At 54.4% G+C, this 57,671-nt stretch carries 46 protein-coding genes, 14 tRNA genes and 1 rRNA gene (1 of these 61 only partly in view); 3 read left to right on the top strand and 58 right to left on the bottom strand.

The annotated features are described in order from the left end of the window. The 4 genes from HMPREF1207_RS16480 to HMPREF1207_RS16465 form a co-directional block, all read right to left on the bottom strand. On the bottom strand, positions 1-480 hold the 5' portion of the coding sequence (locus HMPREF1207_RS16480; protein WP_009672268.1) for a YveK family protein. 279 nt of this gene lie to the left of the window's left edge; 480 of the gene's 759 nt are visible here — the first part of the coding sequence; its start codon is at positions 478-480; the stop codon falls past the left edge of the window. Between the two features lie 54 nt (positions 481-534). Beyond that, positions 535-828: a PqqD family protein gene (locus HMPREF1207_RS16475; protein WP_016423821.1), complete on the bottom strand. Its 294-nt coding sequence runs from the start codon at positions 826-828 to the stop codon at positions 535-537. A 15-nt stretch (positions 829-843) separates the two neighbouring features. Further along, positions 844-1,953 carry a nucleotidyltransferase domain-containing protein gene (locus tag HMPREF1207_RS16470; protein ID WP_009672273.1) on the bottom strand — a complete coding sequence of 370 codons (1,110 nt, stop codon included), beginning with the start codon at positions 1,951-1,953 and terminating at the stop codon, positions 844-846. A 264-nt stretch (positions 1,954-2,217) separates the two neighbouring features. Next, positions 2,218-3,096, bottom strand: a complete 879-nt coding sequence (locus HMPREF1207_RS16465; protein WP_009672116.1) for a tyrosine-protein phosphatase — start codon at positions 3,094-3,096, stop codon at positions 2,218-2,220. A 388-nt stretch (positions 3,097-3,484) separates the two neighbouring features. Here HMPREF1207_RS16465 and HMPREF1207_RS16460 point away from each other — a divergent pair, with 388 nt between their 5' ends. Next, the gene (locus HMPREF1207_RS16460) at positions 3,485-3,859 is read left to right on the top strand and encodes a helix-turn-helix domain-containing protein (RefSeq protein ID WP_009672225.1); all 375 of its coding nucleotides are present in this window, start codon (positions 3,485-3,487) and stop codon (positions 3,857-3,859) included. A gap of 368 nt (positions 3,860-4,227) precedes the next feature. On the opposite strand, the gene HMPREF1207_RS16455 is transcribed toward HMPREF1207_RS16460, so the two are convergent. From HMPREF1207_RS16455 to HMPREF1207_RS16415, 9 genes are all read right to left on the bottom strand, one after another. Continuing rightward, on the bottom strand, positions 4,228-4,746 hold the full coding sequence (locus HMPREF1207_RS16455; RefSeq protein WP_009672121.1) for a tyrosine-type recombinase/integrase: 519 nt from the start codon (positions 4,744-4,746) through the stop codon (positions 4,228-4,230). Between the two features lie 199 nt (positions 4,747-4,945). Next, on the bottom strand, positions 4,946-5,905 hold the full coding sequence (locus tag HMPREF1207_RS16450; RefSeq protein ID WP_009672241.1) for an LCP family protein: 960 nt from the start codon (positions 5,903-5,905) through the stop codon (positions 4,946-4,948). 260 nt (positions 5,906-6,165) lie between these two features. Continuing rightward, positions 6,166-6,987: a carbohydrate ABC transporter permease gene (locus HMPREF1207_RS16445; RefSeq protein ID WP_009672039.1), complete on the bottom strand. Its 822-nt coding sequence runs from the start codon at positions 6,985-6,987 to the stop codon at positions 6,166-6,168. After that, entirely contained in the window at positions 6,987-7,964 is a 978-nt protein-coding gene (locus HMPREF1207_RS16440; protein ID WP_009672219.1) for a carbohydrate ABC transporter permease, read from the bottom strand. Before HMPREF1207_RS16440 ends, HMPREF1207_RS16445 begins: the two co-directional genes overlap by 1 nt. Positions 7,965-8,023: 59 nt before the next feature. Beyond that, positions 8,024-9,355: an ABC transporter substrate-binding protein gene (locus tag HMPREF1207_RS16435; RefSeq protein WP_009672193.1), complete on the bottom strand. Its 1,332-nt coding sequence runs from the start codon at positions 9,353-9,355 to the stop codon at positions 8,024-8,026. Between the two features lie 461 nt (positions 9,356-9,816). Then, a complete protein-coding gene (locus HMPREF1207_RS16430; protein ID WP_009672183.1) occupies positions 9,817-10,425 on the bottom strand; it encodes a pentapeptide repeat-containing protein in 609 nt (202 codons plus the stop codon). Between the two features lie 202 nt (positions 10,426-10,627). Then, positions 10,628-12,175 carry a response regulator gene (locus HMPREF1207_RS16425; protein ID WP_036740159.1) on the bottom strand — a complete coding sequence of 516 codons (1,548 nt, stop codon included), beginning with the start codon at positions 12,173-12,175 and terminating at the stop codon, positions 10,628-10,630. Continuing rightward, positions 12,144-13,715 (bottom strand): sensor histidine kinase, encoded by a 1,572-nt coding sequence (locus tag HMPREF1207_RS16420; RefSeq protein ID WP_009672024.1) that lies wholly within the window; start codon positions 13,713-13,715, stop codon positions 12,144-12,146. The genes HMPREF1207_RS16425 and HMPREF1207_RS16420 overlap by 32 nt, the downstream gene beginning before the upstream one ends. Then, positions 13,712-14,722: a substrate-binding domain-containing protein gene (locus HMPREF1207_RS16415; protein ID WP_009672095.1), complete on the bottom strand. Its 1,011-nt coding sequence runs from the start codon at positions 14,720-14,722 to the stop codon at positions 13,712-13,714. Before HMPREF1207_RS16415 ends, HMPREF1207_RS16420 begins: the two co-directional genes overlap by 4 nt. Positions 14,723-14,993: 271 nt before the next feature. Between HMPREF1207_RS16415 and HMPREF1207_RS16410 the strand changes: the two genes are divergently transcribed. Continuing rightward, entirely contained in the window at positions 14,994-15,923 is a 930-nt protein-coding gene (locus tag HMPREF1207_RS16410) for an ABC transporter ATP-binding protein (RefSeq protein ID WP_009672176.1), read from the top strand. Continuing rightward, positions 15,916-16,845, top strand: a complete 930-nt coding sequence (locus HMPREF1207_RS16405; RefSeq protein ID WP_009672236.1) for an ABC transporter permease subunit — start codon at positions 15,916-15,918, stop codon at positions 16,843-16,845. Before HMPREF1207_RS16410 ends, HMPREF1207_RS16405 begins: the two co-directional genes overlap by 8 nt. Before the next feature lie 154 nt (positions 16,846-16,999). Here HMPREF1207_RS16405 and HMPREF1207_RS16400 read toward each other — a convergent pair whose 3' ends face one another. The 45 genes from HMPREF1207_RS16400 to rrf all read right to left on the bottom strand — a co-directional run bounded on the left by HMPREF1207_RS16400 (position 17,000) and on the right by rrf (position 57,651). Next, positions 17,000-17,635 (bottom strand): serine/threonine protein kinase, encoded by a 636-nt coding sequence (locus HMPREF1207_RS16400; protein WP_009672165.1) that lies wholly within the window; start codon positions 17,633-17,635, stop codon positions 17,000-17,002. Positions 17,636-17,770: 135 nt separating this feature from the next. Continuing rightward, entirely contained in the window at positions 17,771-19,069 is a 1,299-nt protein-coding gene (locus HMPREF1207_RS16395; RefSeq protein WP_009672108.1) for an MFS transporter, read from the bottom strand. A 186-nt stretch (positions 19,070-19,255) separates the two neighbouring features. Beyond that, positions 19,256-19,708: a GtrA family protein gene (locus HMPREF1207_RS16390; protein ID WP_009672146.1), complete on the bottom strand. Its 453-nt coding sequence runs from the start codon at positions 19,706-19,708 to the stop codon at positions 19,256-19,258. Between the two features lie 3 nt (positions 19,709-19,711). Further along, complete coding sequence (locus HMPREF1207_RS16385; RefSeq protein WP_009672222.1) at positions 19,712-20,473, bottom strand: alpha/beta hydrolase; 762 nt, start codon at positions 20,471-20,473, stop codon at positions 19,712-19,714. A 159-nt stretch (positions 20,474-20,632) separates the two neighbouring features. After that, positions 20,633-21,124 carry a hypothetical protein gene (locus HMPREF1207_RS16380; RefSeq protein WP_009672228.1) on the bottom strand — a complete coding sequence of 164 codons (492 nt, stop codon included), beginning with the start codon at positions 21,122-21,124 and terminating at the stop codon, positions 20,633-20,635. A gap of 196 nt (positions 21,125-21,320) precedes the next feature. Next, positions 21,321-21,391 (bottom strand) — tRNA-Gly (locus HMPREF1207_RS16375). Positions 21,392-21,400: 9 nt separating this feature from the next. After that, positions 21,401-21,475 (bottom strand) — tRNA-Gly (locus HMPREF1207_RS16370). Positions 21,476-21,789: 314 nt separating this feature from the next. After that, positions 21,790-22,461 carry a bifunctional 2-keto-4-hydroxyglutarate aldolase/2-keto-3-deoxy-6-phosphogluconate aldolase gene (locus HMPREF1207_RS16365; RefSeq protein WP_009672174.1) on the bottom strand — a complete coding sequence of 224 codons (672 nt, stop codon included), beginning with the start codon at positions 22,459-22,461 and terminating at the stop codon, positions 21,790-21,792. Between the two features lie 116 nt (positions 22,462-22,577). Beyond that, the gene (locus HMPREF1207_RS16360) at positions 22,578-23,552 is read right to left on the bottom strand and encodes a sugar kinase (protein ID WP_009672100.1); all 975 of its coding nucleotides are present in this window, start codon (positions 23,550-23,552) and stop codon (positions 22,578-22,580) included. A 498-nt stretch (positions 23,553-24,050) separates the two neighbouring features. Beyond that, a complete protein-coding gene (locus tag HMPREF1207_RS16355; protein WP_009672120.1) occupies positions 24,051-24,848 on the bottom strand; it encodes a glutamine amidotransferase in 798 nt (265 codons plus the stop codon). Positions 24,849-24,850: 2 nt separating this feature from the next. Then, on the bottom strand, positions 24,851-26,161 hold the full coding sequence (locus HMPREF1207_RS16350; protein WP_009672184.1) for an ArgE/DapE family deacylase: 1,311 nt from the start codon (positions 26,159-26,161) through the stop codon (positions 24,851-24,853). Positions 26,162-26,250: 89 nt separating this feature from the next. Next, positions 26,251-26,760 (bottom strand): ureidoglycolate lyase, encoded by a 510-nt coding sequence (locus HMPREF1207_RS16345; RefSeq protein ID WP_009672246.1) that lies wholly within the window; start codon positions 26,758-26,760, stop codon positions 26,251-26,253. Between the two features lie 27 nt (positions 26,761-26,787). Beyond that, the gene (locus HMPREF1207_RS16340) at positions 26,788-27,819 is read right to left on the bottom strand and encodes an autoinducer 2 ABC transporter substrate-binding protein (RefSeq protein WP_009672105.1); all 1,032 of its coding nucleotides are present in this window, start codon (positions 27,817-27,819) and stop codon (positions 26,788-26,790) included. 5 nt (positions 27,820-27,824) lie between these two features. After that, entirely contained in the window at positions 27,825-28,769 is a 945-nt protein-coding gene (locus HMPREF1207_RS16335; RefSeq protein ID WP_009672043.1) for an ABC transporter permease, read from the bottom strand. Beyond that, entirely contained in the window at positions 28,766-29,728 is a 963-nt protein-coding gene (locus HMPREF1207_RS16330; protein WP_009672027.1) for an ABC transporter permease, read from the bottom strand. The genes HMPREF1207_RS16335 and HMPREF1207_RS16330 overlap by 4 nt, the downstream gene beginning before the upstream one ends. Then, positions 29,725-31,236, bottom strand: coding sequence for a sugar ABC transporter ATP-binding protein (locus tag HMPREF1207_RS16325; RefSeq protein ID WP_009672195.1), 1,512 nt, complete (start codon positions 31,234-31,236; stop codon positions 29,725-29,727). Before HMPREF1207_RS16325 ends, HMPREF1207_RS16330 begins: the two co-directional genes overlap by 4 nt. 154 nt (positions 31,237-31,390) lie before the next feature. Then, entirely contained in the window at positions 31,391-32,299 is a 909-nt protein-coding gene (gene rbsK / locus HMPREF1207_RS16320; protein ID WP_009672030.1) for a ribokinase, read from the bottom strand. A 15-nt stretch (positions 32,300-32,314) separates the two neighbouring features. Further along, complete coding sequence (locus HMPREF1207_RS16315; protein ID WP_009672231.1) at positions 32,315-33,337, bottom strand: LacI family DNA-binding transcriptional regulator; 1,023 nt, start codon at positions 33,335-33,337, stop codon at positions 32,315-32,317. 654 nt (positions 33,338-33,991) lie between these two features. Then, positions 33,992-34,075 (bottom strand) — tRNA-Leu (locus tag HMPREF1207_RS16310). Between the two features lie 12 nt (positions 34,076-34,087). After that, positions 34,088-34,172, bottom strand: a tRNA-Leu gene (locus HMPREF1207_RS16305). A 17-nt stretch (positions 34,173-34,189) separates the two neighbouring features. Beyond that, positions 34,190-34,262, bottom strand: a tRNA-Lys gene (locus HMPREF1207_RS16300). A gap of 8 nt (positions 34,263-34,270) precedes the next feature. Next, positions 34,271-34,356: transfer RNA gene (locus tag HMPREF1207_RS16295), tRNA-Tyr, on the bottom strand. Positions 34,357-34,363: 7 nt separating this feature from the next. Continuing rightward, positions 34,364-34,439, bottom strand: a tRNA-Thr gene (locus tag HMPREF1207_RS16290). A gap of 17 nt (positions 34,440-34,456) precedes the next feature. After that, a tRNA-Phe gene (locus tag HMPREF1207_RS16285) sits at positions 34,457-34,532 on the bottom strand. Positions 34,533-34,595: 63 nt separating this feature from the next. Continuing rightward, positions 34,596-34,672 (bottom strand) — tRNA-Asp (locus HMPREF1207_RS16280). Positions 34,673-34,728: 56 nt separating this feature from the next. Continuing rightward, positions 34,729-34,804 (bottom strand) — tRNA-Val (locus tag HMPREF1207_RS16275). Between the two features lie 22 nt (positions 34,805-34,826). Continuing rightward, positions 34,827-34,898 (bottom strand) — tRNA-Glu (locus tag HMPREF1207_RS16270). 449 nt (positions 34,899-35,347) lie between these two features. After that, on the bottom strand, positions 35,348-38,797 hold the full coding sequence (locus tag HMPREF1207_RS16265; RefSeq protein WP_009672167.1) for a glycoside hydrolase family 2 TIM barrel-domain containing protein: 3,450 nt from the start codon (positions 38,795-38,797) through the stop codon (positions 35,348-35,350). A gap of 2 nt (positions 38,798-38,799) precedes the next feature. Further along, complete coding sequence (locus HMPREF1207_RS16260; RefSeq protein ID WP_231392105.1) at positions 38,800-40,269, bottom strand: MFS transporter; 1,470 nt, start codon at positions 40,267-40,269, stop codon at positions 38,800-38,802. Between the two features lie 153 nt (positions 40,270-40,422). Then, complete coding sequence (locus HMPREF1207_RS16255) at positions 40,423-41,232, bottom strand: carbohydrate ABC transporter permease (RefSeq protein WP_009672023.1); 810 nt, start codon at positions 41,230-41,232, stop codon at positions 40,423-40,425. A 21-nt stretch (positions 41,233-41,253) separates the two neighbouring features. Then, positions 41,254-42,216: a carbohydrate ABC transporter permease gene (locus tag HMPREF1207_RS16250; RefSeq protein ID WP_009672205.1), complete on the bottom strand. Its 963-nt coding sequence runs from the start codon at positions 42,214-42,216 to the stop codon at positions 41,254-41,256. 26 nt (positions 42,217-42,242) lie between these two features. Then, positions 42,243-43,511 (bottom strand): ABC transporter substrate-binding protein, encoded by a 1,269-nt coding sequence (locus tag HMPREF1207_RS16245; protein WP_009672129.1) that lies wholly within the window; start codon positions 43,509-43,511, stop codon positions 42,243-42,245. A 247-nt stretch (positions 43,512-43,758) separates the two neighbouring features. After that, positions 43,759-45,003 (bottom strand): response regulator transcription factor, encoded by a 1,245-nt coding sequence (locus HMPREF1207_RS16240; RefSeq protein ID WP_009672125.1) that lies wholly within the window; start codon positions 45,001-45,003, stop codon positions 43,759-43,761. Then, complete coding sequence (locus HMPREF1207_RS16235; RefSeq protein WP_231392103.1) at positions 45,000-46,703, bottom strand: cache domain-containing sensor histidine kinase; 1,704 nt, start codon at positions 46,701-46,703, stop codon at positions 45,000-45,002. The genes HMPREF1207_RS16240 and HMPREF1207_RS16235 overlap by 4 nt, the downstream gene beginning before the upstream one ends. Before the next feature lie 170 nt (positions 46,704-46,873). Then, positions 46,874-48,448 (bottom strand): aminomethyl-transferring glycine dehydrogenase subunit GcvPB, encoded by a 1,575-nt coding sequence (gene gcvPB / locus HMPREF1207_RS16230; RefSeq protein ID WP_009672277.1) that lies wholly within the window; start codon positions 48,446-48,448, stop codon positions 46,874-46,876. Between the two features lie 247 nt (positions 48,449-48,695). Further along, positions 48,696-50,093 carry an aminomethyl-transferring glycine dehydrogenase subunit GcvPA gene (gene gcvPA, locus HMPREF1207_RS16225; protein WP_009672185.1) on the bottom strand — a complete coding sequence of 466 codons (1,398 nt, stop codon included), beginning with the start codon at positions 50,091-50,093 and terminating at the stop codon, positions 48,696-48,698. A 351-nt stretch (positions 50,094-50,444) separates the two neighbouring features. Then, complete coding sequence (locus HMPREF1207_RS16220) at positions 50,445-51,224, bottom strand: SDR family NAD(P)-dependent oxidoreductase (protein WP_009672102.1); 780 nt, start codon at positions 51,222-51,224, stop codon at positions 50,445-50,447. 125 nt (positions 51,225-51,349) lie between these two features. Further along, entirely contained in the window at positions 51,350-53,101 is a 1,752-nt protein-coding gene (locus HMPREF1207_RS16215) for an amylo-alpha-1,6-glucosidase (RefSeq protein WP_009672103.1), read from the bottom strand. A 330-nt stretch (positions 53,102-53,431) separates the two neighbouring features. Further along, on the bottom strand, positions 53,432-54,265 hold the full coding sequence (locus HMPREF1207_RS16210) for a carbohydrate ABC transporter permease (RefSeq protein ID WP_009672198.1): 834 nt from the start codon (positions 54,263-54,265) through the stop codon (positions 53,432-53,434). 24 nt (positions 54,266-54,289) lie between these two features. Further along, positions 54,290-55,180, bottom strand: coding sequence for a carbohydrate ABC transporter permease (locus HMPREF1207_RS16205; RefSeq protein ID WP_016423817.1), 891 nt, complete (start codon positions 55,178-55,180; stop codon positions 54,290-54,292). A 177-nt stretch (positions 55,181-55,357) separates the two neighbouring features. Beyond that, positions 55,358-56,764: an ABC transporter substrate-binding protein gene (locus tag HMPREF1207_RS16200; RefSeq protein WP_009672055.1), complete on the bottom strand. Its 1,407-nt coding sequence runs from the start codon at positions 56,762-56,764 to the stop codon at positions 55,358-55,360. Positions 56,765-57,196: 432 nt separating this feature from the next. Then, positions 57,197-57,272, bottom strand: a tRNA-Asn gene (locus tag HMPREF1207_RS16195). 6 nt (positions 57,273-57,278) lie between these two features. Continuing rightward, a tRNA-Ala gene (locus HMPREF1207_RS16190) sits at positions 57,279-57,354 on the bottom strand. A 31-nt stretch (positions 57,355-57,385) separates the two neighbouring features. Then, positions 57,386-57,462: transfer RNA gene (locus HMPREF1207_RS16185), tRNA-Ile, on the bottom strand. A 72-nt stretch (positions 57,463-57,534) separates the two neighbouring features. Beyond that, a 5S ribosomal RNA gene (gene rrf, locus HMPREF1207_RS16180) occupies positions 57,535-57,651 on the bottom strand. Positions 57,652-57,671 lie beyond the last annotated feature (20 nt).

Below are 57,671 nucleotides of genomic sequence, written 5' to 3'. Positions count from 1 at the left end.
TTCGTTTAGTATCGTTACGTTATCTACTTTCATAATTCCGGAAATCTCAGCTTTGAATACATCCGATACGGCATTGGCCAACTTAGCCGCTGTTGCATAATTATCTGCGGTTGCCGTTATGGTCATAACCTGCGTATCCGCTATGGAGGTAACTTTGGTCATACCCGCCAACATATCGGAGGTAAGTCCTTCACCAGTGAATCGGGAAGCCACCTTTTCCATAATGGCAGGCGTCTTAATAATTTCCTTATAAGTATTCACAAGCATGATGTTAGTATTAACCGCGTTATAATCCAGAATGTCATATCCTTGGTAACTGCTCGATTTATTAACTACCAGCTTCGTACTTGCCGCATATTGCTTGTCGATAAAGAAATAACTAATGATTCCGGACATTACGGTTACAACGAAAACGGTAATAATGATCAGCCAAATTCGTTTGCGGAGAATTTGGATATATTGGTTTAAGCCCGATTCCATCTTTTTGCCTCCATATTCAAAATGTTACATTTTGTATCAATACAGACACATTTATTAGCTTTTAGCAACCTCAAGGTTTCCTGTACATGTCGTTATCAATCCGTATTGGGATAAATCATGCAAAAATACGTTCACATCATTTAGTCCTTGATCCGTTGTAAGTTCATATTCTTTAGTTAACTCCATTACAAGTTCCTCTAAGGTCTTGGGAGCATCGAGCAGGGACCAAATATACCCGCCAACTTCATTTAGTTTTGTTATACTTTGATGAAGAGTATGAACAACCAAGAAGTCGCCTTCCGTTTCCCAAATCTCTGTGTCTGCATGCCGATGATACCTTTTTTCCATTAGAAGTTCTCCCGCTTATTTTGATGTGAGAAATATTCTTTTGATCGTACTCCTCAATATACGCCAGCGGTATCGGTAAATTTGATAAACACCGGCCTTACTTGATGCTTTTGTATGAACATTTTTAGAAGCGCTAGGAATAATCATCTTTTTTAGAAGTAGCCCTATGTAGCTCCAATGATCAATCGATTTCAATCTAAAAAAAAAGGTTTTGAAATAATAACGAATTCTTTTGTTCTCCGTGGCTGCTGCTCTCATTTCCCTGTATTCCCAACCCGCCGAACCTTTACGTATAAACCTCTCATCCATACAGCAATTCTTAAAAAGAGATTTAGTTTCCGTACAAGCTAAGATAATTCTGTTCCGGGTATGTTCTGCCTCCATACGCCGGTAGATGACATCCCAATCGAAAATTTGTGGTTTTATCTGTGTTAGATGAAGAATATCAAGTGAATATCTGGGAGAAATCATGTAATGCTGAGCTCCATGCAGGCAAATCATGTAGAAAACGTCTTCCGGCGACAGCTGCCTCACATATGAAAAATCAGATAATGGCGAGCTCCTCAGCCAAAATGATTTATGATCGATTTTGTAGAGTTCATTTCTTGCCAAAGCCCAGTGGACTTCGACATCTATCTGGATACGTTGAGCATTTGTTTTTTGTAAGACGATATGATGATCCGACCCATATGTTTCCTGGATGCCATACCCTGCACTCTCTACAATTTCGATCGCTTTGTTTAAATGATCCGGTTCTACTAAAAGATCAATATCGGTGGTTCCTCGGGCGCCTATATGCCCAAAATAGGTTTCCGCAAAATGAACTCCTTTCAAGAGCATCACGGAAAGTTCCGCTTCCTCAAACAACCGGAGCAGCCGGTCCGTCTCTGTCTTGAGAAGCAAGTTCTGGAACAGGGTCGCTTCCGCCTTGCGCTTCAGACGGTCCTGGAGAAAGAGGGGGAGCTCACCGAGTCTCCCTTTCTCTTTCAGCATGTGGTACACCTGAGCCGTGATGGAGAATAAGTCCAAGTCTTCGGCGATCTGCCCGTATTCTTCCTCAGTGAAGGAGAATGCACCGTGAACCACATACAGGTCGTTCATAAATCGGATGAGCGGCTGTGTCATTTACATGTCGGACTGCCTGTGTGACCGCCGTTATCGCACGGATGCGGCTTGGACGGCTTGGTCTCGAAAACGATCTGCTGATGTTTTAAAACAGTAGGTGCGATATACGCCTTCTTCACTAGCTTCACTCCTTGCGGATAATTATTTATGAAAGGGACTCTGCTACAACGAGTATCCGTTTCACACCAAACCGATACAATTCGTATCTACAACATTAACTTTATGATACGATATGTATCTTGTCAAGCGAAAAATGACCAATTCCTACCCTTTAACTCGAATATTGAAAGGCCAGGGCCACAGGGCCCGCGATAGCGACATTTTATGAGCCGGAACAGCCGGCACAATGACTTCGTCACGCGCGACATATTCCGCGTTAGCCCGGTAGGCCGCGACCTGTTCCGGCCCCACCTTCCGGGCTGCGAGCGCGTACGCGTCCGCGAGGTGCCATTTCCTGACGACGACGTCGTGTGCGTCGGAGGCCAGGAAATGGACCGCATTAGCGCGGCACAGGCTCAGCGCGAATGCCTGCATCCGGCGGCCGTACTCCCCGGTGAGGGCTCCCGCCGTCACCTGGAGCAGCAGGCCGCCGTCCATCCACTCGCGCAGCAGCTCCGGCCGGCGCTGAATCTCGCCGCTCCGCTCGGGGTGCGCGAGAATCGGGACGATTCCGCGCACTCCCAGCTCGTGGAGCAGCTCGGCGAAGCCGCCCGGCACGCGGCCGCCGGGGAGCTCCAGAAGCAGATAGCGGGAACCGCCGAGGGTGCAGAGCCTGCCGTCCAGCAGATCATCGAGAAGCCGGTCGTAGACGCGGATCTCGTGTCCGGGCAGGACGGTCAGGGCGATGCCCCGGCGGTCCAGCGCCTGCTGCAGGAGCTCCACGGCCTCCCGCACGGCCGGGGCTTCGTTGTCGTAGGCGCCGCCGTGATGAGGCGTTGCCACGACACGGCTGATGCCCGACGCCGCGGCGTGCTCCGCCATCGTCAGCGCGGCCTCCAGATCCGGAGCGCCGTCGTCCAGCCCCGGAAGGATGTGGCAGTGCAGATCCGTGTACATATGGCCGCCTCCTTCATCCGGATTCCGGTCTGGACCGGTTAAGTTTTGCGTGATTTTCATGAAATTTTCATGAAAGTCTGCCTTCATTTTTTCATGAGTGGGCAGAAGTAACCCGGGCTTGGGACGATAGGATGATAGTTAGCGTATGCTTTCCATCTCAAATTATGATACAATCCCAAACATTACATAAGTGGGTAACCACCGAATATAATGTATAAAGTTCTTTAAATTAAGGTAAAAACGGGGTAAAAAAAGGGTTTATTACGGCCTGTGGAGAAACATTTTATCGACAAATAGTTGCATTTTGTATCAAAAAATTTATAATTTCAGTATATCGACCTTTCAATGTAATCTCTGACGGGTAACCGATTGAGCCCAATTCAAGCGAGCGGTTGTTAGGTGATACCGGTTTAAACGATTGGCCGACGTGGTTATACTGGTTATTACTTTCTAGTGGAATGAGAGGAATTCTAAGATGAATAAACATGGGGATCGCATTGCTCAACTGCGAGAAAAGCATGCTTTGACTCAAGAAGAGCTGGCCAACAAACTCGGCATATCACGCGCAGCATTATCGCATTACGAGACGAGCCGGCGCGAGCCGGATTTCGAAACGATGAACAAAATCGCGACCTTTTTCAAAGTGTCCGCCGACTATCTGCTCGGAAGAACGACCAACCCGCATGCGGTGCTCGACGAAGATGTAAGAGACTTCGTGAACAGCCTGGAGCTTTCCGACGATAAGATTCTGGAAAAATTCGCGCTGTCCATTGACGGCCGCAAGTTGACTGCCGAAGAAGCCAAGCGTTTTATCGCTTTCGTGAGGGCGGAACGTTCGATGTCGGAGTAGGCGGATCGGTTCCGTCTCCCGGACCTCTCGTCTGAAACGAGCTTAGTATAGCCGGGTTCAAGTTCAGCTGGTCCACTAGTTTATGCAGATCGATAACAATTTCATCCGTCATTTTTATGGCACCCTCACCGGTTCCGAAATGGTAATCATACCGAAGCGTTTTGCTCATGAATTTAATTTATGATACATCTTGTATCTGTGTCAAGCACATTTTGTATCCTTTTCAAACCTTTCGACTCCTCCATCCCGGGTGTCGATTCTTTGTTTAGCCGGGATCTTTTATGTAACCGCATACATTACCGGATTATCTGCTGTCGCAGGTCTTTCCGACTCTTTTCAGAGCCTCCGGAGTAATGAAAAGTAAACGCTCAACCGCTGTTTCTTTTATCGATGCCGATGTATTTAAAGGTTACGGAAGGAGCCGAATGGTTAAACAAGTCGCGAAGGACGGAAATATTCTTCGTACGCTGATAGTAATGGTACCCGAATGTCTTCCGCAGCGTATGCGTGCCGATGTCCTGCAATCCCACCCGTTTGGCGGCTTCGTTTAATATCCGGTAGACGCGGATGCGCTTGATTGGTTTGCCCGTTTTTTGCGAAGGAAACATATAGTCCTCGTCGTCCATATACTGCACATACTCGCCGATGTAGGACTTCAAGGCGTCATCGATCCAGAACGATTTGCTCTTGCCGGTTTTCTCCTCGGTGATGCTGATTTCATTGCGGTCTTTCACGTCTTTTACTCGGAGTCTCAAGATATCGTTGAGATGCAGACCCGAATTAATGCCGATCGTAAAAAGAAGCCAGTCCCGCATGGAATGATTCTTCAGGACGTCCTGAAGTTCTGTAATTTTTTCGGGGTCACGAATAGGTTGGGCCACTTGCATGTAAGAAATCCCTCCATTAAATTAGTTAACCCATGGTATGATACATTTTGTATCAAGGGCATTATAGCACACCACATTTCGTATGCCTAGTCCCTTTGGCGATCTTTTATCATTACTTAATCCTCATGTCCGCCTGTGGGAATGAATCTTTGTATCTAGGTCTAAAGACTATATTTTGGTACGAATTGTATCATAATATCTAAAATAAATCTTCTTTTATTTTTTTGACGGCCTCGGAATCGGGAATCCAGTAGTACAAATTAGAGCCGACAAGCGGGTCTTCATCACGTCCGCTGTGCCCCGGAAGCTGAGTGTAACGGAAGTTGTCCTGGCCGACCCCTTTGAAAAGCCAGGCGAGGCTGATCAGATCGGAATCCGAGAAATTCGTATCGAGAATGTCCTTGCGCAAGGAAGGCAGGAGCGTCGCCAGCTGCGGGATTTTATCCGGCTTTAACAGTTCGATGGCAATGGAACGAAGAACTTTGGACTGCTCTTCCTGCCGCCCGAATTCTCCTCCTTCCGCTCCGTAGCGTTCCCGTACGACTTTCAGGGCCGTGTCTCCGTCGAAATGCTGCTGCCCTTTCGGAATCGTCGTTTTCTGCCATTTCAGATGCAGGTCTTTCTCCAGCGTAAGGTCTACGCCTCCGACTTTGTCGACAATACGCTTGAATCCTTCGAAATTCGTTTTGGCATAATAGTTGATCGGCACGCCGAGAAAATCGCTGACCGTCTGCGTGGCCGTAAGCGTTCCCTGCTGGTTGCCTCCCTTCGACTCTCCCACGATGTGCGCATGATTCAGCTTCGTCAAACCGACTCCCTTAACGGGCACGCGCGTATCCCGGGGCAGGGACAAGATATTGACCTTGCGCTCGGTCGGTACGACATGAACCGCCATCATGACGTCGCTGCGGGAAGGCTCCCCGCTTCGTGAATCGACACCGAGAATCAGGATGTTAAACGACTTCATGTCCGGTTTGGGCGGTTCCTGAACCGGTTCGGGTGTTGCCCCTTCGGCAGTTTGCGGCTGTGCCAGTACGGGGATATCCTGATTCTCGAAATGCCTGGACGGGTCCAGGCTCCAGTAAGCCCAGCCGCTGGCCGAAACCCCGATTACGAGAACACTGAGCGCAGCGATTTTCCATTTGGTTTTTTTCTTCAAGAAAGGTCCTCCCTCACTCTCGTCATACGATACAAATTGTATCATCAAACCTTTTGGAAAACAACTGCCTGAGGTTCGGATATTTCCTGAAATTTGGGACTTAAGGTTCAAGGGAAACCTGTCCCCTGCTTCCCGCTTCCTCTCTGCTTGTTCGCCTGCCCGGCGTCCGGTCTTTTCCCCCTTCCTCGCCGATACACAAAAAGCCCGCATCCTTCTCCGGAAAGGACGCAGACTTTTGCTTCCGCCAAGCGGTCTCGCGCTTAGCCTTTAATAGAGCCGGCAAGCAGGCCGCGGACAAAATATTTGCCGAGGAAAATATAGACGAGCAAAGTCGGAAGGGCCGCCAAAATGGCTCCGGCCATCTGCACGTTCCACTGCACGATCTGGCTTCCCGACAAATTTTGCAGAGCGACCATGACGGGCTGCTGCTTCTGGGAAGTCAGTGTCACCGCGAACAGGAACTCGTTCCAGATGTTCGTGAACTGCCAGATGCCGACGACTACGAAGCCGGTAATGGACAGCGGCATAATAATATAGCGGTATACCCCGAAGAAGCCGGTGCCGTCGATCTTCGCCGCTTCCATGATTTCACCCGGCACGCCCGCGTAGAAATTGCGGAAGATCAGGGTGCAGATAGGCAGACCGTACACGACATGGACAAGGATAAGGCCGGGAATCGAATTGTACAGGTGAATCGTCTGCAGGAACTGAATGAGCGGAATGAGAATGCTCTGGTACGGGATAAACATGCCGAACAGCATCAGGGCAAACAGGGTGTTCGATCCGCGGAACTGCCACTTGGACAGCACGTAGCCGTTAAGCGATCCGAGCAGAGCGGACAGCAGTGTCGCCGGTACGGCAAGATACAGGCTGTTCAGGAAATTCGGCGCAAGCTTGTCGAAAGCGGTCTTATAACCCGAGAAATCCGGATGAGACGGCAGCCTCCACATCTGATCGAGCGTAATCTCGTTCAAGCCTTTGAAGCTGGTCACCCCGAGCACGTAGATCGGCACCAGGTAAAGGCAGGCCATGACGGCGAGCAGCATATAGAGCAGCGAACGGTTGATCTGCGCGAGACGCATCAGCCTTCCTCCTTTTTCAGACTCGAGAAGAGATACGGAACGATCAGCAGCGATACGAACAGGAGCATGATAATGGCGATGGCAGCCCCCTGCGCGTAATGATTGCCGCGGAAGGTCGTCTCAAACATGTAGACACCCGGCACGTCAGTCAGGAACATCGCCCCAGGGCCGGTCATCGCGAAGATGAGATCGAAGATTTTGAGTGAAATGTGCCCGAGAATGATCACGACGCTCACCGTAACGGGCCGCAGCTGCGGCAAAATGATTCTCGTGAACACCTGCCGCTCCGCAGCCCCGTCCATCCGCGCCGCTTCCCGCAGCTCGTCCGGAATCGCGCGCAGCCCGGCGAGATACATCGCCATCGTAAAGCCGGACATCTGCCATACCGCGGCAATGACAACGGCAATCAGGGCCAGCGGCAGGCCGAAGTCGATCAGTCCCCAGGCGATGCTCGGCACGATTTCCGTGCTTGTGTACCACTTCGGTGGGTCCGTCACTCCGAAAGACTTCAGGATGAGGTTCACCCCCGTCGACGGATTGAGAATCCACTGCCAAACGACTCCGGTTACCACAAACGAGAGCGCCATCGGGAAAATAAATATGTTGCGGAACAGTGCCTCCGCTTTAATTTTCGCGTCCACCATCATCGCCAGGAAAATCCCGATCGCCATCGTGGCCGCGATAAACAGGACGGTAAACATCAGCGTGTTGCGGAGATCCGACTGAAAACGGAAATCGCCGAACAGAAATTTGAAGTTGCTTAAACCCGCGAAGGATAAATCCTTCACCAGTGTATTCCAATTGGACAAAGATACGTATCCCGTCCAGGCGATAAAGCCGTAGACGAACACCAGGATAGCGGCAAAAGACGGCAGCACCATAAGAAACGGCACCCACCTGCCGCCTTTCCGCTTGCGCCGGGGCTTCACACCCCGCTCTGTCTCTGCGGGCACACGCACCGCCGATTCCGTTTGCACAGCCTCCAGCCTCCTTCCGGAAAAAGAAGGTCAGATGGTCGCCCACCTGACCGTTTTCGTTATTTTTTCATGCCGCTCGCGGCTGCGGCCTGCTGCAGCATCTTGGCCGTTTGTTCCACATCGCCTTTCGTGACGAAGATGGTCATCGCCTGGTTGGCTTGAGTCACGAAGCCTTCCGGAGCCGCTGAGCCGTGCGCCATGCTCGGCGTGAGCTTGCTCTTCTTGAACTCTTCGATCGTCTGCTTGCCGTAGGCGTCATACTTGCCCGTATCGGCATCGGTGCGCGCCGGGATCGAGCCCTTCAGCGGATTGAAGACGTCCTGTCCTTCGACGGAGCCCAGCACCTTCAGGAATTCCTTCACGGCTTCCGGATCTTTCACGCCCTTCGGCAAACCGAAGGTATCCGTAATGACCATGAAGCTGTTCTCGGTGTTCGGCGTCGCCGCCCAGCCGAAATCTTCATTGGCCTTCAGCTTCAGATCGGTGGTGAAGTAGCCCTTCGCCCAGTCGCCCATGATATTCATGGCGGCTTCGCCCTTCGCCACGAGCTGGGCCGCATCCTGCCAGTTGCGGGCGGCGTGGTCTTTGTTCGTGTAAGTAAGCATCTTCTTGAACGTTTCCAGCGACTGCTTCACTTTGGCGTCCTCGAAGGAAATCTCACCCGTCCACAGCTTCTTGTAGTCGTCCGGACCGAGCGTGCCGAGCAGCACGTTTTCGAAAATCATCGTGGCTGTCCAAGGCTCTTTATCGCCCAACGCCAACGGAGTGATGCCTTTCGCTTTCAGCGCGTCGGCCGCCTGGAAAAACTCATCGAACGTCTTCGGCGCCTTCAGGCCGTTTTCGTCGAATATTTTTTTATTGTAAAAGAGGACGTTGCCGCGATGGATGTTCACCGGAACCGAATAAATGCTGCCGTCCTTGCTCACAAGATCGATCAGATCTTTCGGGAATTTATCCTTCCAGCCTTCCTTGTCGTACAGATTGTTCAGCGCTTCCATCTTACCGGCCGCCACCCAGCCCGTATTCAGCTCGGCGCCTCCGTGCACCTGGAACGTACCGGGAGGATCGCCGCCCTGCATCCGGCTGGCAAGCACCGCTTTGGCATTCGTGCCTGCGCCGCCCGCTACGGCCGCGTTGACCAGCTCAATGTCCTTGTTCTTCGTTTTAAAAAGATCAATGAGCCCTTTAAGGCCCGCTTCTTCGCCGGCACCTGTCCACCAGCTGAAAATTTCCACTTTCTTGGCGCCGGCTGCCGCTGCCGACGGGGCCGGTGAAGACGCTCCGGGCGTTGTCTGCGCTCCGTTCCCCCCGCTTTCTCCGGACCCGCAGCCTGCGAGCAGTGTCGTACCTATCGTCATGACGGAGAGTACGGTGACCATCTTGCGTTTCATAGGATCGATCCCCTTTTTCCTTATATTTATGAGCCGCATCATCGTTGTATCCGCTTACATAGATATCGTAGCATGGGCTGACGGCCACCGGCGGGGGAATCATCTGCACAAGTTTGTGCGGGTTCTGGAATGATTTGCGGTTTGTGATAGCACTCTCTGTCTGTTTTCAAAAAACAGCATTATTTTGCGCTGCCATGTCCTCATCTCCACAAAAAAATCCATCCCGCTATCAAACGGAATGGATTTCGCCGATCGGCTTCCGCCTTCCCGGTCTGTGAACAAGCGTCTAGGTCTATATTTGGCAAACGTGACGCCGCGGCGAATGATTCTTTCTCTCATGGAAGCATGCGTACCGAGCGGCACACGCCGCAGCTGCCGTCCTTCACGGCCTGACTTTCCGCCGCATATCGAGGAAGGAACCGAAAGGCGCGGATCGGCCCGCTTCCTTCATTTTTCCCGGTCTAGTCGTCCACTTTGGCTCCATATGCGCGCAGGAAAGCCGCTCCCTGATGGGCGTCCATGCGGGCCCCTTTTATATCGAGCGACATAAAATCGACCCCGTCCATTAGAGCTCCGCGCAGGTCCGCCCCCTGCATCCGGGATTTTCCCATTCTCGCCCTTGTAAGATCGGCGTCCCTCAAATCGGCCTTTTCCAGGTTGCAGGAATATAAATCGGCTTCGACCAGCCGGATTCCCCTCATGGCCTGCTTCGATAAATTCGCAAAACGCAAATTCGTGTAAGACCAATCTCCCCCGGCAATCGTAATTCCGTCCAGAGAAGCCTCGTTAAAATCGGAGCCGATCATCTTACACTCCTCAAATTTGGCAACAAAAAATTTGGCTCCCCGGAACCGGCAGTTGGTAAAAGCGCTCCTCTTATGCGAGGAGGCGTTGAACTGCGCTCCAGAGAAGTCACAGTCGATAAATTGACAGCTTTCGGTCCAGGCTTCTTCCAGACGGGTGCCGATAAAGCGGCATCTTTCGAACGTGCAGTTCCGCAGCTCTCCCTCTCCCAAATCGCGCCCGCTGAAATCCGTACCTGTGTAAGTTTCTTCTATATAAGAATACATAAGTCCTCTTCCATTCTATGAGTGTATACTTGTCAAAAAATCCTGCTTTAGCACGCAAGTTGTGCAGGTTGTGCAGGTTGTGCAGGTTGCGCAGCTTGCTCGGTTTGCTGCCGGACCGCCGATGTATTCCTTCGCACGCCGCGGGCTCCCGGCTCGGCGAGGCATCGCATGACGGTCGTCAGCCGCAGAAAACGCCATGGAGCTAACGCCCCCGGTATCCGGTCGGGGATATCCCGGTTACTTTGCGGAATACCCGGCTGAAGTAGTTGGGGTCCTTGTAGCCGACCTCGAAGCAGACTTCCTTCAGACTCAGTTCGTCGTTCTTCATGAGCTCTTTGGCCCTATCGATGCGCAGGCGGGTGACATAATCGATGAACGACTCCCCCATATGCCGCTTGAACATTTTGCTGAAATAATGGAGGCTCAAATGCACCCGCTCCGCCGCCTGCTCCAGCGTAATCTCTTCGACGAAGTGTGCGTCGATCCAATCCTTGGCCTCCTTCAGCACGGAGGTCGTGCGCTCTTCTCGCTCGCTCAGCAGCCTCTGCGCGGCAAGCTCCAGCTCGCTCGGAACGCCGTGACCCGCCGCCGCGTTTCCGGCCGGAATAGGCGGGCCGTCTCCTGCAGGCTCGCCGTCATAAACGCGGACAAACGCAGATTCGTCCGCGTTTATAGCAGCGGCGCAGGCTTCGGCGTAGGACCGGCGCAGCCCGGTCAGGCCGTGATGCGCTCTGCCGGCGCCGACGGTCGCCCGCCGGCCAAGCCGGCCGCTCACGTAGCCGTGCAGCTTGCTTGCGGCTGCGGCAGGCTCGGCGGCCTCCGCCGACGCGGCAGGCGGGACGGGCTGGCCGTGACACGCCTTCGCCGCGGACCCGGCAGCCCCGCAGGCTGCGGTTGCAGCTGCGGCTTCACCGCAGGCCCGCGCGCCTTCTTCTGCCGAAGCACTCTTCGGCTCGCTATGCGAAGACCGGCCGGCGCCGCCGCTCTCTTCCGTCTCACCGGGCCGGATCACAAAAACAGCCAGGTGACGGCCCATAAGCGGGCTGACCACGCACGTGTAACGTGAGCGGCACCAGCTTTTGACCGCGTCGTACATATGCTTCCGGGAAGCGGTGTCCCCGTTCTCTCCGCCGCCTCCCCAGAGTCCCGGTCCGCCGCTTACGCGATGCGGCTCCTCTTCCTCGAATGAAAGAACCAGCGCGTAACCCGAAGGATCGGGGGGCAGGGCCAGCAGCTCCAGCAGATCGCTCTCTCCGGTTTCCGAAGTCCGCTCACGCATCAGATGCATAGCCAGTTCGCTCTCCGCCAAAGGTTCCAGACGGGCCAGTTTTTCCGTTGTCTTCAGTTCTTCTTCCCGGCGGACATGCTCTTCTTTTAATTCTTGCACAAGTGAAGTCAGGAGTCCAATCATCTGCTCCCGCTTCGCGGGTTTCAACATATAATCCCGGACTCCGATCTCCAAGGCCTGCTTGGCATACGAGAAATAATCATAAGCCGTGACGAGCACAAGCTTCATCCGGGGATGTATGTCTTTTATGCGGCGCAGCGCTTCCAGCCCTTCGATTCCCGGCATTTTAATATCCATCAGCACGATATCCGGCCGGTGCTGCTCGGCTCGCTGAATGGCCGTCCGCCCGTTTGCGGCATGTATCACCTCGAATACGCCGGGCATGGAGCGCGATATCATCCACTCCAGCCCTTCTCTTTCCAGCGCTTCGTCATCCGCGATCAGCAAGCGGTACACAGGCATTCCCCCTTGTCCCGGCACGCTGTCCGGTCACTTCCGGAAGGGTAAGCACCACGGTCGTGCCTTTTCCGGGAACACTCTCAATTTCAATTAATCCGTCCGTTCCGTAAAAAAGCTGCAAACGCCGGAATACATTTTGCGTCCCGAGGCCCGTGGACGGTTTCCTGCCCGTGCGGCTGCGTTCATACCCGGCGGCTGCCTCCGCCAGCGGCGAACCCTCCCCTCCTCCGGGTGAGAAGTTCCCTTCACGCGCAGCAAACCCCGCCCCGTCAGCGGACTCCGATCCGTAACGAAGCAAATGAAGCCGGGTTTGCTCATCCATCCCCGCTCCGTTGTCCGCCACGGTGACGCGGATGTTCTCTCCGGCCTTCTTGATGCCGAGCCGGATGAAAGCTCCCTCCTCCATGCTTTCGATCCCGTGCATGAAGGCATTTTCCAGCAGCGGCTGAAGCGTCAGGCACGGAATCTGCTGTTCCAGGGCCCGCTCGTCGATGTCCGTCTCGAACGAGATCCGGTCCCGGAAACGGGACTGCTGGATCGCGAAATACTCCCGCGCGTGATCGACTTCCTCGCGAAGGCTGACCGGCTGATCCAGCTTGCGGAGATTATAGCGGAGCAGATTGGACACCGACACTGTCAGGTCGCTTGTTTTCTCGGCTCCTTCCAGAAGGGCCAGCTTGGACAACACGTTCAGCGTATTGAACAGGAAGTGGGGATTGATCTGGCTTTGCAGCGCTTTTATCTCCAGCTCTTTGACAAGTCTGTCCTTCTCCATATTGGCCTGATTCTTCGCGATGAGTTCCTTCAAATTGACCTGCATATGCCCGAAAGCGAGCGTCAGGATGCCGATCTCGTCTTCGTTCTGCACGGGCGGCGGGGCCGCGTCCAGATTGCCTTTGGACATCTGCCTGGCGGCGTGCACCAGACGCCCGATCGGCTTTGTAATGCTCTGGGACAGCCAGATGGCGAAAACCAGACTGAGCAGCATGTTCACCGCAACAAGCGTCTGGCCGAGCATGTTCATTTCGCCCGTTTTAAGCAGCATCTGCTTATAAAGCGGCTGGTAGAAGCTCAGCTCCAGATCCACCAGGTTCTGGTGTTCCGCTTTGATATAGCCCGCGGTTTTGTCCGCTTCCTCGTACCTCTGGAGATACCGCTGCATATCCTTGCTCTCAACCGCCGTAAGAACGGAATCCGCCGCCGTCAGATAGGTGCCGAGCATGTTCGCGTAATTTCTCCGCGCGAAGCTGTCCTCCTCGCTTCTGGCGTCCGCCTCCAGCTTGCCCTGGAGGCTGCGCAGCTCGTTCTGGAGCGCGACGAAAGCTCCGCGGCCTTCTCCGTTAAGGTCGATCAGATAACTGCTGAGGGACCGCAAGCTTTCTTCCGTTTTATGGGCGATTTCCTTGTACAGCAAAATCCGGTCCATCGTCAAATGGTAACTCTCCTGAACCGTCCGTCCGCTCTGATAAATAAAAAACGTAACCGAATTCATCAAAATGACAAGGGCCGGAATAAACAGGAACAGCTTCATGCGGATACTCACGGCGCCACCGCCACTCCCGCATTTTGCGGATTCAAGATATCTATTCGGGTAAAAGCAGCATCGGGCAGCGTTTCCCCCTGAAAATAGCGGTTCAGCATTTCGACCGACTGGAAGCCCATCGTATACGGCTTCTGGATCACCGACGCTTCAATTTCCTTGCGGGCCAGCGCTTCGCGCGTCTCCGTCAGGTCATCGAATCCGAAAATACGGACCTGCTCCTGTTTATTCAAGCTTTTGGACGCCTGCAAAATACCGAGCGCATCCAGCGCGCTCGTGCCGACCATCACATCGATGCCTTCCCTGCTGCGCAGCATGTGCTCCGCGGTCTGGGTCGCCTGGATGCGGGAGATGTTGGAGACGCCGACCTCCACGATTTTGAGATTTGGCTCGGCGTCCACAACCGACCGAAAACCTTCCAGCCGCTGCTGCTGGTTGCCGGCCTCATAGCTGCCGATCACCATGCCGATGGACGCGCTTCGGCCTTCATAAGCTTTTGCCACAAGCTCGCCCAACTGCCGTCCGGATTCCACATTGTCGGTGCCGACATAGCTCAGCCTGCGGCTGTCCGGGCTGTCCGTATCGACGGTCAGAACGGCGATTCCTTGTTCGACGGCCTTGTCGATCAGCTTGTTGTAAGCTTCGCTGCGGATTCCCTGGATGAGAATCCCGTCCGGCTTACCGGCGATCGCCTTGCCGAAAAGTTCCGTCTGCTCTTCAATATCGTTGCGGTAAGGACCGCTGTACTCCAGCTTGATGTTGTAATGCTCCGCGGCGTCCCTTGCGCCTTTCTCAATCGTCCGCCAGAAAGGGTTGTCCAGCTCCTGGGAGATCATGACCACATGTTTCGTCTTCCCGCCTGGAACCGGCGTATGGCCGCGGTCCTGTATGTCCCGGACAATCCCGTTGATCTGGGCGTTTGTATAAGCAAACCTGCCGAGCAGCAGCACGAACAGCGCAAACAGTACGGCGAGGCCGACGGTCCACTTGGACGGGGCCCATTTCTTCATGTTGCTCCTCCTCCGAAAAACCCGGTTTTAGCGATGCCATCGCCCCGCCTGCTTTAATTTGTATACGGTTACAATTTGATGGGTATGCCTATTATAGCAAATAAATTCTCCATTTGGTCGAGCGGGGTCGGGGACTTTTTTGTACCAAGGTCGGGCAGCAAACCTAGACCTGAGTCGGTGTGACCGGACACGAACGGTCTATATAATGAGAAACCGAGAGCACTGCACGAGTGATAACGGATTACGGATTTTTTGGAGGTAGAGAAAAAAAATGAACAATCAACCCGTATTGGAAATACGCGGCGTCAACAAGACGATACGCGGGAAAAAGATTATCCAGGACCTGTCTTTCGAAGTGTATCCCGGCGAAGTCTTCGGATTTCTGGGACCGAACGGGGCCGGTAAAACGACGCTGATCCGCATGATCGTCGGTCTGATGAAAATGAACAAAGGCGACATCGTGATCCACGGACAGTCGATCCAGAACCGCTTCGAAGACGCCATCAAGCACGTGGGCGCCATTGTGGAGAATCCCGAGATGTACAAATTCCTCTCGGGGCAGAACAACCTCGTGCATTACGCCCGCATGTTTCCGGGCGGCATCCCGCAGTCGAGAATCGACGAAGTCGTCGAGCTGGTCGGGCTGAAAAACCGCATCAAAGAGAAGGTCAAAACCTACTCGCTCGGCATGCGCCAGCGGCTCGGCGTCGCTCAGGCCCTGCTGCACCGGCCGTCCCTGCTCATTCTCGACGAGCCGACGAACGGTCTCGACCCGGCAGGCATCCGGGAGCTGCGCGACTACCTTCGCCGGCTGGCCCGCGAAGAAGGCATCGCCATCGTCGTCTCCAGTCACCTGCTGTCGGAGATGGAGCTGATGTGCGACCGTGTCGCCATCATCCAGCAGGGCAAGCTCGTCGACGTGCAGGATCTGCGCGGAGAAGGGGCTGCGCCGAAGGAGACGTCCTACTTCTTCGAAGTTAACGATCCGGCGACGGCGCAGGCTGTGGTGCAGGAAATTGATCCGCACCTGCACGTGACTCCGCATCCGAACGGCATCGAGCTCACGATCGGACGCGAAAGAGCCGCCGACATCGGCGCTCTGCTCATCCAGGCGGGTCTTCGCCTGTACGCGATGAAGCCGCTCACGCAATCGCTCGAAGACAAATTCTTGCAGATAACGGGAAGTGATCAAATTGCTTAACCTCATTCGTAATGAAAATATGAAAATTTACCGCCGGCTGACAACTTGGATTATGGTCATTCTGCTTGTCGGACTGGTGGGGCTGATTTCGTTCCTGATCCACTACGACTCCAGAGGCATGAACAGCGCGGACTGGCGTCAGGCACAGACTCAGCGCATCGAGCAATTGGAGAAGACCAAAGCGGACTTCCCGGACAACGCGGCCGATCTGGATCAGCAGATCAAGCTGGCCCAGGAACATCTGAACCGGGATATATCACCGAATCAGGCTGCCGTATGGCAAGCCGTCGGCTCCATGTCCAGCCTGATCGCGGTCATTACCGTCTTCACCGTGGTCGTCTCCGCCGACGCCATGTCCGGCGAATTCTCGAGCGGAACGATCAAGCTGCTGCTGATCCGGCCCGTATCGAGATCGAAGATCGTGTTCGCCAAATACGCGGCAGGCTTCCAGTTCTCCATCTTCATGCTGCTCGTGTTATTCGCTTCGGCCCTTGTCATTAACCTGGTGCTTTACGGAGGCGCGGGAACAAGCCCGACCGTTCTGGAGCTGAACAGCATGGGAGCCATCGTCGAGAAAAACATCATCACCGACATGCTGAGCACCTACGGGTTCAAATGCGTGGAGCTGATCATGATCGTCACGCTCGCCTTCATGATCTCCACCTTGTTCCGCAGCAACTCGCTTGCGATCGGGATCTCGCTCTGCATCATGTTCCTGGGCAACACGGTCAGCATGATTCTGAGCCGGTACGACTGGAGCAAATACCTGTTGTTCTCCAACATGGATTTGACCCGCTACCTGCACGGCCAGCCTCTTGTTCCGGGCATGACGATGACCTTCTCGATCCTCGTGCTGGCCGCTTACTTTATCGTCTTTAACGTACTCACCTGGACGGTGTTCCGCCGCCGGGACGTCATGTAAGCTCCTATTCTTCCATGGAAAAAGCCCACGCAGCCTTCGCTGCCGGCCGCTGACGCGGACCCTGGCCTCCGCCACGGAGCCAAAAAAGCCGCACCCGTTTGTTAAGGGTGCGGCTTTTTCGTATGCCGGGCGTCCGGCTGTATCCCGCTTCCTCCTAAGAGGAATTGCGCCGGAGCCAGCGGTAGCTTTTGCGTACGCCGTTCAGAAGCGTGTCCGGCATCGGGATGGGGTGCTTGGACAGAAGCGGCAGATACAGGCGGTAGTAGGCTTTCTTCATATCCTCCCACATCGTATCCGGCGTGTCGTCCAGAAAATCGGAAACATCCAGCACTTTTCCCCGTCCGTCTTCCATCATGACATTCTTGGCATGCAGATCCTGCGGTACCAGACCCAGCCTGCGCGCATATTCACACGCTTCTTCGATATCGAGAATGACCCGCTCCGGTATCCGTATCCCCGAACGGATGCAATCGTACAGCGTCCTCCCGTTCATCCGTTTCAGGATGAGATAGGGCTTTTTCGCATAATGGCAGCGGGAGTAAGCGGGGTGCTCGCCCAGCTTGCGGTAGACTTCGACCTCGTCTTCCCAGCCGTCTCTTCCGGGGGCGTATACTTTAACGACCAGCCCGGGCATGTCCGGATGCGAGACGACAGCCGCGTAATTGCCCGCACCGACTAACTGCCAGGGGGCGGGAAGTTTATGTACCACGACGGGGTCATAGGGATTTTCGCTTTCAAAGTCGAGGCCGGGCAGAAGCTCCCGTTCGATCTTTTGTATCCATGCTTCCATTTTAGTCTCCCAACGAGTTCTTATGCTCTTATTGTAGAGGGTTCCGGGTGCCGATACAATGGACCTTCCGCTTCCGTAAACAAAAAAAGAGCACGGCGCGCCGCACTCTTCCGGTCCAAGGCCGTATGTGCGGAGCTAAACCGGCATGCTTTTATCCGGCGTCTCCGTCTTTTTCCTGCGGCTCTGCCGCTCCAGCAGCACTCTGCGCCCCAGGGTCAGAGCCAGGACGAGCATAACCGTTCCCGTTCCTGCGGCAATTCCGTACTGCTGAACCCAGAGCGGCAGCCCTTCCGCCTTTTCGTACAGCATGCCCCCGAGCAGAGGCCCCAGGAAAGCCGCCAGTCCCGTCAAGGTGTTGTACATGGCGATAAACATCGGCCGCTCGCCCCTCGGCGTATCCCCGATAATGAAATTGAAAGCCAGTTGGTTGAATCCTCCGGTCCCCGCTCCAAGCAGGATGTGAACCGCAATCAGCACCGGAAGGGCCGGTAGCCAGGCGAGCATCCCCCACAGCAGACACGACAGCGACAGAAGCGGGAGCGTCCAGAACAGAAGCCGCCGGTTGCTCCACCGCGCGTTAAGATTTCCCCAGACGTAGAAAGAAATCATCATCACGGCCGTCTGCAGCACCGTCAGCACGGAAATCGTCTCATAGCTTATCTGCAGCAGCTTCAACATGACATATGAGAAGAGCGGCACCGCAATCCCCTGCAAAAACAGCCAGAACGACAGGAACGCCGTCGCCCTGATATACGAAGTATCTTTCATAGGGCGCGTAAGCATGGGCAGGAGCCCGCTTTCCGCGGAAGGCTCGAAGGGCGGATTCGGATAAAATAGGTAAGCGATTACATTGAGCACAGCAGCCGTGCCGATCACCAGGTAAAGAACCTCAAATCCCGCTTCGTTACCGAGCTTGTCGAGTATTTGTCCGCCCGCAAACAGGCACAGAGCTCCGAGAGCGTTCAGCATCATGTTCCGGATGCCGAAATAACGGGCCCTCACCGAAGACGGCACCATATCCGCCATCAGCGTGGACCAGACCACACCCCCGAAGGCGTTCGAAAGAAAAGCCGACGTATACAAGGCGATGTAAGCCGGAATCCACAAATCACGGTCCAGCAATAGCGGAATCAATCCCGTTGCCGCCCACAGAATCCGGTGAAGCCCTCCGAAGATGAGAATCTGCAGCTTCCGGTTTTTCCATCTCTGCATGAAAAAAGCCATCAGGATCTGACCGGCGTTCACGATCGTCGTCATGGCGAGCACAAGTCCGATCTGTGCGGACGTTGCGCCGAGATAAAGCAAATAACCCGTCAGGAACGGACCGTTGAGAAGGGTTTGAACTACCGTGGCCGGAGCCCCTTCGAGAGTCGCGATCCAAAGATGTTTACGGGTCGGGGTAAAACGGTTCCAGGAGCGGGTCTTGGCCTGCACGTCGGTAGCTCTCCTTTGAGCCGGTGCTGTTTTCCGGCTTCGTCAGCAAAATGGTTGCGCTTACGCGTTGGGTAAAAGAAGACGGACAAAAGAAGAAATCTTTTATCCGTTACAGAAGTTCAGGTCCATTATACTGCAAAAATCCTCCGTCGTCTGGTCTAAAATCCGGCGAATTTTCTGTCCGAATTAAGGCTCAAATGATTCGCCTTCCTTGCGCTTTTCGCCCGGGGCGAAAACCCACCATTTACTGGCGGCGTAATTCACCAGAAGCAGCAGAACCGTCACCGTCAGCTTGCTAAGCAGCATGTTCCATCCCAGCACATCGCTGCATACATAGAGCAGCAGATAGGACAGCCCCAGACACAGTCCGTTGACCATCAGGAACTTCAATGCCTCCGATACCCGCACCGGTTCTTTGCTGGCAAACGTCCATTTCCGGTTCCAGAGGTAGCTGTTCAAGGTTCCGCACAAGTACGAGACCGTCTGAGCCGCTCCGTAATGCAGGTGCAGACCCGAGAACAGCAGCCAGAACACGGCCCAGTCCACCGCCGTATTGCCGACCCCTACTGCCCCGAAGCGGAGCAGGCGGAGCATTTCCGGGTTAAGCCGCTTTTTTTGCCCGTTGTTATCGTTTGTCACGTGTCAGTTCTTCCCCTTCTCCCGGATTCCGGTCATCCAGTCGGTAATCGCTTCGGCCGTCCGGCGAGTCTGTTCCTCCGGTGAGATCGAAGCCGCATGGTCGCCCTTCTGAGGGCCGTAACTGCCGAATTGGCCGTGGTTGCCTCCCGGCAGGGTCAAAAGCTTGGCGTCCTGTGGCAGGTTCTTCTTGTTCTTCTCGAAGCTGTCGCGGTTCAGAACGCCGTCCTCCGAACCGGTCACGGAGAGAACCGGAAGCCCTTTGTCCCGGAGGCTTCCTTTGTCATCGGCGTACGACGCCAGGAAAAACACGCCCCGCAGCCCTTCCGGATGCTCCGCCGCATAACGGGCCGCCATCACGCCGCCGAGCGAGTGCCCTCCGATGACGAAGGACTCCCCGGGACGGGCCGCTATCACTTCCGAGGCACGGCCGCCTCCCAATACCGCCAAATTCAGCGGCATTTTGACGACCACCGTGCGGTGCCCGCGCTGAGCCAGCTCCCGGGCCAGAGGCGCGTAGCTCTCCGGCTTCACCAGGCCGCCCGGGTAGAAGATCACGCCCGGCTCCTTCGGCTCTGCGCCTTCGTAGACCGTTACATCCTTGCTGTCTGTAACGGTAACGCCGCCACCGCTTCGCATGGCTTCGACCGCCGTGCGGTCCGGCCCGTACGGCCGCAGATAGAACGCCGCCGCAATTCCGGCGGCGAGTATAAAGATCGCCAGCGCCAGAAGCCACTTTCTGCCGCGCGATCGTCTTTTTCCAGTCATTCTCCGCCTCCTTGAATCCGTCCAGAGAAAATCGTCTTCTCTCCGTTCCGGGCCATCTCCGCTTTGCCGATCCGAACCAATGGATGTCCGCTGTCCTTCTCCGGCCGTTTCCGTCTTCTTCAACGCCTATCGTATCACAGCTCCGCTTCCCGGCCTACCTTATCCCCCGGTTAAGTTTCCGGCAGCCTCGGCGGCGGTCTTTTTAAGGGCATCCAGGCTCTCTCTGCCCACTTCATATACCCCGCCGTCTAACTCCATTCGGGGAGAATCTCCGCCGTCTTGAAACGGTACGTAGAGCCTGCGGACATCATGGACCGCCGTGGCGACCGGAAACTCCTTCCTAATGCGGACCGACTGACCGGGCGGCAGCATAAGAAGCAGCCCGGGCTTGTCCGGCACATCCCCGGTCAGTTCAGCCGTACACTTGCAGGGCCCCTTCCCGGTAGATTCTATCACTTTCTCGGCATCGTCTATCAGACGTTGATAGCGGGAATCCGCTTGCGGCACCTCGTTGATGCGGCCATTCCAGTTGAGAACCACTTTCTCCGGGGTAAGCTCGGCTGAAGGCCGCCAAAGCGAGGCGGCCCCGGCCACAGCCATAGCTAATATAACGAGTCCGCTGGATAGCCCTATCCATTTATTCCGACGCATAAGACACCCCCTGTACCTTTCTTACCCAGTTAAACGGTGTGAGGCGATAAATGTTGCATAATCGGTAGAAGGATGGAAGGCAATGTAAAAGCCGGGTATCGCTATTCCTGGTTCTAGTAGGGCCGGACGCTGTATCCATCGCGGCCACAAAAAAAAGCAGCCTCCGTAAAGGAGACTGCTTTTTCTGAATCTTGTAAGCGGGTGATGGGAATCGAACCCACGCTACCAGCTTGGAAGGCTGGAGTTCTACCATTGAACTACACCCGCAAAGGTGTTTGGAGCGGAAGACGGGAATCGAACCCGCGACCCTCGCCTTGGCAAGGCGATGCTCTACCGCTGAGCCACTTCCGCAAACTTTTCGTTCGAAACATTTCCGAATCGACAAGAGATATCATAACAAATAATTCATGAAAACTCAATCCTTTTTCTACTCAAATTTCAATCCAATTTTTTACATCCCCTATAAACAAGGAAAAACCCTCATTTCCGCACATAAAAAGAAGGACCGGAGTAGTCTTCTCCGATCCTTCCTCTTTACCTGAATGGCTCGCCTAGCCAATTGCCCTCTTCTCTTTTCAAACCGCGCGCAGCTCCCAGTGCGCGGTGTGGGTCGCATAAGACGCGGTGGTCAATCACACACCGAACGTCCGCCTCGTCCGCTGCGCTCAGGAAAGAGCCGCTTTAGCCTCCTTGAAAGCCTGCGTGTACTGGGCCGCTTTCTTCGCAATTAGGCTGAAATCGCCGGTTTTGGACGCCTCCGTCGTCAGATCCGATCCGATCCCGACGGCGACGGCACCCGCTTTGATCCAATCGGCCAGATTGTCCAGGGATACGCCCCCAGTCGGCATGATGTTTGCCTGCGGCAGAGGCCCCTTGATGGCCTTGATCACGGACGGCTCGTACAAGTTGCCCGGGAACAGCTTCACGATATCCACGCCGAGCTCCAGCGCTTCCTGGATCTCTTTGACGGTCATCGTGCCCGGCATTACCGGCACGCGGTACCGGTTGCAGAGCGCCACGGTCGCCGGATTCAGGGAAGGCCCCACCACGAACTCCGAGCCGCTCAGAATGGCCGCTCTCGCCGTTTCCGGGTCCAGAACGGTACCTACGCCGATAATAGCGAATTTGGAGGCGTCCTGTGCCGTGCTGCTGTATGTATTGGCCAGCTTTTCAATGGCTTGGAGCGCAAAAGGCACCGTCATCGTCACTTCGATGACTTTGATGCCGCCTTCGATGGCCCGTTCGGCGGCTTCGACGACTTCGTCCGGCGTTTTGCCTCTCAGAACGGCGACTACGCCCTGTTCCGTAATTTTTTGAATCAGCTGTATTTTTTTCATGGGTCAGTTCATCCTCTCTCTGTCGGTAAAATCAGTTTCCGCAAGTAAGAGGCGGCGGATACGCCTTCTATCTGATTCGCCGTATGAACCTCAATCAGACTTAACGGCAAGACAACTCAGCGCTCGATATGACGGCTTCCCTGAAGCACGGCATCGACTTCCTCACGCGTCGGCAGGCCTTCCCAGTCTCCCGGAGCCTGAACGACCAGCGAACCGAGCAGACTGCCCAGCTCCACCGCTTCCAGGTGGCTCTTCCCCTGCAGAATGCCGGACAGGAAGCCTGCACAGAAGCCGTCCCCTGCTCCAATCGTATCGACCACCCGCTCCGCTTTGACAAAAGGAACGGAGGACACGCGGCCGCCTTCGATCAGGAATGTTTCATCGTTGCCGCCTTTAAGCACGGTCACGGCACGAAGCTTGCTCAGCTTTTCGACAATCCCGTCGAAATCCTCCGTTTCGTAAAGGAGCTGAAGCTCATCCAGACCCGGAAGAAAATAATCGGCCTCCTCCGCCAGGGCCAGCAAAGTCTCTCTGGCTTCCCCGATCCCCCAGAGCTTAAGCCGCAGGTTCGGATCGAAGCAGACTTTCACCCCATGCCTTTTGGCCGTGCGGACGGCGGCGATCACCGCTTCTTTGCAGCTATCGCTTAGCGCGGGCGTAATGCCGGTTACATGCAGAATTTTGGCCCCGGCTATATAATCTTCATCGAGATCGCCCGGCTTCATCAGACTCATGGCCGAATTTTTGCGGTAGTAGTAGACAGAGGCTTTGCCCGATACCGCTTCCCGCAGCATCAAACCCGTCGGCGCCTCGGACGATAACACGGCCCTGGAGACGTCCACGCCTTCGCCGCGTATTTTTTTGAGCACCATCCGGCCGAAAGGGTCTTTCCCCAGGCGTCCGAACCACCCGACACGATGCCCGAGCCGTGCAAGACCGATCGCCACATTGCTTTCGGCCCCGCCGAACGAAGCGGTCAGCTGCGGTGAATATTCAATTCCTTTTCCCGAATCCGGCATCAGTAGAGCCATCGACTCCCCGAAAGTCACCACATCCGGATAAATAGGGGACTGCACATTGCCTTGCTCCATCGTTCATCCACCTCGACCGTTAGATTCTCGCAGGCTCAGGCATCGTCCGCAGGCGGCACCCGGCCCATGCTAGCTTCCTTTATTTCCCTGAAAAACGATCCCTTGTCCGCACTATCATGCGCAGAAAAAACTTTTCCTTATGGGATCACTCCGTACAGGTTTGTATCTCATCCTTGAATCCGTCATCGGAGAAAGCTAAGCTCCGGTTCGGATTGGTTAATTAAGAAGAATCCGTTCCCTCTTCATTATAGCAGAAACGACTTCCTTTTAGGTATGAAAATGTTCATTCAAACGAAAACGAACAAAAAAAACCTCTTTGCCACATTCCTGCTCTTTAATAAAAAAACAAAAAAAGCCTTGATTGCTCAAGGCTTTCTTCGTTGTTGATGCGTGATGCGGACGAGAGGACTCGAACCTCCACGGCTGTTACACCACTAGAACCTGCTAGCCTCGAGCCAGCAGGTTCTGTTTTGGCGTATGGGAATGTTCACTGCTCCATTATTTCAGATACTTAATAAGCTTGGACCAAAAGGCCGAATAGTGCTCCCAATTCATAAACTCCAACGATCCCCAGTGCGGCGAACAATCGCTTGCAAACGCCGCCGTCTTTCCCTGGCCATAAGTTCCAAGCGTCAGAATAGCATCGCCTTCATGGCTTAGCAGTTCCTTTGCTCCCGGCTTAGCGGACAACTTATTATAACCTAGCAGCCTAGGCCATTCTCCCAAATCGTTTACCAATGGATGCGGCTGCGATACGACAGGCGAGAAGCCGCTCGGCATCTCTACCCGATCATCTTTATCCATCATGACAACCGGCAGCACATCGGCCAATATCGTATTTCTATAATTGGCTTTTCCTTCTATCCCCATGAAGGTCAGGTAACCGCCAACCATCAGCAGGCCACCTCCTTCAGCGACATACTGCTTCACAAGCTCAAGGGCGTTCGGAATGATTTGCATTTGATAGAAGGTTGGATTTTGGAGCAGGAATGTGTTTGCACCTACGTCACTCAGCACAATCGCATCATAGGTTTTGAGCTCTTCCAGCGATTGAGGAAAGCGTACCTGCACTTCATGCGCAGGCATGTAGGTGACGTCAATTCCCTCCTGACGCAGACAGGACAGCAAATAGGTTGCTCCCTCCTCGTACTTGGTCGAGGTAAAACTGTCATAACCTTTCGTATGAATCATATGCACAACCCAAGATTCGCCAACAAACAAGATCTTCATCAGTTCAAGCACCTCCGTATTTTTTATATCACCAGGCCCTACACCTACAGGCCGTCTTGTTCCCATTTTTACGCTTCCTCGATTTCACACCAGTCCACAATCGTTTTGGCAATCATCTTGACCGCTTGAATCACTTCATCGACAGGTGTAAATTCGTCGCTATGATGGGCAAGGCTGGGGTCGCCAGGTCCAAAATTAACGGTAGGAATGCCTACGTTCACCGGCCAGCCCATATCGGTATGGAAGCCCAGTCCTTCGATTTTGCCTTCCTCTCCAATGGCCTTCAAGGATTGTACACAAGTCTGAACAAAGGGATGTGCTACATCCGTTTCTGCACAATCGGCATCCACCAGCCATTCGATTTCCGGCTTATGCTCACAAAGCCAAGGATCCGATTCCGATATCTCGCGTAGAAAGTCAGTCAATTCCTTTTTTACTTTGCCGCCTACAAGCTTCTCGTCCCGCTCCGAAGGCAAGTATTGCGCATTGAATACGATTTCCGCCTCATTCGCGAAGGAGGTCGGGTATTCCCCAGCGCTTAATTGAGCGACATGCACCTGACAAGGGATCGACAAGTATGGATGGGTCTTGCTGACAGCCCATTTCTCATTCAAGCGGTCCAGATGCTCCAGAATATATCTCGCTTTCTTAACCGCATCAACCGCGCCGCCGTCCCGCCAATCCGCTTGCGGCATCTCAATATGGCCGCTGCGACCTTGGATCTTGATTTTTCCCCATAAAATCCCGCGGCAAAGCGGGGCAATCGTCAGCGAGGTCGGTTCCGTTAAAATGCAAGCATCCGCTCGATAGCCATGGTGGATAAAATCAAGTGCCCCCATGCCTCCCGCTTCCTCATCGACAACCGTACCGACGATAACCGGCCCTTTAAGCTTAAACCCGCTGCGAAGTATGGCTTCGACAGCCATAATCATGGCTGCGACTCCGCCCTTCATATCAACGGTGCCGCGGCCGTACATCTTCCCATCGATAACTTGGCCCTCGAACGGATCGACCGTCCATCTTGAGCCTGCCATGACGACGTCAATATGACCAAACAAGAGCATGGACTTGCCTTCCGTTCCTTTGCCAAACGTAGCCGCCAGATTGGGCCTGCCCGTAAAATCTCTTCCTGGATAATAGCCTGCCATGCCTTCATATTGCTTCAGCTCATCGGCGACGGGCTCCCAGATTTCGATGTCCGCGCCGAGCTTCCCCAGCTTGCCGGCAATAAATTGTTGAAGGTCCTTCTCTTTGGATGGCGCCGGTTCCTCGAAAAACCAGGGGTTGACGCTCGGAATTTGAATGAGCTGCTGTAAAAAATGAATAATTTCACCTTGATGATTCTCGATCCATTCCATCACTCTCTGTTCTTGGTTCATCTCTCTCTCTCCTTTTGGCTGCACTCTCCTGATACAGCATGAATCCGCAACTGCCGTAAGCAAGCGTATCAGGAGCCATGCCTGCTCGCTTATTCGAATCGAACGGTGCTTCCGTTAATAAAATCAACCCACGGATTAATCATTTCATCGCCGAATTTATCCTTCTTCTTCTCAATGCCGAACATATAACGGGCATCGTCCGCAGCCGGGTAAGCCGGACTATGCCAGACCCCCCGATGGATGACGATAGCTTGTCCAGGCTTAATTCGAAAGCACTTGACGGTGGATGGGTCAGGACTTTCATCAGGATCGTCGATGTCCATGCACAATGCTACAGGCTGTACAATCTCACGATCAAAGGTAAGCAGCAGCTCTTCACGGCTGACATGCCTCTCCATTGCCGTTACGGCAAATTCGCGCCGCTTGGTGACCACAAGGCCAAATCCGATTGGCTCCCATACGTCCAGCATTTGCACGTAGCTCCAGCAATCCCACCCGTCCCCGGATTTGGAGGGATCAATCGCCGGCATATCCACTACTTTGCCATAGGGAGCAAAAGCCTCCTCCGTCAACTCTTCTATCTGCACCTTATACTCCATTAAAGCCGCCTCCTAACAGGGGTGTTATTAGAAATCAAAGCTGTCCACATTATCGTTCGTGACTTCAAGCGTGCCAATAAACACACTTTGTCCGTTTACTTTCACAGTCCCTATCGTCGGAATCTCCATGCCGTCCTTGATTTCCTTGCCTTGAGCCAGCTGATCCATAATATAGACCGTTACATAAGCCAGCTTGCCCGGATCCCAAATAATATCCGTTTTGATCGTGCCGTTCTTGATATAATTTTTCACGACGCTCGGCACGGCAATGCCTGTAATGGCAACTTGGTTTTTCTTTAAAGTGCCTGCCTTTACAGCTTGCTCTACTACCTCTGCAGCAGCCGTAGGTTCGCCGCCTGCAAATCCGATAATGCCTTTCAGATCAGGGTAAGTTTGAAGCAGGTTTTGCGCATTGGCATACGCCTTCTGTTGATCGTCGTCGCTCGCAACAGTCGTTACGACCTTAATATCCGGATACTTGGCTGTAAAATAGGCTTTAGCCGCATTGGATTTCGCAATCTGGTTTTGTGAGCCAAGACCGGCTACCATGAACGCTACCTGTCCTTTGCCGCCGATTTCTTCTCCGATCGTTTTGGCCAGAAGCTCCCCCACTTCTTGGTCAGTGGCCGGAGCTACATAATATTGGCGATCTGTACCCGGCGCATCGCTGTCCCAAGTCACAATGTTGACGCCTTGACCTGCCGCTTTTTTGAACACAGGGCCTACCGCTTTCGCATCATTAGGCGATACGCCGATGCCGCTTACTTTGCGGGTCAGCATATCCTGAATCATATTAATTTGCTTGGAGGAATCCGCCTCTGTCGGCGCATTGAACAGAACTTCTACCTTCAAATCGGCTGCCGCCTTCTTGGCACCCTTTTCAGCCGCCGCCCAATAAGCAGGGCCGATGGACTTTGGATTCATAAAGTAAGTTTTTGAGCCGGCAGCTCCCTGGTTCGGTTTGCCTCCGTTATCCGTTTGGTTCCCGCTTGTACTTCCGCATGCTGCCAAATTCAGAGCCAATACACCCGTCAGTAACGTCAATGCTAGCTTTTTCATAGGTTTCACTCTCCATTGAATTTTTTATTTCCTACAGCAAGCAGAAGCAGCGCTCCTAAAATGACTGCCTGATAAAGCACGGATACACCTAACAGATTCAAACCATTACGCAAAAACACAATGATCAGCAGCCCGACAAATGTGCCTGAAAGACTTCCCCTCCCCCCAAAAATATGTGTGCCTCCTATCAAAGTCGCTGTAATCACGTCCAGCTCTATATTGGTACCCGATGTCGCCTCTGCGCTTGCCAGACGCGACACCAGAAATATACCCGCCAAGGCCGAAAACAATCCGCTAAGCATAAACAGGATAAACCGGATGCGTACGACCGAGATGCCGGAATAGCGGACAACCTCTTCATTGTTGCCAATCCCGTACACATAGGTGCTGAATCTGGTTTTTTTCATTACAAAGCTGGCCAGCAGGAACATCACCACAAGGAAAATCGCATTAACCGGAACAACGCCGATATATTGCTGGCCCATAAAGTAGAAAGCATCCGGAAAACCGCTTATGGGTCTCCCCTGATTGATCACGTAGACCAGCCCCCGCAGCATCACGAGCATGCCAATGGTGACGACAATAGCCTGCATGCGGTGTCTCGCGATCAGATAGCCATTAACGGCCCCGCACAGCAAGCCGGCCAGCAGTCCAATGATCATACTGATCCATATATCGATCCCCCGCTCATACGCGACTCCCATACATACAGCGGAGAAAGCCAGAATGGAGCCAACCGATAGATCCATCGCACCGGATATGATGATCATGGTCATCGGAATGGCGATCAACCCTACTTCAACCATCTGGTTCAGCACATTCATAAAGTTGTTGACGGTCAGGAAATAGGGAGACAAGAAGCTGAACAGCACGATAATGACGAGCAACAGCAGCATTTGAACGATTAGCTTATTTTCCCTAAGCGGGAACCGGCTTGTCCATGCACTCATACCAAATCCCCCTCTTTTCCTTTGTTTTGCCGTATACGCTGCAGCGTGTTAATAACAATTGACAGAATAATCAGAAAACCAGTTGCGGCATCAACCCAGAACGGAGAAACCTTGGATATAATGAGCCCGTTTTTAACGATGCCCATAAAGAGTACACCCAGCATCGTTCCGGCTATAGTACCGACGCCCCCGAATATACTTCCTCCGCCGATAAGAACGGCTGCCATGACTTCAAACGCCAAACCGCTGCCTGCTGTCGAGGCTTGCACACTTCCTACCTTTGCTGCGAAGATAACGGAGGCGATCCCGACCAGCAAGCCGGTTAATACATAAACCTTAAACTTGGTTCGGGCTACGCTGATTCCCGCAAGCTTGGCTGCCGGACCGTTCCCTCCAATCGAGTAGATTCTTCGGCCCACGCGGGTGAATTTCATTAAATAGATGAAGACCGCTATGAGAATGACGGCTGTCAGCAGCGGAAAGGAAATACCGAGCAAATATCCTTGTTCGAAGAATCGAAATCCTTCCGGAAAGTTCGTCATCCAGGTTCCCCCGCTGATGCCTACCGCAATGCCCCTGAAGATGTACATGGTAGCCAGGGTGACGATGATATCCGGTATCTTCCTCACAGCGATGAAATAGCCATTGACCATGCCGCATAGCACCCCGATGCATATCCCCATAGCGGCTGCAAGCCATGGATGAATGCCATGGCTGAGGAACAACCCGACAGATGTTGCTGTCACAGCCAGCACGGAGCCGACCGATAAATCCATGCCCCCCAGAAGAATGACCATCGTCATCCCTATCGCCACAATAAACATGGAGATGTTCTGATCCACAATCAGCCTTATATTTTCGAATTGCAAAAAGTCAGGTGAAATGATTGAAAACAACAGCGTGACGAGAATGGTAAATAAGATAATAGGCGCTTCATGCACATTTAGCAGGCGTTTCATAAGAGGCCTCCTTCCGGGAGCGGATGTGAAGCACGCTGCAGCAATTGTTCCTGGTCTGCCTCACCATGTGCAAATTCATGAACGATTGTGCCTTTGTATAGCACCAAGATCCGATCGCTGAGACCAATCACCTCCGGCATTTCGGACGAAATCAGCAGGATGCTCAAGCCTTCCTGGGCCAATTGATGAATAATATTGTAGATCTCCGCCTTCGCTCCGACGTCAACTCCCCGAGTCGGCTCTTCCAGAATAAGAATATCTGGGTTCGCTGCAAGCCATTTGCCAATCACGACCTTCTGCTGATTGCCGCCACTCAGAAAATCTACGCTTTGTCCGTCACTGGGTGCTTTAATCCGAAGCTTCTCCATATACTCCCCGCTCATCTCTTTAATTCGCGCCTCGTCCAGCACCGTGTACTTTGAAAGCTGGGGCAGCATCGGGAGCGATAGATTTTGCCGGATTGACATCGGTTTTATGATGCCTTGACGGTGACGATCCGGCGGAACGTAAGCAATCTTCTTCGCTTTGGCCTGGCTCGGGCTACTGATTTTCACCGCTGTGCCATGAACAATGATGTCACCCGTACCCCGCCTTAGACCGAATAAACGCTCGGCAATCGTATGCGTGCCCGAACCCGGAACGCCGAACAGCCCTAAGATCTCTCCCTTTCGCAGCTCAAAAGATACACGGTGCGCGGAATCGAGCGACAACTGCTCCACCTTCAGCACAACCTCTTGTCCGTGCTTCTGCTCTCTTACCGGGTATAACTGGCCAACCTCTTTGCCCACCATCATTTGAATCAAGTTCTGTTCGGTAACCTCTTCGATTCCTCGGGTATCAATCTTGGCTCCATCCCTCAATACCGTTACCTTATCCGCAATTTCAAATATTTCCTTCATGCGGTGCGAGACATACACGATGGCAACGCCTTGCGCCCGAAGCCGGTTAACCACGTCGAACATTTTTTTCACTTCGTTTTCCGGGAGCGCCGCCGACGGTTCATCCATAATGAGCACATCCGCCTTAAAAGAAAGCGCTTTCGCAATCTCGATTACTTGCTGGCTGTGGACTCCGAGATGCCGGACCTCCTTGCGGACATCAATTTCCCCTCCTCCTATCGAATCAACCAAACGCTGCGCCTCGTCATACATTTTGGACCATTGTATCCGTCCGAATCTGCCAACCATTTCCGGGCGGTCGATAAATATATTTTCCGCGGCTGTCAGATTGGAAAACAAATTGAATTCCTGATGGATAATGGACACGCCTTGCCGTTGGGCATCAAGCGGGTTGCCGAATGTTACTTCCTTGCCCTTAAGTCTGATCGTTCCTTGCGTCGGTGAATATACGCCGGACAAAATTTTCATCAGTGTAGACTTTCCTGCTCCGTTTTCCCCCATAAGCGCATGAACTTCGCCCGGATACAGCTCAAAGCTAACATCGGATAACGCTTTGACCCCCGGGAACTCTTTGTTGATGCCTTCCATTGTCAAAACCGGATGCCTCATCTTTAGACCTCCTATTCACCTTACCCAGCTGCTTTTTGGATAACTTTAACAAGACTAAGCGTTAAATCATCAAAGCACGATACTACAGGTGTCCCTTTCCAGGAAAGAAACCCCGTATATTGCCTTTTTATAGCGGCCTTATTGACCTATTGTTCTATGCCGTAAGAAACGACTGTACCTGATCATCTGTCGGAATCGAGCTCTGAGCGCCTGGTTGAGCTACAGCCAGCGCCGATGCCGCTGTCGCGTAGCGCAGGCAATCATGCAGCTCCGCTCCCGTTACATATTTAGCTGCGAATGCTCCAATGAAGGTGTCTCCTGCCGCTGTCGTATCCACTGCGTCAACTGAAAATGCGGGAAATGTGATTTGACTTCCCGATTGATCCATATAGATAGACCCTTTGCTTCCCAAAGTAATAATAAGATGAGGAATGCCGTCTTTCAGCAATTTCTTCCCAGCCTCCAGCGCTTGGCTGCTTCCTTCAATACGTATGCCGCTCAGCACCTCCGCCTCGACCTCATTCAGAATGAGGAAAGCAACCTTGCGCAGTTGGCTCCGGTCAAACCCGTCAATTGGAGCCGGATTCATAAATACCGGAATATGCTTCTCTGCCGCTTTATCCAGCACCCTTTGATTGGCTACCGATGATATTTCATTTTGCAGCAAGATGACGTCAAAACCTGAAAGATCCAATTGGTCAATCTCTTCCGTGCCATATCTTCCATTAGCGCCGGAGGATAATATAATGTTGTTCTCGCCAGCCTCATCTACTGTAATCAAGGCAAGCCCCGTCATACAGGGCTGATCGGCAACATAATCAAGATTAATTTTATCCTCCGCCAATCCCCTGCGTATGTCGGCGCCAAATGAATCCAAGCCCAGTCCACCGGCCATAGCGACCGAAACTCCAGAGCGAGAAGCGGCAACCGCCTGATTAGCCCCTTTGCCTCCAATGAAGAAACGGGTCTCGTTGCCCTGTATCGTTTCGCCGGGAATCGGGTGACGTTCAACCTGTGTGACGATGTCCATATTCATGCTGCCCACTACCAAGATCTTCGCCATGGCTCTCCCCCAGTGTTATGCCTTCAGTCTTTTGACTGAGCCGAATTTCTTCAATTCAACATCCAATATCATTTTCTTCAGCTTCGTCTGTTCTTTAGGCTTTCCCTTGATTTTTTGAATGAGCATCTCCGCCGCTTGAATTCCCATCTCTCTTGTCGGTCTGCTAACCACGGTCACTCTTGGCTGCACGAATTGAGCAAGCTCGTTCTCATCAAACCCAATTAAAGATATATCCTCTCCGATTCGGAGATTCAAATCGCGTATCGCTTTAATCGCACCCGTGCAGATGACGTTATTAGCCGCAAATATAGCTGTCGGTGGCTGCTCAGATTGCAAAAGCTCCATCGTAAATCGGTAGCCATCCTCTTCCAGCCAATTCCCCTGCTTATGATAGGTAGGATCGGGTGTCAGGCCGCTCTCATGCATGGCTTGATGATAACCCCAATAACGGTCCTTGCCGTCGTTAAAATCATGCGCCCCATCTATAATGGCAATGCGTTCATGACCATAGTCCACGAAGTGCTTGGTCGCTTCGTAAGCGCCGCGGAAGTTATCGATTAAGACGCCGTCGTGGCCGCAATCGTTGATATAACGGTCTACAAGGATAGTTGGCTTGCGAATATTCCGATAAAAATCTGCATCCTTATGCGTACCGATTAAGATAATCCCATCAACATTTTTCCCTAGGAAGCTTTCAAAAAATTCTTCCTCCTCCGCCTCGTCATTATTCGTAGCGACGACTAGAGTGAAGAAGCCTTCCTTCTTGGCTACCTCTACCATACCGCCAATGACTGCAGTGTAAAAGGGATTCTGAATCTCCGGCACCACGACGGAGAGCATGTTGGTTTTTTTATTGACCATCGATGCCGCCATCGTATTCGGCACAAAGTTCATCTCTTCGACGATTTTGAGTATTTTCTTGCGAGTGGCTTCACTTACGCGATCCCGTCCATTCATCACTCGGGATACCGTAGCTACAGATACATTTGCTTGCTTGGCCACGTCCTTAATTGTAATTTCCTTGTTCGTCTTAGCCACCCCCCTTCCATAAGTTTAATGTCATAACGTTTTCTCAATATTTTTCCTTTGACATTAAGCGCTACGAATATAATCTATCATTTAATCGATGAAAACGTTTACGCAATTTCTAGTTTTATTCTAGTACGTTCCCAATAAGATTACAATAGTTTTTTATAAAAACAAAAATAATAAAACGTTTACATCTTTAATACATAACCTTTTGTGTCAAGTATTTATTCGATATTTAACTAAATTCTCATTAAATCTTGTAAATACGTCATATATTCTTACATAAAATCAAGATTTTCATTGGTCTTGAGAGAGCCTTAGGAAAAATCATACGACTTTTATTAAAATCCATCTATCAGCCATTCCTCAAAAACTAGAAACGGTTAACCGTTGTTTCCCCTCGTTTAAAACTTCCTTTTTTGACCAATTCTTTGTTAAAACGTTTACGCAATTTGTTTGAAAATACACATTGTTAATGTAAAACAAAAAAAGCCCGGAGCAATCAGGAATAAAAACCTTTATTGCCACCCGGCTTGCTGACTCTTATTTTAAGGATACATGATATTTCTTGGGTAATGAGCACCAACTTAAAGATAATGAATAATAAAAAAGGTTCCTGTTCTGCCAGAAAAAGCAGATCAGAAACCTTTCGTTGATGCGTGATGCGGACGAGAGGACTCGAACCTCCACGGCTGTTACACCACTAGAACCTGAATCTAGCGCGTCTGCCAATTCCGCCACGTCCGCATGAGGATTTGATGGTGCGGTCGGAGGGATTTGAACCCTCACGCCCATTGGGCACTACCCCCTCAAGATAGCGTGTCTGCCGTTCCACCACGACCGCATAAGACACTTGAAAAGTGAGCCATGAAGGACTCGAACCTTCGACACCCTGATTAAAAGTCAGGTGCTCTACCAACTGAGCTAATGGCTCTTAAAAACTGGTGGAGGCTGATGGATTCGAACCACCGAACTCGTCAGAGAACAGATTTACAGTCTGCTGCGTTTGGCCACTTCGCTAAGCCTCCATGAAACTGGTGCCGTCGAGAGGACTTGAACCCCCAACCTACTGATTACAAGTCAGTTGCTCTACCAATTGAGCTACAACGGCATATAAGGTTGTTTAAATGGTGGCTCGGGACGGAATCGAACCGCCGACACGAGGATTTTCAGTCCTCTGCTCTACCGACTGAGCTACCGAGCCTTGCATGGTTTGCACCAACCCAATCGGAATATGCGGGATCGATGAACGGTTGTGAAACTTAAATGGCGGAGCTGACGGGATTCGAACCCGCGGTCTCCTGCGTGACAGGCAGGCATGTTAGGCCTCTACACCACAGCTCCAAGTAGTATTCCCCAGTCCCAGGAAAATTATGATTGTCGGACTCATAAAATCTGGATGGTGGACGCTGACGGGATCGAACCGCCGACCCTCTGCTTGTAAGGCAGATGCTCTCCCAGCTGAGCTAAGCGTCCATATCTTCTAGTAGGAATAGAATGACCCGTAGGGGATTCGAACCCCTGTTACCTCCGTGAAAGGGAGGTGTCTTAACCCCTTGACCAACGGGCCTTGATGTTTGTCTTTTTTGGCGACAAGGATTATTGTATCAGAAATTTAAAAGATTACAAGCTTTTTCTTCTATCCAAAATATCCTAGAAATTTCCGCTATATGGGCATGCTGTTTTTTACGGATAAAACCGCAGTTTTCCCAGTAAAATCAAGGGTTCCGGAGACACGCTTGAAAATTGGCAGAACGTATCCGGGTCACTAGATGTAAATTCACGAGCCTATTACAGGAACATAAATTCGTATACTCGAGCATGACTTTCATTGTGGCCGACCACCGTCATGTGACGCCAAGCATCTTGAGCTGACGTACACTGGCACACGCGTGCATGACTCTATTCCTTATTCAGAGAGCGGATAGTTAACGCAGGCTCATTAATGGTTAAGGCCGTAAAAAAACACGCCCTTGCTTACAGGAGCATCGGACGTGTTTGGTTTGAAGGCGTTCTTGCTCAGCTTATGCCGCCGGAACGAAGCGCCGCCGCTGTCTGTGCAGGATGAGCATCGCCGGATAAAGGCTTGAGCCTTACCGCAAACCGAAAAGCTTGCGGCTCCAGCACATGCGGCGGAAGCTGCTTCGGCCCGCAGCTGTTGCTGCCCAGCCCGTTCTGCTTGTAATCCAGATGAAGCGTGACATAATCGCGCGGAACGAGATCGCACTCGTGGGAGGCCGCTTCCAGATCCTCCGGCGTGTAGCGGCTGGCACCGAAGTCAAAGGACGGCTGCCCGGCTGCCAGAAGCCCGGAGCCCTGCACGCCGCGCATATACGCCCAGCGCACATTGGAGCGGTTGCCGCTTTCCTGCGGCTTGACGTACGGAAAGCGCAGGTCGTCGACCGCGGCGTCGTACAAGCCCATCCGCGCGGCTTGTCTGCTGTCCGGGTAAGATTCCCCCGGACCGAGCCCGTACCAGGTTACGCGGTCCGTGCTGCCGGGCAGCTCCATCCGCAGGCCGATGCGGGGCAGCATCTCCGGCGGCGTGCCGTCCGGTTCGCCCTGCACGGTCAAGTCCACCGTCCCGTCGGCACGAACGGTGTAGGCCCACGTGCAGGAGAAGCCCCAGGCGTACACGGGCGGTGCCGTGCGGATGGAGATGTTCACGCGCACGGAGCCGTCCGCGAGCCGCTCCCAACCGCTGCCGCGCACATCGTCGGCCGCCATGTGCACGCACGCCTTGCGCCAGTCGGCGACAACGTACATGTCGTTGTCGATCGGTGCGCGCCACAAGGCGAGCCGCGGTCCGCCGCCTTCGGCGATCACCGGGGTGCCCGCGTGCCGCCAGGAGGCGATTCGCCCGCGGCCCCGGTCGAAGACGAGCGTGAAGTCCGCTCCCGTCAAGGTGAGCAGGCGGTCCGCTTCTTCGACTCGGATGGCGGCTTCGGCTGCCGGGGCGGGCTCTTGATGCCCAAGGGCCGCTCCGGGTACGCCTGCTGGAGCGGCCGCGCTATCCGCCGCAGATCCTTCTCCTCCGCGTGCTTGTGAAGCCGCTATTTGGCCTTCTGAAGCTCCTACGGAGCATTCGGCGGCGGAATCTATCGCCGCTCCTGTCGCTTTTTCGTTCCCTGCCGCCTCTTCGGAGCAGGCATGAAGCGGAAACTGCGCCCACGCAATCTCGTGGCCTTCCTCCGCCCAAGCAGCCGGGGAGGCCAGCACGATGCGCACGGTCAGCCAGTACTCGGCCGGGCCTCTTTCATCTGCCGCAGGCACAGGAAGGGGAATACGGAGAGTTCCCTCTTCTCCGGCGGCCAGGTCCGGCAGCTCGGCCGGGCCTCCGCCGACGAGGCGGCCGTCCGCCTCCAGCTTCCACGTGCAGCGGAAGTTTTGAAGCGAGATAAAATCGTAATGGTTCCGGATAATCAGATCGGCGGCACCTTCGTTTTTGCCCGGCTCCCCTCCTGCGATCTCTACCGATACCGGTTCAATCGTTTTCTTGTATTCCATCAGACCCGGAGACGGCGTGCGGTCCGGCGTTACGAGTCCGTCGATACAAAAGTTGCCGTTGTTCGGCTGATCGCCGTAATCCCCGCCGTAAGCGAAATATTCGCGACCGTCCGCTTTTTTCCGCCGCAGTCCGTGATCGATCCACTCCCAGACGAATCCTCCCTGAAGCCTCGGATACGTTCTGAAAAGCTCCTCATAGTGCTCGAGCCCGCCGGGGCCGTTCCCCATGGCATGGGCATATTCGCATAAGATATGCGGTTTGTCCAGGTCCTTCATTTCCCCGAACCCGCGCATTTTCTCAGGGGAGGAGTACATCGTGCTGAACACATCGCAGGCTTTTCCTTCGCGGTCTCCTTCGTAATGAACGAGTCTCGTTGAATCGTAGGAGCGGCACCACTTGTACATCGCCTCATGATTGCAGCCGAAGCCCGATTCATTGCCGAGTGACCACATGATAATCGAAGGATGATTTTCGTCGCGCATAACCATTCTCCGCATCCTGTCCACATAGGCATGCTCCCACGCCGGATCGGCGCTGAGCCGGTTAGCGTCCCCGATCAGTTCGAAGCCATGCGTCTCCAGATCGGTTTCGTCCATGACATACAGGCCGTACCGGTCGCACAGGTCGTAAAAGCGCGGGTCGTTCGGGTAGTGAGCCGTCCGCACCGCATTGATGTTGTGCTGCTTCATCATCCGGATGTCCTTCTCCATCGTTTCCGGTGTGACGGTTCTGCCTGTATCGGGGTGATGGTCGTGACGGTTCACTCCGCGCAGACGAATCGCTTTCCCGTTAACGAGCATGAGGCCGCCTTTGACCTCGATGCGGCGGAAACCGGTTTTCAGCGCTGTCGTTTCCAGCACTTCTCCCTCTTCGTCCAGCAGAGTGACGATCAAGTCATACAAATAAGGCGTTTCCGCGGACCATTTGCGGGGTTCCTTGATTTCCGCTTCAATCGTAAATGACCGTTCCTTCTCCGTTCCGGCGATTTCGTCCGTTTTCCCATTGTTTGCGAGCCCGATTTCTTCTCCTGAGACGATAAGATTCCCCTCACGGTTCTGGAGCTTCCAGGCTAAAGTGAATGGACGTCTAGCCGTGTCTGCCGCTGACACCGTCCAGGTCTGAGAACCGTTCCGGGCCCCGATTTGTGCGCCGTTTTCTGCGCCGGTTTGCGTGCCGTTATGTTCGCCGGTTTGGCCGTCGATCCGGGCAGCGCATCCTGCGGCTTCAGCTACCGTCACAGCCAGACGGAGAAGTCCGTGCCTGCATGCTTCATCCAGCCCGGCGTGTACCCGGATATTTTGCAGATGCAGCTTGGGCCGGGCCGTAAGGACGACATCGCGGAATATACCGCTGAGCCACCACATGTCCTGGTCTTCCAGGTAACTTCCGGCCGACCACTGATATACCTGCACGGCAAGAACATTCCGTCCGCTGCGGATAAAAGGCGTCAAATCGAATTCCGCCGTCAGCCTGCTCCCTTCGCTGTACCCGACATACTCCCCGTTCAGCCAGACGTTATAGGCGCTGTCTACTCCGTGAAACCCGATAACAATGTCCTTATCCGTCCAATCGTCCGGCAGGGTAAATTCTCTCAGGAAGCTGCCTGTAGGATTGTCCGCAGGCACACGCGGAGGGTCAACCGGGAACGGATAGTACAAATCCGTATAATGGGGAGCGCCGTACCCGTGCAGCTGCCAGCAGCTCGGCACAGGAAGCCGGTCCCAGGCGGACGCGTCGAACTCCGGCTCATAAAAACCGACCGGTGCTTCCTCGGGCGAGCCGGTGTACTGGAAAGCCCACGTGCCGTTAAGAAGCAGGGTCCGGTCCGAACGTTCTCCGGCGTAAGTAAGGGCCTCTTTTTCTTCTCCGTAGGGAATAAAACTGGCCCGGGCCGGCAGACGGTCCCGCTCCAACACGTCGAGATTTTCCCAATCCCGGCGCTGCAAATGTAGTTCCTTCATGTCTATGCTCCTCCTGCTTGGGGCTCACCCCTTAAATTGTCATCCCGTTTGATGATTAAAGGCAGCACACGGCTGCGGAAATACATAAAATTCACGATCAGCAGCACGCCCGCAATGAGAAACGGAGTGTGGTAATCGCCTGCATTCATAAAAAAACCCGCCGTCATCGTCGACAGAGACGATCCGACACAGCGGAAAACAGCCCTCATTCCCGCGTACAGATTGCGGTCCTCTTCTCGCAGCGAAGACATAGTTTCGCTGTCGACCAGATTGCCGAGCAGCGAAAAGCTCCCGCTGCGGAGAACGAGCAAGGCCGCAAATACTGGCGCCGGCTGCGCGATCAGGAGCAGAAAAGCCAGTCCCGCGTTTCCGAGGAACGCGCCTGTAAAGGCGGCTTTCGCTCCCCAGCGCTCCATGATTTTGGGAGCGGCCAGCGAAGCGGCAAACAGCACAAGCCCGTTGACCGTATACACGTAAGAAATCAGATCGTCTTCCCATGCCGCCCGGAACTTCAGATACACGTTCATGAACGGGCCGATGAACGAGAAGACAAATCCGATCAGGCAGGCGTTGGCGGCGAGCAGCCAGAGCGACCGGTTGCGGAGCAGCCTGCGGAATCCCTGCGGCAGACGCGGCAGCGAATCCGCCTGCCGCCTCCCGCCTGATACGGACGGCTTCGTCGGGCAATCGCCCGATGCGTGCTTCTCCTCGGCGCTACGCGCTGCGCGGCCGGATGCATCCGCTGCCGCCGGTTCCCTGCGGTCGCTGTCTCCGGGGCCGTTGTCCGTGATGTCACGGCCCCTGCTGTCAGCTTCTGCCGCATCGCAGCTGCCGTTTGCGGCTCCCGCAGCGGCTTCGGCTACTGGGCCACCCATCGCCGGCGAACTCTCTCCGCCGCTGCCGCCCGCCGCCCGTTCCGCCGGAAGCAGCCGCAAGCGCAGCAGAGACAGCACCGCGATGCACACGGCGGAAGCATAGAGCGACGGGGCGTGGCCTGCGGCCGAAGCGTCCGCCCGGGAGAGGATGCCGCCGAGCAGATTGCCGAGTCCCGTGAATGCGGTGAACACCGCGAACATCCCGTGAAAAGCCCGGCTCTCCTCACGGCGGGATCGGCAGTACCGGAACAAGAGCTGGATTTCCGTGGTCTCGATACACATAAATCCGGCTGACGCAACCGCTTGGGCCGCATACCAGACCGGCAGGCTGCGTCCGGCTGCGAATAGGGCCGCTCCCGCGGCAACGAGCATCGAGCCTGCCAGCAGCATGGGCTTGCGGCCGATTTTTCCCGCAAGCATACCGGCAGGCAGCGCGCCGATTCCCATGATGAGAATACCCACGGCGGAAATGCTCGCGATCTGGCCGCCGCTTGCGCCGAGCGCCAGCAGGTGAAGATTCAGGGCCAGCGAATACAGCCCGATTCCGATCCCATACAGCGCTTCCGTCGCCAGAAACCGCCTGACTCCGATTGTCATGCTTGTATTGCTGCTGCGAAAACTAAACACATCTGTCCAATCCCCTTGCTGTCCGAAACTCCCGAGTTAACTTCCTCGCTCACCGCTTACTGCTTGATTCTAATAGCTCAGCCCTAGTTCCCATTCACTCCAGCTTCACAGGAACACAAGACCTTACTTGATGCCCGTCATCGAAATACCTTCCACGATATACCGCTGGGCAAGGAAGAACACCGCAAGCGGAGGCAGACAGATGATCGTCGTTACGGCCATAACCGAAGTCATGTCGACGCCGAACATCCCTTTAAACTGCGCCAGACCGAGCGTCAGCGTATACATGCTCGCATCGTTCAGGAAAATGAGCGGCCCGAGATAATCGTTCCACGTGTCCAGCATATTAAAGACGCTGACAAGCACGAGCGCCGGAAACATCAGAGGAATAATGATTTTCGTAAAAATTTTCAGATCCCCCGCCCCGTCGATTTTCGCCGCCTCTTCAAGCTCCGTCGGAATGGTCATAATAAACTGCCTCAGCAAGAAAATGTAAAACGCCGAGCCGAACCAGGATGGGACGATCAGAGGCTTCAGCGTATTGATCCAGCCCAGGAAATTAAACTCCATGTATAGCGGGATCATCGTCACGTCCCACGGAATCATCATCGTGGCGAGCACGACCATGAACAGAGCGTCCCGGCCCTTGAAACGAAACCGCGCAAATCCGTAGGCAACCAGCGAGGACGAAATCAGTTGGCCGATGTTGCACAGCACGGTGACGGTCAGGGAATTTTTCAGAAACACGTTAAACGGCTGTATCGTCCACGCCTTCGCGAAGTTTTCCCAGTGAAGTTCGGACGGGATCCATTTGGGCGGATACATGTAAACCTCTTCCGGGCTTTTCAGAGCCGTCGTAACGAGCCAGAAGAACGGCATCAGGAACAGCAGCGAGAAAAACAGCAGCAGGGCATATGTGAGTACTTTCTTCATGTCTTCACCTCGCAATCGTCTTTACAGCGCTTTGCGCTTCGTTTTCCGGGCTTTGTTCTTCTTCAGTTCACCCTCGTAATAGACGAACATGGAGGTGGAGCGGAAGACCATCATCGTCAGCGCCAGCACAATTACGAACATGACCCAGGCGTTGGCTGCGGAATAACCCATTTTGAAATATTTAAAAGCGTTCTCGTACACGTACATGGCGTAAAAGTAAGTCGAATTCAGCGGTCCTCCGCCCGTAAGCGTCAATGCGAGCGTAAGCTGCTGGAAAGCGGCGATAATCGACGTAATCAGGTTGAAAAGCAGGGTCGGCCCCAGCATGGGAAGCGTGATGCGGATAAACCGCTTGAACGCGCCCGCACCGTCCAGTTCGGCGGCTTCGTACAGATCGCCGGGGATATTTTTCAGCCCGGCGAGGAAGATCAGCATCATGGACCCCTGCGCCCACAGGCTTGCGGCGACCATCGCGATCATCGACCAGTTCGGCTCACGCAGCCAATCCGGTCCGGTAATTCCGACCAGGGATAGGAAATAATTGAGAATCCCGTATTCCCCGCTGTACACCCAGGCCCAGATCATCGCCAGAGCAACGCCCGAGATGACGGAAGGCAGGTAGAACACGGTGCGGAAAATACCGCTTCCCCGGACGTTCTGATTGAGCAGAACAGCCAGCAGAAGAGCGATAGCGAGATTCAGCGGCACGAATATGGCGGCAAACCGGACCGTTACGCCCAGGGAATGCCAGAACAAAGGATCGTTTGTGAACATATTCACATAGTTTTGGAAGCCGACAAAGGTTCGTTCGCCGACTATGGGCCAATCGTAAAAGGAAATGACGAGCGAAAACAGGAGGGGTCCGAGCGTAAAGGCCACGAACCCGATCATCCAGGGAAGAATGAAGAGGAAGGGGGTTAGCCTGCCTCTTCTCCAGATGCTGCGCCGCACGCCTTTTTGAAGCTGCAAGGTGTTCGGTTGCATGGGCTCACTTCCGTTTCCCTAACGGGTTATTTGAAAAACTTTTGCGAATCGCGCACGGCCGTATCCATCGAATCCTGGGCGTTTTGTCCAAGCATAATCGCGTTGATGGCCGACGTTAAGTTGCGGTTGACTTCGTTCCATTTCGGGCTGAGCAGGAAAGCCGGGGTGTTGTCGCTCGCTTCGAGCATCGTGTAGAACGCCTTGTACACCGGATCCTGGTCTAGCTTGTTGCCTTCCACGATGCTTTTGCGCACTGGCAGGTCGCTTGTCCGCAGCTTGATCGCTTCTTCGGAAGCGTAATATTTGATAAACTCCCACGCTTCTTCCTTATGCTTGGAGTTTTTGGACATCGAGACCGCAGATTCGGCGATTACGCCTTTAACCGGCTTGCCCGGGAAGACCGGCATGGAAACCGTTCCGACATCGACCTTCGCTTCCTTGAAGCCGTCCAGCGGCCAGATGCCGCTCTCCCACATGGCGATTTTGCCCGCTTTGAAAATGTCGTCCCCCGACTGCTGGTTCTTGCCGCCCACGATCACGGCCGTCTTGGACTTGACGAGGTCGCCGATCATGCCGATCGCTTCGACCGCCGGCTTGCCGTTCATGTAGCCTTCGATCGTTTTGCCGTCATCCGAGATAAAGCTGCCGCCGTTGCTCCAGACGATGCCCTGAAGATCGTACGGATCGTTCTCCGCGCGGACTCCGAAGCCGTACTGCTTTTTGGCCGGATTCGTCAGCTTCTGGGCTGCGGCTTTGAATTCGTCCCACGTCCAGCCTTCTTTAGGCTGAGGGACGCCCGCTTCGTCAAACAGCTTTTTGTTGTAATACATCACCCTTGTCGTAAACCCTGCCGGTATTCCGTAAGCGGTTCCATCGATTTTGACGTAATTGAGCAGTCCCGGGTAAAAATCGTCCTGCTTCAGCGTCGTATCGCTTTTCATCCGCTCATCCAAAGGTTCGAGGTTTTTGTAATACGTCGGAAAATCCCACATGTACATCACATCCGGCGCATTGTTGGCCCCGATGGAAGCGGCCAGCTTCTGATCGAATCCGTCTCCGTAAGCTTCCACCTGCACCTTGACGTTCGGATGCTTGGCTTCGAAGTTTTTGGCGATCGTTTCCTGGATTTTGAGCAGATCGCCGGTATCCCAGGTCGCGAAGCGCAGCGTCACCTTGCCGCCGTCGGCGCCGGAGTTTCCTCCCCCCTGGGCTTCTCCCTGCTTGGAGCCGCAGCCCGAGAGGGCAAGAGCGGTAACCATCGATCCGGTAAGCGCGAGAACGAGCGTCTTTTTCATAAAGTTCCCCCCATAAACATCTTAGGTGTGATGAGATGAATGCGTTGAATTGACTTCAGTTTACGGCAAATAAAGCGTTTTCAAAACGGAAGAATGTCCGAAAAAAAGTGCCGCTTTGCCCGCTCTCCGGACAGCTCCCGAGGAAGGTGCCAATACGTCCGGCGCGAGGGGGTGTTTTTATCCGGCGATCCGTTACCGGGGAAAAAAAGAAGGCTTCCCTTCTGGGAAACCGCACTGGCAGAGCCGGCTAGCGAGCGTCCGTCATCCGCTGCTCCGTGCGGTAATGACTCGGGGTCTGACCCGTGCAGCGCTTGAACCATTTGCTGAAATATTTCGCATCCGGCATGCCCACCCGGTCCGCGATGTCCTGCACCGTCAGCTTCGAGGCGGCGAGCAGCTCCGAAGCGATGCCCAGCTTCGTGCGGCAGGTGAACGCCACGAAGCTTTCGCCCACCACGCGCTTGAAGAGCGTGCTGAAATGGCTGCGGCTCAGGCCGACCTCATGGGCCGCTTCCGCGACGGAGAGCTGCGAATCCGCCTGCTCGACGATCAGGCGCACCGCCGCCGCAATCGGCTCGGGCCACTCGCCGATGCGCACGCGGTGGCGCGTCTCCAGCTCGATGCGGCCGTGCAGGCGGCGCACCTCCGCCAGCCAGCCGGACGCGCCGGAGAACGCCGTGCCCTCGGTCCAGCGCAGCTGCGGGTCCGCCGCTTTGCGCGCGCATAGGCGGGCGTTCCACGCCTGCCGCTCTTCCTGCGGGACGAGAAGCAGCACATGCTGCCCGCTGAGGGCGGCCGCCGCGCAGAGGCCCGCGGAGGCGAGCCCGGCCGCCAAGCGCGCGGCGCAGGTGGCGGGGCCCGGTGCGGCCGAGGGGCCGGGCGCTTCCGCTTCGGCCGACGCCGGGCCTCCGCAGCCGATCAGGTAAGGCACCGTCGGCTCGCGCATCCACCGCCACTGCCCTTCCAGCAGCCTCTCCAGCTCGGCGGGAAAGCCGTCCCGGATGCCGTGCAGCCATTCGCGGAGCGCTCCTTCCACGCCCGCGGATTTGTCCGCGGCGGATGCCTCGGCTCCCCCGGACTGTGCGGGCGCCTGCTGTCCGGGCCTGCGGAGCTCGCTGCGGAAGCCTTCCAGATAGTCTCCCAGCTCCTCATCGCTGAAATCGGTTTTGAGCAAATAACCGGACGCGCCGTACTTGATGCCCTGCTTGGCGTATTCGAAATCGCGGTGGCAGCTGAGCAGCAGCGCTTTTGTCCGAGGGGCGTACTCCTTGATCTTGCGGATTAGCTCGATTCCCGTCATTCCGGGCATCACGATGTCCGTAATGACCACCTCCGGCTCGTGCTCCAGGAAAGCCTCCCAGGCCCGGGTCCCGTTCGGCGCATCCGCCACAACTTCCATGCCATAGCGTTCCCAGGGCACCGTGCTGATCAGCCCCCTGCGGATAATCACTTCATCGTCGGCAATCAGTACGCGTATAGTCGTATCGCTCATCCCGTTTCCTCCTCCTTCGGAAGCCTAATCCCGATGCATGTTCCTTTTCCCGGCTCCGACTCTACATCCAGCCCGTATTTATCGCCGAAATGCAGCTTGATCCGCTGATCGACGTTATAGATGCCGATGCTGCGTTTCTTGCGGCCTACCGCGTCTCCGGGATCGGCCAGAAGCTGCCGTGCCGTATCGGGTTCCATTCCCTTGCCGTCGTCGCACACACTCAGTCGGATCGCGTTTCCCTGCTCACGCACTTTGATTTCGATCGTGCCCGCCCCGTCCTCGAACGCATGAAAAAAAATATTTTCCACCAAAGGCTGCAGAGTCATCCGCGGAATGCGGACCTGGTCCAAGGGGATCTCCTCCGTATCGATGCGATAGCTGAACACATGGCCGAACCGGTATTCCTGGAGATTCATGTAATGATGAATCACATCCAGCTCCTCCTTCAAGGTTACCAGCTCACGTGTGTAGTTCAGGTTACCGTCGAGTACCTTGGTCAAATGCAGAATCATCTGCTGCACCTCGGCGTTGCCGGCTATTCGCGCTTTCCACTGGATGGAAGCGAGCGTATTGATCAGCAGATGGGGATTGATCTGATGGTGGAGTGCCCGGAGCTCCGCTTCTTTTTTCTGCCGCTCCACGCGTTTGACCTCTCCGAACAAATCCTGCAGCTGAACAACCATGTGGTTGAAGCTGCGGCCCAAACGCCCGATTTCATCTTCAGAATCGACGACGATCCGAGTATCCAGGCGCCCGAGCGAGACGTCCCGGATGGAATTTTTCATTTTTTTAATCCGCCTAAGGAAACGCAGCGAACTGAAGTACGCCAGAACGAAAGCCAACAGAATGGACAAGCTGACGGCCGTAAACGTAAATGTCCGGACGAGCAGAGACGACTGGTAAAACTGGTGGTAAGGCGTCCGCACTTCGATCTTCCAATCGGTCTCCTCCGACTGCTTCGTCCAGACGACATCGTCATCACGCTTTGTATAGGCCTTCGCCGTCTGATACAGAATGCGCCCTTGATCCGATATGGTCAGGAAAGCGCCCGTATCCCGTTCGTACTCGTGGAACATATCCAGCAGCTTTTCGGCTTTTACTTCGATCAGCACCCTTGCATCCTCCAGCGCCCCGACCTGATTGTGAATCTGAAAAAGCAGGCCGATCACTTTTTCGCCCGGAATGTTGGAGGTGCCGCTGTACTGCTTGGGCTCGTAAATGCTGAACCGGTACCCCGTGCGCTCCTCGCCGAACCAGGGGCTTTCCTCCACGAGATCCGTATTGGCGATGCGCTCGCCGTAATAATAGCCGGACTTCGTCAGGATAAAAATGCCTTTCGTATCCAGCGTTTTATGGGCTTTTAAATACTGTTCGAGCTGCTGCTCTTCTTTAAAGCCCAGATAAGTCGTCGGAATCTCCTCATGCAGAACCGTAAAATTGGGATCCAGCAGGTAGGACAAAATATCTCCGACGGTATATTTCATCTGAGCCAGCGTCGAATCGATCTGCACCTGCAGCTGGAATACCGTATTTTCCCCGTAACGCCCGAACTGCTCGTTTATCGTCTGCGATGACTTGGTATACAGCACATAGCCCAGAGACAACAGAGGGATAATGGCAACCAGCAAAATCAGCAGCACCAGCTTTCCCTGCAGGCTCCGGCGTAAACGAATCGGCAGTAGGCCCAGGTGTCTAAACAACGTAATCTCCCCCGCATGCAGTAAAGTAAGCGCTTCCGTAAAATGATTATAGCACGGGAAGGCTGTGTGCACATGCCTCCCCGCGCTCTATGGAATTTGAAATATAACCCAGCAGGGTCCGCTGTCTGAACGTCGTCAGTACGGAGCCCCGCTTCCGTGCGCGGGACCTTTTAGCGGGCGGCCCCGGCCGGCTCGGTTTTTTTGAGATAGGCCCGCCACGTAATGCACCACTCTTTGGGATCGTCGAAGCTGGATTCGTCGATGCGGTGGACGGTGCTGTTGTGGGGGGCGCTTTTTACGATCTCCGGATTTTCGTACGCTTCCCGCGAAATATGGCGCAGCGCATCCAGGTACTCGTCAAGATCTTCTTTGGAGTACGATTCCGTCGGCTCCAATGTGAAAGGCTGCGGAACGATATACGGATGATGACTGGTCCAGTAATGCAGCCCGAAGTCGCACATCCTGCGCTGAACATCCTCCGTCGTCACGCCGGTCTCCTTCGTCAGCTGTTCCCAGCTGTAGCGTACCTGCTCCAGGCGTCCGCCTTCCACATAAGGGGCGCTGGCGCCTCTGATTTTCAGAATGTTCGCGTACAAATAGTTGTTGTTGAGTACGGCTGTTTGAGCCACGTCCAGCAGCCCTTCGGGCCCCAGCGCGCGAATCCAGGCATACGAGCGGAGTACCGTTTGAGCCACGCCGTGGAACATCCGCACTTTGCCGATGCTTTCCGGGGTTTCCCCGCTCAGGCTGTATCGGCTGCCGTCGTATTCCACGACGGGACCCGGCAGGAACGGCGCCAGCTGTGCCGTCACGCCGAGTGCTCCGGTTGCGGGTCCGCCGCACATATGAGGCGCCGCGAACGTCTTGTGCAGGTTGAAGAAGCACATATCGAAGCCCGCTTCTTTCGCCCGCGCAATGCCGAGCAGCCCGTTCGCGTTGGCCTGGTCGTAGAAGCAGATTCCGCCCGCTTCATGCACGACGTCCGTAAACTCACGGATCCGGGGATTGAAGATTCCGGTGTCCTCGGGGTTCGCCACGACAAAACCTGCCGTCCTCTCGGACACCGCGTTTTTCAGCGCCTCCAGATCCGGGAAGCCGTCCTTGTCCGGGTACAGCGTGATGATTTTGTACCCTTTTACCGCGGCGGTTGCGGCCTGGGACGGATGAGAGAAGATCGTCGTGATAATCTCGTCGCGCTTCTCCCCTTCACCGTTCGCATCGTGATAGGCCCGGACGATGGACGCCATGGCGAAAAGCGCCTGCGTACCGCTGCTCGGCTGGAAGGAGAACCGGTCCAAGCCCGATATTTCCCTCATCGCCAAGTCGAGGCCGTGATAGACTTCGAGCATGCCCTGAACCGTGTCCGCATCCTGCAGCGGATGGAGGTCCATCATTTTGGGGCTGCGGATAAGCATCTCGTTGATCCGCGGAATGTACTTCATGGTGCAGGTGCCTTGACCGATTTCAACGTTGAAATCGGACCCCAGCGTTTCCTGCGACAGGCGCAGATAGTGCCGCAGCACCTTGGCCTGGCCGATCTCGGGAAGAGACGGGGCCGTCTCTCTGCGCATGGACGCTGGCAGGGCGGACAGACCGTCGCCCACCTCGGCTTCCACCTCCGGCTCCGCCGCCGGTACCAGAATCCCCCGCTCGCCCGGACGGTGCAGTTCGAATATGACAGGCTCATCCCATTTCGCCTGGTGGAACTTGCGGACCTTGCTGTTTCGTTCGATTCGTTTGATCATGGTGCCGATATCCCCTCTCATCGGTGGTTGATTCTATGGGTTGGTTCTGTTGCTTGGCTATTGCTTGGTTCTATTGTTTGGTTCCATTAACCGGTTCGATAGTTGGTACTATCGGTTGGTTCTACCGGCCGGTACTGTTGGTTAGTCTTATAATCCGGATTTATAAGCGGTGCTTTTCCGGATCGCTTGCCGTAACACGTGTTTCATTCCTTCGGTATCTTCTCCGCCGCTTCTGAACAGAGGATCGTCAGGCCCTTCCCAGCACTTTTTTCAGCGCCTCCGCGAGGGTATCGATATCCTGCTTCGTGTGGATTTCCGTTACACAGTAGAGCGCGCACTGTCCCCATTGCGCAAACTCGGCGGACAAATCCTTGCCTCCGAAAATACCCTGCTCAAGCAGAAGCTTATTAATCTCCGCCACGCTTTTACCGGTCGAATTAAAGTCAACGACAAATTCCTTAAACGTGGACACGTTGAATTTCATGCTGACTCCCTCTATCTCGGACAACCGCTTCTTGGCATATTCCGCCTGCTGAACGATGGTCTTGCCCACCTCAAGCATTCCCTGCGGCCCCATCAGTGCCAGATAGACGCCTGCCGTGATCCCCCACAGCGCGGTCTGCGTGCCGACGGACTCTTTCCCTTTTTCCCGCTTCGCAAAAGAAGTCCGCTCATACGCCACGTCCCCGAAGCCGTACTCGCCTTCCACCGAAGTCGGCGCTATGCCGAACAGGCGTGACGGGTATTCCATCACGTAAGCTTCTTCGTCACGCGAAGCGATGAAACCGGCCTGGCCTCCGCCGTAGTTCATGCGGATGCCGAGAGGCTGCAGGTCGCCGCAGACAAGGTCCGCGCCATAGCGGGAAGGCGGCTTCAGGACGCCCAGCGAGATCGGGTCCACGCCGACCGCAAATACGGCGCCCGCCTCCTTCGCGAGCTTGCCGATCGCCTCTCCCTGGACCTCGATGTGACCGAGGTAGGAAGGGTTCTCGATATAGACGGCCGCAGTATCCGGGCCCAGCTTGCTCTGCAGATCGCCCAAATCCAGCAGTCCTGTCGCGGGGTCGCAGCCAACGAGGGTGCAGCGGATTTGCGGCGACAGGTAGTTGCGGATGATAAGCAGGCGGTCCGGATGAGTCGTCGCCGGCAGCAGCACCTCGCTGCGGCCGTTCATGCGCGCCGCCATGCGAAGAGCGGTGGAAGCCGCCTGGGCCCAATCGAACGTCGGCACGTTGACGACATCCATGTCGACGAGCTCGGCCAGAAGGCTCTGATACTCGAACAGCGCCTGAAAGCGCCCGTGGTCCTCGTACGGCTCTCCCGCATACGCGGTCACGAACTCGGAACGCTGGCTGATCTCGTCGCACACCGCAGGCACATAATGCTGCCAGCAGCCCGCCCCGAGGAAGTTGAGCCGCTCCCGCGCGTGAAGATTGCGGTTCAGCAGCGTTTCGATGTGGCGCTGCAGCTCGTATTCGTTCAAAGCCGGACCGATTTGAAGCGTGTCGCGGTAGCGCAAAGATTCCGGTACCATGCGGTACAGCTCTTCGATAGTAGCCGCTCCGATTACTTGGAGCATGTCCTTTTGTACGTCGGATACCGTGTTCGGTATATATGGATGGGATGAAGACTGCCTGGTTGCCATCGGTAAACCTCCCTGTGTGTGCTGAATGATGGAATAGTAGAATCCTGATGAAAAAGTTAGGGGTAACATGCCGGTCAAAAATTGCTCAGGTATGGTGTCTAATCGCAAAAGCTTTTTTTCTATGCCAGTGTCACAGATCATACGGATCAGTCGATGTTCAGGCATCTGCCCATGCTGCAAACTTACTGGATTACTGCTGTTTCCGGCATCTGTACGTGTCACGGACTTACTGCTTATCGTTGTCCAGATCTGCCCGTGTTACAGACTAACTTACCTGCTTATCTCTGTCCCAGATCTGCCCGTGCCCAAGCTCTCAAGCTCAATCCCCCAAATTCTTTGCCGCAAAAAAGCTTACGCCAAACCTCCGCCGTCCACCACGAGAACCGAGCCGGTAACCCACGCGGACATCCCGCTTGCCAGGAACAGCACCGCGTTGGCAATATCCTGAGGCGTCCCCAGCCTGTTCAGCGGACGCTCCGCGGAAGCTACGAGGAAGCTTGCCTCGTCCCGGCGCAGCTGCTTGGCTTCATCGCGCAGAAGCGGCGTATCCGTATCCCCCGGACAGACGCAGTTCACGCGGATTCCGGCAGGGCCGTGGTCAATCGCCATTCCGCGGGTCAGGTTCACCACGCCTGCCTTGGCCGCGCAGTAAGCGGCCGCCTGGTCGCCGCCTTTCAGCCCCCAGCCCGATCCCGTGTTGATAATGCTTCCGCCGCCGTTCTTTTCCATCACCGGGATCGCGTATTTGGACAGAAGGAAGGTCCCTTTCAAGGAAACGTCGATCACGAGATCCCACTGTTCTTCCGTCAGTTCCACAACGGTTTTCCGCCGGATCACGCCCGCGTTGTTGAAAACGATGTCGATCCTGCCCGTCTCCCGGACCGCCGCTTCGACTGCCGCTTGGCAGTCTTCCGATTGCGTAACGTCGCACGGAATATAACGGGCGAAATGCCCCTGCTCCGTAAGGAGACGTTCGGCTTCGCGGCCGCCGGCTTCGTTCATGTCCAGCAACATTACCTTGGCCCCGTTAGCTGCCAGTGTTTGAGCGGCCGCAAAACCGATTCCCGAAGCGGCTCCCGTCACCAGGGCCGTCTTTCCGGTTAAATCCAGCGGAGAAGTGTTCGTTGTCATCTGATTTACCCCCTTGGTTGGCTTCGTGCTTGATATGCTTTCGTGCTTTCGTATCTGATCGCTTTCGTGCTTGTATCTCTTTCCGTTCCCGTTTTAACTGTCACTGAGGCGCGAAGCAGCCATCCTTACTGCTCCGGACTGCCTGCGGACGCCCCGGCAACCATCTCTTCTTCCCTGCATCTGCCGGCCAGCAGAAGGAAAACGCTCGACGTCCACGTGAACGCCCGGTCGCGCAGCCCCTCACCGGTTACGGCGTCGAAATTCTCCGCCATACCGGACTTTGCCGCCATGCGGCAGAACTTGCGGGCCACCTCCGAGGCAAATTCCTCGTCGCCCGCTCCGCGAAGCCCTTCCACGATCAGCATCGTGGAAGGGGCCCAGATCGGGCCGCGCCAGTAGCCGTCCGCCGCGTAGTACGGGCTGGACGTGCTCTCCGTCGCCAGCCCGTTGCCGGTCAAGAACCGGTCCGGCTGCTTCAAATCCGCGATCACCTTCTCGCGGATAGGGCCGGGGAGCCGGCTTCCCAGCACGATCGGGACGAACGACAGCAGGCTGTCTCCGGCCGAACGCTCGTGGGTACCGGAACGCATGGCCGTGAAGCGGCCCTCTTTCTCGTCCCAAAAGTGCCCGATCAGCTTTTGAAGCAGCTCGGTTGCCCGGGCCGACCAGCGCTCGGACTCTTCATCCAGGCCGAGCCTCTGCGCCGCGACGGCCAATACTTCCATCTGGATGACGAGAAACGCCGAAAGATCCGGGCTCTCCACGGGAATATCCGTCAGGAACGCCGTGCTGTTGTCCCAGCCGCTGTCATTGCCGTGATTGTACTGCGGAATTCCGTCTCCGTCGTCATCGCGGTACCGGAACCACCACGTCGTCCATTTGCCGAGCGGTTCGTAAATTTCCCGAAGCCGATCATCCGTGACCGCCGACGAATTTTTCATCATCCAATCCAGTGTCCACCCGTGAATGGGCGGTTTGCAGCAGTTCCAGAGCGCATATTTATCGTTTAAAAAGTCCGGCAGCATCCCGCTTTCATCCTGCCGGTCAAAAAATATCGCAAACTGATCCCAGGCTAAATCCGGGTTCGTCCCGGCCAGCGCCATCGCATTGAAGCAGTGATCCCAGCTCCATATGTTCGTCATCCAGTTCTTCGACATGTACATCGCGGGACGGGATAAATAGCCGTCCGCGCGTACGACGCAGGACCATGTAATGTACGCGGCAAGTGTCCGCGCTTCCTCCCAGTCCCCAGGAGTCCGAATCGTGCGGGAGAGCCACTGTTCCCAGTCCTGGCCCGCCATGGCCTCGGCCTCTTCGTAAGAATATGCGCCGCGCTGTCCTGGGACCGTCCGGTACTCTTCAAGAGACAAATCGAACGACTGACTTTCTCCGCCGGGAACCATCACGAAAGCAATATGCTTGGCACGGAGTCCGCCCCAGACTACATCCGGCTCGAAATGGCCGAGCAGCGGCGAAAGCAGAATCCGGACCTCCCGCGAAAAGCTGTTAAGCTCCCATCCTCTTTCCTGATAAGGAAGGGCGTAATCGTATGCGCTTAGCTCCGCCGTCAGCTTCAGTCCGATCCCTTCGCCTCTGACGCGAATGCAGTCCGGCTCCGGAATGCACCATTCCATCCAGCCCGTCCCACTTTCCAGACGAACCTTGACGGGGGAAGCTTCCACCCTGTAATCGGTCAGCGCTTCCCTGCTCTTCGGATCAATGGGGGTGATGCCGAACAGGACACCGGCCTGCTCGTCGCCCCCGCGGATCATTCGTACGTAAAGCCCTTCGCTGCGCTTTTCGCTTTGCGGCAGCCTCGATAGGGCGAAATAGGAACCAAAGCGGCTGAATGGCACCACAGACAGATCGAAATTCATAGTTGCAGCCCCCCGTTGCTCCTTGGATTCGTAGTTCCTGCTCATGAAGAGAGCGTTTACATAAAATTGTACCGGAAAGAGGAGAATCCCCACACCGACGCTTGTTGGTATCTTCGTGTCATTTTGCGCCTGCCGCGCCGCGGTTTTCAGCCGGAGGCTCTAAAGGTGCCATTTTGTATGCGGAGATTCGTCTTTTTGTTCACTGTTTTCCTTTATTCCTACCAAATAAAAAACCGCCCGGAGGCGATCTGCCTCTAAGACGGTTACTTTTAAATACCAATGCTTATAAGATCCTGTCTCTCTTGTGAGCGGCCGCTGCTGCCGGTCCTCTTATCCTTTAGTTCCTCCCTGCAGCCCGAATCCTTTCGACATGAATCTCTGGGACAGCATATACAGAATGACGGACGGAACGGCATATAGGACGGAAAATGCCGCTAATTTGCCGTAGTCGGCCATCCCGTACTGCCCGAAAAACTGATACAACTTCAAGGACACCGGGAAGTTTTCAGGAGATTGCAGAAGGATATACGGAACGAAGAAGTTCCCCCAGCTTCCCGAAAACGTAAAAACCGCTACCGTGCAAATGCCGGGAACCATCAGCGGCGCCACCACCTTGCGGATGCCTGTAAACACGGACGCTCCGTCAATCCAGGCCGCTTCTTCCAGCTCGCTCGGCACCGAGTCCATGAAGTTCTTCAGCATCCAGATGCCGTACGGCATGGACGAAGCCGCGAAAAATAAGATGACGCCGAAAATATTGTCATACAGCTTGGTGGTCAGGAACAATTGATACACCGGAACCATAACCGCCGTAATCGGAAGCGAAGTCATGAACAACACGGTAAGCATAAACGGTTTTTTATACTTTAATTGATAGCGCGACAATGGGTAAGCCGCAAGCAGGGCCAGAATAACGACGAGCATGGCTTGACCCAGAGACATGATGAGGCCGATCATATAGGCCCGCTGATTTTCCGGATTGGCGATCACCTCCGCATAATTCGTCCCAGTCAGCCGCGTGGGGACCTTAAGCGACTGCATCGCGTTGGAATCGACAGATGCCACCAGAACCCACAAAAGGGGAAGAATAAAACAGATGCCGATGAAAACAAGAATCGTATAAGGCAAGATGCGATACATCCATTTACGCTGGCTCGTATTCATACGGTATTCTCCTTGTAAGTTTGTTTACTCTCTCATCGCACGGATATAGAACAGGCTGAGGATAATGCCGAGAAGCAGCAGGAGCAGCGATATGGCCGTCCCGTACCCGAGCTGATAATTCACGAACGCCTGATTGTACATAAAAATAGGCAGGGTTGTCGTCGAGGTTCCCGGTCCTCCTCCGGTCATCGCGTAGATGAGCCCGAATACACCCAAAGTCTGCAAAGTAACCAGCATCATATTGGTGGTCAGGGTTCCTTTTATAAGGGGCAAAATAATTCTCGTCAAGATCTGCCACCTGGACGCACCGTCAACAACGGCCGCTTCTTCGATCTCCGCAGGCACGTCATCCAGCGCCGCTTGAAAGACGAGCATGGAAAACGCCGTCCCGTGCCAGATGTTCGCCAGAATAATCGTAATCATCGGAACGGTATACAGCCATGTAACGACCGGAATGCCGAAAAACACCAAGATCGCATTCAAAGTCCCCTCATCCCCGAAAAAGCTGTACAGACATAAAGCGCAAACGATTTCCGGGGTCACCCAGCCTGCCAGCACGATGGTTCCGATCACCCGCCGGAAATGCTTATTTTTGTGCTTCATCAGAAGCGCAACCAGAAAGCCCAGCACCTGCTGGCCGATAACGGCCGATCCGATCAGAAAAACGAGCGTATTCCAGATGCTGATCCGGACCGTAGGATCTTGAAACATCCGCACATAGTTATCGAAGCCGGTAAACTTCAGTTCTTTCGCAGCTTCCCCCGTCAACGCCAGATTCGTAAAGGAATAATAAAAGGTCAGCAAAATCGGATAAATAAAAAACACCAGCATAATCGCTATCGAAGGAAGCAAAAAATAAAACCACGAAGAGGTTCGTTTTTTCCTATAAAGATCTTGGACCGCCACACTACTCATCCGCATCCCCCTCCCGTACTTTAACGGTACAAAAAACCTGCTCAAGCTTGGTCCAGGCAGCCGGAGTGATGAGTGGCGTCGCATGACGGATGAGTGATGTCGCATGACGGCAGTCACCCTCTTCATTCCCGTCCTCCCTGCCGTCTTCCGCATGTGCCTGAGCAGGCAGCCTGTCAATTACTTTTCCGTGATATGCTCCGCGCCTGCAATACGGGTCACATCCTGCGTATATTTATTTAAAGCAGCCGCGGGCGCTGTCCCCGTTGCCACCGATTCGACCATCGTTTGAATCTGAGTGGACACTTCCGGGTATTTATCCTGCGCGGGCCTAAACTCGGCATTCTTCAAATATTCCGTTGCCAGCTCATTAAACGGCATTTTCGTGTACCCCGGGTCTTTCGCTACGTCTGCCCGGACCGTTATATTGCCGGAAGCGATCACGAGCTTCTGCGTATTTTCTTTATTCAGCGCGTATTTAATAAAATTCCACGCTTCGTCTTTATGCTGCGCATTGCTGGGAATCGACAAGGCCCATCCTCCGGCTAGCGTGATCGAACCCGGGGCCTGACCTTTGCTTGTCGGCATGGGCGCAAACCCGAGCACATCTTTATAAGCCGGCCACGGTGCCGCCCCGCCCTCCAGATAATTGCCGGTGATCCAGGACCCGTCGAGCGAGATCCCGAGCTTGCCTTTCGGCAAATATTCACGCGTAGCCGTGTTTCCGGCTTGGCCGTTCAGCACTTTAGACAGCGGCGGTCCGAGCTTTTCTTTCGTCACCGTTTCGATAAAACCGAGCGCATCCAGAATCCCCTGGCTCTTCACGATCCATTTCCCGCTCGCATCGTCGTACAACCTATCTCCGGTACCATAGAGAAGCATTTCGTAAGTCTGCATCGAAGTCGCTTCTCCCGTAGCCTTTCCCATATTCATCCAGATCGGAACCACATCCGGCGCTTTCTCCTTAATTGTCCTTGCCGCATTCAAAACCTCATCCCAGTTTTTAGGCTGCCAATTCTCGGGAAGTCCGGCTTTTTTGAAAATCTCCTTGTTGTACCACAGTCCCCTCGAATCCGTATTGTAAGGGACCCCATACACCTTGCCGTCGCTTGCCGTTACCCCTTTTTTCATAGCTTCGATAAAAGAGCCGTTCGTCCAATCTTCCCACCCCTTCAACCTGTCATCCAACGGTTCCAGGTACCCCGCACTCGCATCCGAGTTCAGAATGAACGTGTCCTCCGTCACAATATCCGGTGCTGTATCCTTCGATTTCAGTGCCAAGGCTATTTTGGCAAAATAATCTCCCTCGGACGCCTGAATCGGGGTAGGCTTGATTTCCACGCTTTTATCCGGATAACTGGAAGCCACTTCCTTGATCCATTTAAACAGAGCACCCTGCTCGCCAATTCCATCGTCTCTATAAGTAATGGTTATCGTTTTCTTAGCGGCCGGGGAATTTCCCGCATCCTTTCCCGTCTGGGTCGGTCCCGGTGTCGTTTTTACGCTCTGGCCGGAACATCCGAACAGCAACGCCGAACTTAACAAAACCGCCGTGACACTCCACTTCTTTCTTCTTCCGTCTGCCATGGCTTGCCCTCCTTATTTTTGGATACAGTTGGCTGCTTCAGACAAGATTTTTAAGCGCTTACACAAAGGTTTATTTCACTATATTTTTATAATGCGCTAAAAAGAACTTTTATTTATTATTATCACTGAAAAGCAAAAAGCCGCTCCCCTATAAGTCAGAGAAACAGCTGCTGCAAAATGAACAAGTATGAAGGTAGAGAACAGCGCACAGTTGGTCGACTTGCTCGATCTTCCGCTCGATCTTAACCAGCCGTCAGATACTTCTTCGCAGCTCCTAGCGAGTGGTGTGGCATCCACATGACGGTGGTCGCCGATAGACTTGTCCTACCGTTCGATTAGCCCTCACAAGGGGCATAGTTTCCTGGTAAGATTCGACTATGCCTCCTCTTGAAAGCATCAAAAAAAGAGCCTTTCGGCTCTTGGTTATATGTATGGCTCCCCGAACAGGACTCGAACCTGTGACAACTCGATTAACAGTCGAGTGCTCTACCAACTGAGCTATCAGGGAATAAGATGGTGGAGCCAAGGGGGATCGAACCCCTGACCTCATCGCTGCCAGCGATGCGCTCTCCCAGCTGAGCTATGGCCCCAAAATGTATCCTTATGTGGTTATCAGGAAAATGGTGGGCCCTAGTGGACTCGAACCACCGACCTCACCCTTATCAGGGGTGCGCTCTAACCAGCTGAGCTAAGGGCCCATATGTAACACCTATATAATAGGTAGAAACACGATAAAAGGATAAGAAAAGCCCACCGTTAAGTGGGCTCTTGCTTGGCAACGTCCTACTCTCCCAGGACCCTTCGGTCCAAGTACCATCGGCGCTGGAAGGCTTAACGGTCGTGTTCGGGATGGGTACGCGTGGTTCCCTTCCGCCATCGTCACCAAACAGGTGTCTATTCAGACACA

This window comes from Paenibacillus sp. HGH0039, from assembly GCF_000411255.1.
Taxonomy (GTDB): Bacteria; Bacillota; Bacilli; order Paenibacillales; family NBRC-103111; genus Paenibacillus_F.
This window is presented reverse-complemented; position numbering and strand designations above follow the sequence as displayed.

Coding starts and splice junctions, on each gene's coding strand:
- HMPREF1207_RS16335 (WP_009672043.1), bottom strand. CDS start 28,769: ATGAGTGCATGGACAAGCCGGTTCCCGCTTAGGGAAAATAAGCTAATC.
- HMPREF1207_RS16260 (WP_231392105.1), bottom strand. CDS start 40,269: ATGACAATCGGAGTCAGGCGGTTTCTGGCGACGGAAGCGCTGTATGGG.
- HMPREF1207_RS16425 (WP_036740159.1), bottom strand. CDS start 12,175: ATGCCTGTGTACCGCTTGCTGATCGCGGATGACGAAGCGCTGGAAAGA.
- HMPREF1207_RS16410 (WP_009672176.1), top strand. CDS start 14,994: ATGAACAATCAACCCGTATTGGAAATACGCGGCGTCAACAAGACGATA.
- HMPREF1207_RS16445 (WP_009672039.1), bottom strand. CDS start 6,987: ATGCGTCTCGCGCAGATCAACCGTTCGCTGCTCTATATGCTGCTCGCC.
- HMPREF1207_RS16435 (WP_009672193.1), bottom strand. CDS start 9,355: ATGAAACGCAAGATGGTCACCGTACTCTCCGTCATGACGATAGGTACG.
- HMPREF1207_RS16385 (WP_009672222.1), bottom strand. CDS start 20,473: ATGACTGGAAAAAGACGATCGCGCGGCAGAAAGTGGCTTCTGGCGCTG.
- HMPREF1207_RS16465 (WP_009672116.1), bottom strand. CDS start 3,096: ATGAAGGCAGACTTTCATGAAAATTTCATGAAAATCACGCAAAACTTA.
- HMPREF1207_RS16470 (WP_009672273.1), bottom strand. CDS start 1,953: ATGACACAGCCGCTCATCCGATTTATGAACGACCTGTATGTGGTTCAC.
- HMPREF1207_RS16205 (WP_016423817.1), bottom strand. CDS start 55,180: ATGAGTAGTGTGGCGGTCCAAGATCTTTATAGGAAAAAACGAACCTCT.
- HMPREF1207_RS16430 (WP_009672183.1), bottom strand. CDS start 10,425: ATGTATTCTTATATAGAAGAAACTTACACAGGTACGGATTTCAGCGGG.
- HMPREF1207_RS16345 (WP_009672246.1), bottom strand. CDS start 26,760: ATGGAGTATAAGGTGCAGATAGAAGAGTTGACGGAGGAGGCTTTTGCT.
- HMPREF1207_RS16240 (WP_009672125.1), bottom strand. CDS start 45,003: ATGAGCGATACGACTATACGCGTACTGATTGCCGACGATGAAGTGATT.
- HMPREF1207_RS16220 (WP_009672102.1), bottom strand. CDS start 51,224: ATGACAACGAACACTTCTCCGCTGGATTTAACCGGAAAGACGGCCCTG.
- HMPREF1207_RS16455 (WP_009672121.1), bottom strand. CDS start 4,746: ATGCAAGTGGCCCAACCTATTCGTGACCCCGAAAAAATTACAGAACTT.
- HMPREF1207_RS16330 (WP_009672027.1), bottom strand. CDS start 29,728: ATGAAACGCCTGCTAAATGTGCATGAAGCGCCTATTATCTTATTTACC.
- HMPREF1207_RS16350 (WP_009672184.1), bottom strand. CDS start 26,161: ATGAACCAAGAACAGAGAGTGATGGAATGGATCGAGAATCATCAAGGT.
- HMPREF1207_RS16400 (WP_009672165.1), bottom strand. CDS start 17,635: ATGGAAGCATGGATACAAAAGATCGAACGGGAGCTTCTGCCCGGCCTC.
- HMPREF1207_RS16475 (WP_016423821.1), bottom strand. CDS start 828: ATGGAAAAAAGGTATCATCGGCATGCAGACACAGAGATTTGGGAAACG.
- HMPREF1207_RS16325 (WP_009672195.1), bottom strand. CDS start 31,236: ATGAGGCATCCGGTTTTGACAATGGAAGGCATCAACAAAGAGTTCCCG.
- gcvPB (WP_009672277.1), bottom strand. CDS start 48,448: ATGATCAAACGAATCGAACGAAACAGCAAGGTCCGCAAGTTCCACCAG.
- rbsK (WP_009672030.1), bottom strand. CDS start 32,299: ATGGCGAAGATCTTGGTAGTGGGCAGCATGAATATGGACATCGTCACA.
- HMPREF1207_RS16360 (WP_009672100.1), bottom strand. CDS start 23,552: ATGGAGCAAGGCAATGTGCAGTCCCCTATTTATCCGGATGTGGTGACT.
- HMPREF1207_RS16415 (WP_009672095.1), bottom strand. CDS start 14,722: ATGAAGAAATGGGCCCCGTCCAAGTGGACCGTCGGCCTCGCCGTACTG.
- HMPREF1207_RS16340 (WP_009672105.1), bottom strand. CDS start 27,819: ATGAAAAAGCTAGCATTGACGTTACTGACGGGTGTATTGGCTCTGAAT.
- HMPREF1207_RS16365 (WP_009672174.1), bottom strand. CDS start 22,461: ATGAAAAAAATACAGCTGATTCAAAAAATTACGGAACAGGGCGTAGTC.
- HMPREF1207_RS16245 (WP_009672129.1), bottom strand. CDS start 43,511: ATGAAAAAGACGCTCGTTCTCGCGCTTACCGGATCGATGGTTACCGCT.
- HMPREF1207_RS16380 (WP_009672228.1), bottom strand. CDS start 21,124: ATGCGTCGGAATAAATGGATAGGGCTATCCAGCGGACTCGTTATATTA.
- gcvPA (WP_009672185.1), bottom strand. CDS start 50,093: ATGGCAACCAGGCAGTCTTCATCCCATCCATATATACCGAACACGGTA.
- HMPREF1207_RS16210 (WP_009672198.1), bottom strand. CDS start 54,265: ATGAATACGAGCCAGCGTAAATGGATGTATCGCATCTTGCCTTATACG.
- HMPREF1207_RS16355 (WP_009672120.1), bottom strand. CDS start 24,848: ATGGGAACAAGACGGCCTGTAGGTGTAGGGCCTGGTGATATAAAAAAT.
- HMPREF1207_RS16460 (WP_009672225.1), top strand. CDS start 3,485: ATGAATAAACATGGGGATCGCATTGCTCAACTGCGAGAAAAGCATGCT.
- HMPREF1207_RS16215 (WP_009672103.1), bottom strand. CDS start 53,101: ATGAATTTCGATCTGTCTGTGGTGCCATTCAGCCGCTTTGGTTCCTAT.
- HMPREF1207_RS16265 (WP_009672167.1), bottom strand. CDS start 38,797: ATGAAGGAACTACATTTGCAGCGCCGGGATTGGGAAAATCTCGACGTG.
- HMPREF1207_RS16250 (WP_009672205.1), bottom strand. CDS start 42,216: ATGCAACCGAACACCTTGCAGCTTCAAAAAGGCGTGCGGCGCAGCATC.
- HMPREF1207_RS16200 (WP_009672055.1), bottom strand. CDS start 56,764: ATGGCAGACGGAAGAAGAAAGAAGTGGAGTGTCACGGCGGTTTTGTTA.
- HMPREF1207_RS16255 (WP_009672023.1), bottom strand. CDS start 41,232: ATGAAGAAAGTACTCACATATGCCCTGCTGCTGTTTTTCTCGCTGCTG.